We start from the raw sequence: 55951 nt of genomic DNA, 5'->3' as shown, positions 1-55951 counted from the left end.
CCGCCTTGCCGGTGGCGAAACAGGCGGTCAGGAGATAACCGCCGGTGGGCGCTTCCCAATCCAGCATTTCCCCGGCAGCAAATATGCCGGGGAGCTTTTCCAGCATGTAGTTTTCATCAAGGCCGCTCCACGCGATACCACCGGCGGACGAAATTGCCTCGGCAATCGGCCTCGTCCGCAGAAGCGGAATCTCCGCATGTTTTATTCTCGCGGCGACGAATTCATCCGGCATGCCCGCGATATCGGGAAATATTTCCCGCAGAAGCCCGACCTTCACGGCAGACAGGCCAGCCGCCTTACGCATGCGGTTTGCGAAACTTTCCTTCCTGACGAGCCTGCCCAGATCACGGCTAAGTCGTTCCACCGTACGTCCGGGCGCAAGATCAATCGCCAGCGACGCTTTCCCTGCTTCTTCCAACCGGTCTCGCAGGGCGGCGGAATGGGCATAGATCACGCTGCCCTCAATGCCGTGCTTCGTTATCACGAATTCGCCCTGAAAGGCCCCCGCCGGCGAAATGGTGATTGTGGATTTCACCGCTTCACCCGCAAAACGCTCACGGAAGACATCGCTCCAATCAACGTCAAAACCGCAATTGGCAGGGCGGAATGGAGCGAGCTCTACACCCCTGGCCGCAAGCACCGAAACCCATGCGGCATCGGAGCCCAGACGCGGCCAGCTTGCGCCGCCGAGTGCCAAAAGAGTGGCGTCGGCCTTGACGGCAATCTCGCCCTCCGGTGTCGCGAAAACCAGGTGCTTGCCGGAAAAACCCGTCCAGCGATGCCGCGTCCTGATGGGCACCCCCTGCGCCTCCAGCCGGGCGAGCCATGCCCGGAGCAACGGTGAAGCCTTCATGACGGTGGGAAACACCCGGCCCGAAGTGCCGACGAAAGTTTCCTGCCCTAGCCCCTGCGCCCAGTCGCGCAGCATATCCGGCGTGAAATCATCGAGAGCGGCGCGCAGCCTCGGTTCCGCATCACCAAACCGGTGACAGAAACTGTCGTAATCTTCGGCATGGGTGATGTTGAGACCGGATTTTCCGGCCATCAGCAATTTGCGCGCCACGGTCGGCATCGCCTCGAACACCGTCACGGCATGGCCTGCCGCCGAGAGCATCTCCGCCGCCATCAGCCCCGCCGGTCCGCCGCCGATAATCGCGACCTGCCTCGCCTCGCCCAAAACCCTCTCCATTGCCATCTTCACCGTTGAAAGCCTTATAGCGATTTCCGCAGGCGAATATATGCGATATTGAAGCGCCCATGTTCACGCTCGACCGCCCCGTCACCTTTTCGCAGGATATAAAGAAAAGCCGCTTCATCGCCTTTGCCGCGCCGGTGACGGGTGAAGAGGATGCGAAAACATTCCTCGCGGCACATTCCGATCCCGATGCAAACCATAATTGCTGGGCCTGGCGAAGCGGTCAGAACTATCGTTTCAGCGATGACGGCGAACCCTCGGGAACGGCCGGTAAACCGATCCTTCAGGCTATCGACGGTCAGTCACTCGACAATGTCGCGGTTCTCGTCATCCGCTGGTTTGGCGGCATTCTGCTCGGCAGCGGCGGGCTGATGCGCGCTTACGGCGGCACGGCGGCCGCCTGTCTTCGCCTCGGCGAGACGTCACCGGTCATCGCTTATGTCAGCGCCACGCTGAGTTGCCCTTTCTCAGACCTGGCACTGGTGAAATCACGCCTTTCCGCCACGCTGAACCTGCGGCTTGAGAGGGAGGACTTTACCGGCACCGGCGCGGATATGCTGCTCTCGGTTCCGGCCGTGGAAGCCGAACGACTGACCCGGCTGCTTAGCGACCTGACCAGCGGACGCGTCAATCTCCATATTCCCGACTAGAGTTTTCGCTTTTCTTCGAATCGCGGAAACACTCTAACTCTTTATTTTGGCGCATTTCCGGTCGGAAAACCGGGGCCACCTTTCCTGGAAATGCTCTAGCGCCTGTCCGAATGCGCAATTCGTGCTAAGGAAGCGACATGTCATCCGAGCTTTCCAACCCTATCTATAATCCGCCACTCGACCCTTGGCTCACCATCGTGCACCGCGATGACGATCTGCTGGTGCTTGATAAGCCGAGCGGGCTGTTATCGGTGCCGGGGCGCGATCCGGCGCTTTCCGACAGCCTCATGACGCGTGTGCAGAAGCAGTTCCCGAAAGCGCTGATGATCAACCGGCTGGACAAGGACACCTCGGGCATCGTGCTGATGTCGCTGAACCGCAAGGCGCACGCCGCAATTGCGTCGCAGTTTGAAAACCGCCAGACGCGCAAATCCTATGTTGCCATTGTCTGGGGAGAGGTTGAGGGAGAGGCCGGAGAAGTGGACCTGCCGCTCGCCATCGATCCCGAGAACAAGCCCCGCCACCGGGTCGACCACGAAAATGGCAAGTCCGCGCAGAGCCTGTGGCAGGTGCTGCAACGACTGCCGCTTCCAGCGACGCGGCTGGCGCTCACTCCCCTCACCGGGCGCACCCATCAATTGCGGGTACATATGAAGGCGCTTGGCCATCCCATTCTCGGCGATGAATTTTATGCCGAAGGTGAGGCGCTCTCCGCCGCGCCCCGCCTGATGCTGCATGCGCAGGAAGTGGCATTCCGTCATCCGGACGGCCGGGATGTCATCTATACCGTGCCCTCTCCGTTCTGAGGTCGATATGAAGGAACAAAACGAAAGTTTCGTGGTGGATTTCGTCGGCGGCGCGGTTGGGCACCGTTTTCGTTCCGGCGAAGGGCGCGGACAGGCACTGCCCAAGGCCGCAGGTTTCACCAAGGGCCGCACGCCAAAAATCGTCGATGCCACGGCTGGCCTGGGGCGGGACGCCTTCCTGCTCGCATCGCTCGGGGCTGACGTCACCCTCATCGAGCGCTCGCCGGAGATGCACGCACACCTCGCTGACGGCATTCGTCGTGCACTGGAAGCCGGCGGCGCTTATGCCGACGCGGCAGCGCGCATGACTCTGCTCCACGGCGACTCCCGGCATTTGCTGAAAGAGCTGTCACCGGAGGTGGTGATTGTCGACCCCATGCATCCGCCGCGCCACAACACGGCGTTGGTAAAAAAAGAGATGCGGGTGCTGAGAGAACTGGTCGGCGCCGACCCGGACCAGGTTGAGCTGATGGAGGCTGCGCTGGAGAATGCGACGAAGCGGGTGGTTCTGAAGTGGCCGCTCCGCGCCGACCCGATGCCGGGTATTCGCAAGCCATCACATCAGATACTGGGTAAGAACACCCGCTATGATGTCTTCATGATCTTCGGAAAATCCCACGACGAGGATGAATGATCAGCGGAAGTTCGGCTTTCGCTGCGCGTTCATCAGAAGCTCATGCCGCGAGGCGAACTCGCCGAACAGCTTTCTGAGCCTAACTTCCTCAGCCTTGTCGAGCCGATAACGGCGGCAGAACTCCGCCACGTTGAGGATCGGCTTGGTTCTGTTCGCGTCTATGGTCTTGTTGTCGATGATTTGCATGGCGCCCTCCGTATAACAGAGGCCAAACGCAGCGCACGGCTCACGGTTCCCTATGAATTCGCATGGATGAGAAAAGAGCGTGACGCCTGCACACGCAATGATCAAGTTTTCTTGAAACTGTCGAAGGAAACGAAATCCTCCCCAAATGGTTTCCTGCGTAACCTAAACGACGGAAGGGAGACCCATGTTCCACAACAACCGATTTCTGAATTCGACGATCCTGTGCGCGATGCTTGCCGTTCCTTTGGCCGGCGCAGCCAACGCACAGACCGCCCCGGCTGCCGAAACGAAACGGCCGAATGCGCCGGATCAGAAACCGGCTTTTGAGGGCCAGACGCGCGCGCCGCAGGCTGCTGCCCAGCCGAGCATCGAAAAAACCGTCGTCGCCGATGGTCTGCCGCATCTGTGGTCCATGGAATTCCTGCCCGATGGTCGCATGATCGTCGCTGCCAAGGAGGGCGCCATGCATATCGTCGCTGACGGCAAGGCCGGGCCGGCGATAGAAGGCGTGCCGGAGGTGGCTTCCGATGGACAGGGCGGGCTTCTCGACATAGCGCTGGCGCCCGATTTCGAAACCTCCCGTAAAATCTTCTTCTCCTTTTCCGAGCCGCGTGAGGGCGGTAACGGCACCTCCGTCGCATCGGCCAAACTGACAGAAGACGGTGGAGCGGCGAAACTGGAAGACGTCTCGGTGATCTTCCGCCAGATGCCGACCTATGATGGCGACAAGCATTTCGGATCACGGCTGGTTTTCGGACCGGACAACGAACTTTACGTCACCGTCGGGGAGCGTTCGGATGCCACGCCGCGCGTGCAGGCGCAGGATCTGTCGAGCGGTCTCGGAAAAGTCTTCCGGATTGATGCCGATGGCAAGGCCTTCGAGGGAAATCCCTTCGCCGGACAGCAGAATGCTCTTCCGGAAATCTGGAGCTACGGCCACCGCAATCTTCAAGCCGCGGCTTTGGATGGTCAGGGCCGGCTCTGGACGGTCGAGCATGGGCCGAAGGGCGGCGACGAGCTGAACCTGCCGAAAGCGGGCCTCAACTATGGCTGGCCGGTGATTACCTACGGGGTGGAATATAGCGGCCGGGCGGTTGGCGAGGGTGTAACAGCCAAGGAAGGCATGGAACAGCCGGTTTATTATTGGGACCCCGTCATCGGCCCGTCCGGCATGGCCTTTTACGACGGCGACCAGATTCCCGAGTGGAAAGGGGCCTTCATCGTCGGCGGTCTGGTGAGCCAGGGCCTCGTCATCCTGCACATTGACGGCGACAGGGTTGCGACGGAAAGCCGATTGCCGCTGGAAGCGCGCATTCGTGATGTGAAAGTGGGTCCGGATGGCGCTGTCTATGCCGTGACTGAAGAACGCGGCGGCGGCAACTCGCAAATTTTACGGATCGCCAAGGCCACCTGAGAAAGCGATGACAGGAACAACAGGCCGCCGGAACGAAGGCGGCCTGTTTTTCGTTTGCCGCAGCGTGAAACCTGCCGGGAAAAACAATGCCACAGCCGCCAACCCGCCTTCTTGCCAAAATCGGACTTGCCTATGTCAGTGATCAGGAACCGGGTATTTCCCGCGAAAAACGCGGACGCGGTTTCTGTTACCGGCTGCCGGGCGGCGAACTCCTCTGCGATAGTGATGAGCTGAAGCGCATCAAATCGCTCGGTGTACCGCCCGCGTATAAGGATGTCTGGATCTGCATCGACCCGTCGGGGCATCTGCAGGCCACCGGGTTTGATGCCCGCGGCCGAAAGCAATATCGTTATCATCCCGACTGGCATACGCTCAGGGGAGAAACGAAGTTCTTCCAGCTCAAAAGCTTCGGAAGGGCGCTCCCTGCCATCCGCCGTCGCGCCATGGCCGACGTCGGTAAACAGGACCATGGGCAGGAAATGACGCTTGCAGCCCTCACCCTGTTGCTTGATGCCGCCTATTTGCGCGTCGGAAATCGCTCCTATCTTGAGAGTAACGGCACCTATGGCGCAACGACATTGCTCAAGCGGCACGTTTCGTTCGGTGAAACCATCGAATTGAGCTTCGCCGCCAAAGGCGGGCAAAAGGTGAAACGGCAATTACGCCACCCCCGCCTCCAGAAAATTCTTGAAGAGATCGCCGATCTGCCCGGCAAGGAACTCTTCGTCTGGCAGGATAGTGAAAACCGGGTTCACTCCGTCGATTCCAGCGATCTCAACGCATATCTCTCACGCATCGGCGGCCAGGGCATTTCCGCCAAGACCTTCCGCACCTGGGGCGGAACGCTCGCGGCCTTCTGCAACGCCATGGAGCATGTGGCAGCCGGTGAAAAACCGAGCATAAAAGGCATGTGCCAGGCTGCGGCGACCGAGCTTTCCAATACGCCTGCCATCTGCCGCAAGAGCTATGTGCACCCCGCTGTTCTCGATATCGCCACGGAGGAAAAGGCCCAGAAAAAGCTCAGCCGCATCTTGAAGGTCGGGGCAAAACCCGTCTCCGGCCTCAGGGCGGACGAAAGACGCCTGCTGGCCTTTTTACCCTGACAGGTCAGCGGCCTCCCACCCATTCCGCCAGTTCGCGCTCGGCCTTTTCCAGCGCGCTGTAATTCAAAAGCTTGCGCAGGAAAGCGACGGTAACGGCGCGGGTTCTAAGATTATACCGGCCTTCCGCCTCGTCATCGCCGGCCGCCTGATGCACGTTCAGCTTCTCGTAGAGACTTTGCAAGCGGTTCTGCACGCTGCGCAGCGACAGGTTCCGCCGGCGCGCAATCGCCTTATCGGTAAGTCCAAGCGCGACATCGACAAGAATTTCATATTCGGAATCGGTAAAACCATGCGCCTTGCCGAGGCTCTTCTCCTGCAGGCCGCGCACTTCCCGGTCGATCACGCATTGCGCCTCGATGAAGATGCTGCGAAGGGCCAGCCGCAGTCGGTCATCGGAGGCGGATTTCAGCACATATCCATAGGCGGCACCCTCAGGCACGATGCGGGAAACGCCACGTACATAGGCCTCGTCGGAATAATTGGACCAGAACAGGATGCGGGTATCCGGCCTTTCCTTCCAGATGGTGCGGGCCGCCTCGATGCCGTTGCGCTCGTTCATCTGCAAGTCCATGACGATATGGGCGGCGCGATTTTCCCGCGCCAGCTTTTCGCCGGTTCTGCCGTTTGCCGCCTCCAGCACCTTGTCGCATTCCGGCAGGGCGGCTCTTACCGCCTCGTTCAGATAGGCCCGATGCAGGGCATCATCCTCAACGATGAGCACGTCCATGTCACATCTCCTCCCGGAAATTGAAAGCGCCCGCAGGCAGGGTGACGGTGATGCATGTACCCGCCCCATCACGGTTGCCGCCTCTGTCGAACCGGGCAGAGATCAGCCGCGCCCGCGTCTTCATGTTGCCCATGCCGAGACCGCCGGGGGCACCACTGTCACCGCCGCCATTGCCGTCATCGCTCACCGTCACCCGCAACCCGCCGTCGATTGCGGCGAGTCTCACGGCAATCGTTTCGGGCTGGGCATGGCGAATGGCATTGTTCACGGCCTCCTGCACGATGCGGAAGAGCGATATGGCCACCGTCTTGTCCAGCCTTTCAACCAGCCCCTCCGTCTCGTCCTTCACTGACCAGTCGATAGCGCATCCGCTGTCGCGCACGGAGCGGTCCACATAGGTCTCGATGGCTTCAACGACGCCGAACAATTGCAGGATCGAGGGTTTCGCCTCCTCGATAATCTCGCGCAGATCCTGCATGCAATGCTGCAGGCTGCGCACCACCGGCTCCAGCATCTCGCCGGAAATATCGGGAGTGTGGCTCATGCGCTCGATACGCCGCGCAAGCCGCGTCAGGTCGGCCAGAGTCTGGTCATGCAGGTCCATGCCGATGCGCTGCCGCTCGGCCTCCAGCGCTTCCGTCAATTGCAGCGCGCCGAGGCGCAGGCCTTCTTCGCGGGCATTGGCGCGCGCCTCCTCGATGGCCGAGCGCTTGGCCTGTTCAGCGGCACGAATGGCGTAGAAATAGGGCGCCAGCAAATCCGCAACGGCGCGGGCGTTAGTGACATCTTCCATCGTATAGGCGTTCGACTGGTGCGAGGAGCAACTGAGCGCACCGATGATGTCGCCATGCACCTTCATGGGGACATGCAGGCGGCTGTGCAGGCCAAGTTCGATGATGGGGCTGGAAAACGACCCTTCGAAATGAAAGCGCGGATCGGAACAGGCGTCGCCGCTTAAAAGATATTCGACCGAGCCCGACAACAGCGACCGGATCGGGCTTCCGGTGAGAAGTGCGGGCGGCTGTCGGCTCCAGGCGCTGACCAGACCGCTCTCATAGGCAATGTGATACTTGTCATCCAGCTGCTTGATGCAGACATCCATGTGATCATGCGGGATGATATGGCTGATCTCGGTTGCGACCGCCTGAATGATGGCATTAAACTCCAGCTGCCCGGCGAGCAGCCTCGAAATGCCCATATAGTGATGAAAAAGAGCGCTTTTCGGCGTATCCAGCATGTGCGGACGCCCTCCCAAGCGTCTGCCTCCAATCCCTGCGGCGAAGATTTAACCCATCGGGTCCGCATTCTTCATTCTGCGCCCGACAGTGACCTTTCGTCCTGCGGGTTCCCGCAAGCTTTCTGCGGAAACCCGCAGGAAGATTGCCGCGATCCGCCTATACAAGCCAAATCTTCTTGGTCATTCTCGCTTCTACTGGGGAAAGGAGCTCCAGTGCAAAGGAATTCCGCCTGCCGCCGAGGAGATTTGCGGCGTGCGAGAATTCCGGGCTCGAAAAGGGCAAGCCACGAGGGAGGAAATCAAATGGCTTTCAGGAAGATGCTTCTGGCATCGGCCGCTGTCGCATGTGCAGCGCTGCCGATCACCGCTCATGCCGATACGTCGGCAAAAAAGATTGCGCTTTCAAACAATTACGCAGGCAATTCCTGGCGTCAGGCGATGCTGACCAGCTGGGACAAGATCACCAAGCAGGCGGTTGCCGACAAGCAGGTGGCCGCAGCTGACGCCTTCACGACAGCCGAAAACCAGGCGACCGAACAGGCGGCGCAGATCCAGAACCTGATCCTGCAGGGTTATGACGCCATCGTCATCAACGCCGCTTCGCCGACTGCACTCAACGGCGCGGTGAAGGAAGCCTGCGATGCCGGCATCACCGTCGTATCCTTCGACGGCATCGTCACCGAGCCCTGCGCATGGCGCATCGCCGTCGACTTCAAGGCCATGGGCGCAAGCCAGATCGACTACCTTGCCAAAGCGATGCCGAAGGGCGGCAACCTGCTCGAAATTCGCGGCCTGGCCGGTGTTTCCGTGGATGACGAAATCCATGCTGGTATTGTCGACGCCGTCGCCAAGAACCCGCAGTTCAAGATCGTTGGTTCGGTCAATGGCGACTGGGCGCAGGATGTCGCCCAGCGCGCCGTTGCCGGCATTTTGCCAAGCCTTCCCGAGATCGCGGCTGTCGTAACGCAAGGTGGTGACGGTTACGGTGCGGCCCAGGCTTTTGCCGCCGCCAAGCGCCCGACGCCGACCATCGTCATGGGCAACCGCGAAGACGAGCTGCAATGGTGGAAACAGCAGAAGGATGCGAGCGGCTATGAGACCATGTCCGTCTCCATCGCACCCGGTGTTTCGACGCTGGCTTTCTGGGTGGCGCAGCAAATTCTCGACGGCAAGGATGTGAAGAAGGACCTGACGGTGCCCTTCCTGCGCATCGACCAGGCCAATCTCGAGGACAACCTCAAGAACACCCAGAAGGGTGGCGTGGCGAATGTGGAATATTCGCTTGAGGATGCCCAGAAGGTGATTTCCGCGGCGAAGTAACCCGCGGTTCCTACCTGATCCTGCGGCGCTTTCGAAGGAAGCGCCGCAGTGATCCCACATTCAATTTCAGATCACTGGCGTAATTGCTCATGAATGACATCATCGAGGCGGAAGAAGTCGTCGCCGCGCGCGGCGTGAAGGTCGTGTTCGGCGCGGTCAGGGCGCTGGATGGGGCCAATCTCGTCATCCGCGCCGGGGAATGCCTCGGGCTCGTTGGCCACAACGGCGCAGGCAAATCCACCATCGTCAATGTCATCAATGGCGGGCTCACACCGCATGAAGGCTCCATTTCCTATCGTGGGAACCAGAACCGCCACGGCATAGCCGCTGCGCGTGCGAGCGGCGTGCGCTGCGTCTTTCAGGAACTCTCGCTCTGCCCCAACCTGACAATCAGCGAAAACGTCCGCATCATGCATGCCGCCATGAACGGGCGGAACTGGCGCGGGCGCGCTCTTTCCATGATCCGCCAGACGCTCGACGAGATTTTTCCCGGCCACGGCATCGATTGCGAACTGACGATTGCCGAGCTTTCGATTGCAGAGAGGCAGATGGTGGAAATCGCCATCAATTTCTGCCGCACGCCTGAAGCCCCGAGGCTGGTCATTCTCGACGAGCCGACATCCTCGTTAGACGCGGGCCTTGCCGAACAGTTGATGGATTATGTCCGGCGTTTTGTGCGCACCGGCGGCTCTGTTCTGTTGATCTCGCATATTCTCGGTGAAATTCTTTCAACCGCCACCCGCATCGTTGTCATGAAGGATGGCCGCGTGGTGGCCAACCGGCCCGCCGCCGAATTCACCACGCGGACGCTGGTGGAGGCCATGGGCAGCGTCGTCAAGCCGCAGGACAGGCAAAAGGGTGAGAGCCGCAAGGCGGGCGAAAAGGTGCTTTCCATGCCGGCGCGCCGGGGCGAAGGCCTTGCCTTCGAGGCTTTCCGCGGAGAGATCATCGGCCTTGCCGGCCTCGGCGGACATGGCCAGACCGAAGCGCTTCTCGACCTCTATCTTGCCCGCAACAGCAGCTGGCTGCCGGTGCGCAAGACCGATATCGCTTTCGTCGCGGGCGACCGCAGCCTCAACGGCACCTTCCCGCTGTGGAGCATCCTGAAGAACCTCTCCATCGCGTCGCTGCGGGATATTTCATCCGCGGGCATTGTGGACAGGAGCAAGGAGAGCGAACTGGGCGCGCAGTGGAAAAAGCGCATCGAAATTCGCACGCCCGACATGGGCAACAGGATCCTGTCTCTCTCCGGCGGCAACCAGCAGAAAGTCCTTTTTGCCCGTGCGCTCGCCACCACCGCCAGCACCGTTTTGATGGACGATCCGATGCGCGGCGTCGATATCGGCACCAAACAGGAGGTCTACGATATCTTGAGAACTGAAGCCTCTCACGGCCGCACCTTCATCTGGTACTCGACCGAGATGGATGAAATCCGTCTCTGTGACCGGGTTTATGTCTTCCGCGACGGCGCCATCCAGGCGGAACTCGTCGGCGACGACGTTACCGAGCAGAATGTGCTGGCCGCTTCCTTTGCCGGAGAAGACCACGCATGAAACTTTCGGCAAACGCGCTCCGCCTCATCATTCCCGCCGCCTCGCTCGCCTTCCTGCTCGCCGCAGTCTTCTACATGCAGCCGCGTGCCATGAGCTACACCGGCTTGAACCTACTGTTCAATCTGGCAGTGCCGATTGCACTCGCCACCATTGCGCAGATGCTCATCATGTCGGTCAACGATCTCGACCTGTCGATGGGCACCTTCGTCAGTTTCTGCGCCTGCGTCACCGCGACCTTCCTGCAAACGACGCCATTGCTTGGTATTGCGATCTTTGCCGGGGCGATCGCGGTTTATGCACTGCTCGGCGCCATCATCCATATCCGCGCCCTGCCCTCCATCGTCGTCACACTGGGCATGAGTTTCGTCTGGGGCGGCCTCGCCGTGCTCATTCTCCCCTCGCCCGGCGGCCAGGCGCCTGCCTTCATCCGCACGTTGATGACGGCAAAACCGCCTTTCGTGCCGATCGCGATCGTCGCCAGTATCCTGATTGCGGTCATCGCCCATTATATCGTCATGCGCTCCTCGTTCGGCGTGTTGATGCGCGGCGTCGGCGGAAATTTCCGCTCTGTCGAGCGTTCCGGCTGGTCAGTCATCGGCATCCGCGCCGCCACCTTTGCGCTGGCCGGTTTCTTCGCGGTGCTGTCCGGTATCGCCCTCGTGGGCCTGACGACATCGGCCGACGCCAATATCGCGCTGCGCTACACGCTGCTGTCGATTGCCGGCGTCATCCTCGGCGGCGGCGAATTCGTCGGCGGAAGAGTATCGCCCATCGGTGCCGTCATCGGCGCGCTGACGCTGACGCTTGCAGGCTCCTTCCTCTCCTTCATGCGCATCTCGCCGGACTGGCAGATTGGCGCGCAAGGGGCAATCCTCATCATCGTGCTGGCATTGCGCATCCTGCTCAACCGTCTCGAAAAGCGGGAGAAAAACCAATGAACGGGCTCTCTTCCCTCACCAGAAAACCGTGGATCTGGTCCTTTGCCGCAACCATTGCGGTGTGGATCATCACCGTGCTCTTCACTGGCGGCGCAAGCTCATTCGGCCTGTCGCACGCAGCACTCACCTTCGCGGCCTTTTCTGTCATCGTCGGCATCGGCCAGATGTTCGTCATCACGCTCGGGCCCGGAAATATCGACCTCTGCGTTCCCGCGACGATGACGCTGTCGGGGACGCTTGCCTTGAAGTTCATGGATGTATCGGACAGCCTCATTCTGCCGGGATTGCTGATCGCCATCCTCATCGGTATCGCCATCGGCATCGGCAATTATGCCCTGATCAAGCTCCTGCGCATCCCGCCGATCATCGCGACGCTCTCCATGAGCTTCATCGTGCAGTCCATCGCCATCTGGTCGAACCGCGGCCTGCGCATCAAGCCGCCGGAAACATTGGCCACATTCGCCACATCGAGTTTTCTCGGCATTCCCAACGTCGCCCTGGTCGCCCTGCTGCTTTCCGTTATTGCATGGCTGCTGCTGGACCGCTCCTTCTACGGACGCTGGATTGCCGCCATCGGCCAGAGCACCTTCGCTGCCCGCATGACCGGCATTCCCGTGGATGGCGCACGCTTCGTCACCTACGTCCTCTGTGCGGTGCTGGCGGCAATTGCCGGTTATCTGCTCGCCAGCTTCTCCGGCGGTGCGGCGCTCAACATGGGCTCGGAATATCTGCTGATGTCCATCGCCGTCGTTGTCATCGGCGGCACAGCGGTGGCGGGAGGGGATTCCAACGTGCCCGGCATATGGGGCGCATCGCTCTTCATGTTCCTGGTGGTCTCGATGCTGAATACCTATGGTTTCGGCGCGGGCATCCGCCTCATCCTCACCGGTCTCATCATCATCTCCGTCATTCTTCTGGCGAGTGGCCCGAAGGCCACGCGCTGACCCCGAACGACAAGCCAAAGCGGACCACGCTCATGACCACAGACAAGACTTCACCTTACGAAATTCACGACGACCGTTTCCGCCACCTGATCGTCGGCAATGCCGAGCTGGAAGAGCTTTATTCGGGCTGCCGCTGGGCAGAAGGACCGGTGTGGTTCGCCGACCTGAACTGCCTGCTTTTCAGCGATATCCCCAATGAGCGCATGCTTCGCTGGGTGCCGGATGGCGGAATCTCGGTTTATCGCCAGCCCTCCAACTTCACCAACGGCAACACCCGCGACCGGCAGGGACGTCTTGTGTCCTGCGAACATGGAGGCCGCCGCGTCACCCGCACCGAGGTCGACGGCTCGATCACCGTCCTTGCCGATAGCTACTACGGCAAGCGGCTGAACTCACCCAATGACGTGGTGGTGAAATCAGATGGCAGCGTCTGGTTCACCGACCCGACCTACGGCATTCTGTCCGATTACGAGGGCTACAAGGCCGAGCCGGAGCAGAAGACCCGCAATGTCTACCGGCTCGATCCCGCTACCGGAAAGATCGACATCGCCATCGACGACTTCGTGCAGCCGAACGGCCTCGCATTTTCGCCTGACGAAACGAAGCTCTACATTGCCGACAGTTCCTACAGCCACGATGTCACCCGACCCCGCCATATCCGCGTCTTCGACGTCGTGGATGGCGTAAAACTCGCCAACGGCCGGGAATTCTGCAATATCGACAATGGCCTGCCAGATGGCTTTCGCCTCGACACGGCCGGCAATCTGTGGACGAGCGCCGGTGACGGCGTGCACTGCTTTGCGCCTGACGGCACGCTCATCGGCAAGATCAAGGTGCCGCAGACAGTGGCGAACCTCACCTTCGGCGGGCCGAAAAAGAACCGCCTGTTCATCACCGCGACAAAATCGCTCTATTCGGTCTATGTCGCCGCAACCGGTGCACAGACACCCTGAAATCCGAAAACGCTGGTCTGGCAGGAAGTGGCAAGATCGCTTCAGAGCGCTATAATTGGCCGATGAGTGACGATTCCAACCTTTTCCTGACTGACGATATGGAGTTCGACGGCAAAGCCCCGGCCGTTGAACCAACCAGCCGCATGCTCTCCTGGGCACGCAATTCCGCTCTATACCGGCTGGAACAGCGCATGATGACGGAAAAGCAGCTGCGCGACGCCATCATGCGCAAGGCACGGGAAAAATTCGAGGATATCGGCGCCGCGCAGATAAAGGCGCTTGGCGATTTCGCGGTGCGTTTCGCTTATGAGATCAAGGCGCTTGACGATACAGCCTTTGCGGAAATCACCGTGCGAAGCGGGCAGCGCAGCGGCAAATCGAAACGGGGGCTGGCGCAAAAGCTTCAGCTTAAGGGGATAGACCGGGAGACCGCAGCCGTCGCCCTTCAGGAAACCGACGATCTGGTCGCAGCCATCAATTTTGCGCGAAAACGCGCTTTTGGCCCTTACCGTCGGGTCGAGCTTGATGAGAAGCGCAAGGCAAAGGAGTTTTCGGCATTTGCCCGCAATGGTTTTGGTTTCGAAATCGGGTCGAAGGTTATGTCGATGACGACGGAAGAAGCGGAAGATATTTTATCGGAAGCACCGCTCTGACGTTATTGTGGCAGCGGACGGGTTTTCAGATAAGCGATGAGATCGGCGATATCACTCTCGCTCCAGAGGCCGAAAAAGCGCATTGCATTTCCCGGGAGCGCCTTCTTCGGACTGGACAGAAATTTCTGCAACTCCTCCTCCGACCAAACCCTGCCTGCCGCTCCAGCATCCTTCAGCGCCTGTGAATAGTGGCTGTAGTCAGCGATAGATGCGATGGGTCTTCCGACCACGCCCATCAGATGCGGCCCCATGCGGGTGCGCGGCGCGTCGATGCTGTGGCAGGTGGAGCAGCGGCTGAAAACCTTCTCGCCATGCGCAGCATCGCCTTCGGAGAAAGCGCTCGACGCCGGGAGGAGGATGAATGCGACCGCGGCCGCGACTTTTTTGATCGGGGACATCATACCCCTGATAATACAACGCCCTCTGCGTCTGACAACGAAGAGGGCGTGTTTTGTCATGCGACCTAATGCCCGGCTCTAGCCTCCGGGCATCAGCCGGATCAGTTCATGGCCGTCAGCGTCACCGAGGTGCCGGTGGCGGCGAGGTTAAGGCCAACCTGGCCGGTCACGCTCACTGTCTGCAGCTGGATCGAGCCGGAAGTACCGCCGACGAGAACGTTCGTGCCAACGCCGAGACCGACGGTGACTTCAGCCGTTGCGCCCTGATAGAGGCCGCCGAGCGAACCCCGGTGGTAACCGGCGGTCGGGGCGAAAACGGCCCAGACCAGACGGCCCTGCGTGGTGAAACCGAGGTCAACGCCCATCTTGCGGATAGCGCCGCTATAGTGGTCGGTACGACGTGCGCCGATCGTGGACTGGAAGGTGCAATCCAGTTCCTTGGCCGAGCCGAGAACGTAACCGACGCCGCCGCCGATATCGCAGGTGAGGTAACCGATCTTGACGCCGTTGCGATCGTCCTGCTCCTGCGGAGCCGGCTCGTATCGTGCAAGGTCGGCAGCGAGTGCGGATGCGGTTCCGCCAAGGCCCATCGTCAATGCGGCAAAAGTTACGGCAACAGCCTTTTTCATCTGATTATCTCCTGTTTTATTCCTACCCGCAGCAGCCCTTCTTGCCCTCTCCGGATATTGAATTCCGCACTGTTAACGTTTGTTCCCTGAAATCGATCCAAAACAACTTAATTGGAGGCGATGAAAGCCGAACGGTTAACAATGTCTGATGGCGGTAGGATGCCATTAAGACATTGTTAGGGCGGGAAATGCGTGCGGAATCACCATCAACAGCAAGCGTTGGCGGGCGTGGTTCTGCAGCAACAACATCAGAGCGGCAGGGCCACGGGAAGGCCGGTGGCTGCGTGGGTCATCACGTCCATTCGCACGCCATAGATGCGCTCCAGCGTCTCCGGCGTCATGATCTCTTCCGGCGTTCCCCGGGCAATCAACCGGCCGGAATGCAGCGCGACGATCTCGTCGCAGAAGCGTGCCGCCATGTTGACGTCGTGCAGCACGACGATGACGCCAAGGCCTTTTTCACGCGACAGTCTCTGCACCAGCGAAAGCACCTCGATCTGGTGCGCCAGGTCAAGTGCGGAGATGGGTTCATCGAGAAGCAGGCTTTCGGCATTCTGGGCCACCAGCATGGCAAGCCAGACGCGCTGACGCTCGCCACCCGAAAGCGTATCCACCAGCCGGTCGCGGAAGGCAACGGTATCGGTAAGCTCGATCGCCTCGTCCACTTTTTCCTGATCCGCCTTCGTAAACTGGCCCAGCGCGCCGTGCCAGGGATAACGGCCAAGTGCAACCAGTTCTTTGGCCAGCATGCCGGAAGCGGCCGGCGTATATTGCGGCAGATAGGCGAGCTTTCGCGCAAATTCCCGATTGCCCCAGGCGGCAAGCGCCTTCCCTTCGAAGGACACCCGGCCCGCCGTCGGCTCCTGTATCCGTGCGAGAATCTTCAGCAGCGTGGATTTTCCCGAACCGTTATGGCCGATCAGGCCGATGGTCTTGCCGGTTGCAAAACTGGCCGTCAGCGGCTGCAGCAATGTCCTGCCCGGCACTTCCATGGTGACGCGATCCAGAGAAAAAAGCGGCATATCATCGTAACCGACTGCGGGCGCTGCCTGACCCATGCTTCTCATCTCCATACATCTTTCAAAAAATTCATCATCGCCTGCCTGAAAGCCAGATCAGATAGGGCGCGCCGGCAAGCGCCGCAAAAAATCCGAGCGGCAGTTCATAGGGAAAGGTCACCGTCCGCGCGCCAAGATCGGAAAGCGCCATCAGCACCGCGCCGAACAGGAAGGAGGCGAAGAGATGGTCACGTGGCGTTGTGAAACCGGAGCGCAGCGCAATATGGGGCGCCATCAACCCGACGAAACTCAAGGGACCAACCAGCAGCGAGGCGGCACCGGTGGCAATGCCGGCCACGGCGATGACGGCGGTTCGCGCAGCGCCGAGCGGCAGGCCGAGGGAGAGCGGCACATCCCGCCCAAGCGGCAGGATCGTCAGCCAGCGCGTGACCGATAACGCTCCCGCCAGAAGCACGATGGAAAGAACGGCGAGAAAGATCGCCGAAGCCGGCGTTGCCGTCGAACCCGAGCCGCTGAGCCAGGCGAGAATCTGCCATGCCCGCTGGTCGCCAATGGCAAGCAGCGCCGAAAGCACCGCCGAGCAGAGCGAACTGACGGCAATGCCCGCGAGCAGTATCTTTTCCGGCGGGAGGTGCCTGCGCACGGCGAAGAAGAGCACAAGGATCATGACGACCGCCGAGCCGATGCCGGCGCCGCAAAACAGTTCCAGCAGGCCTGCTGCCGGAAAAATGGTGATGGCGACGGCAAAACCGAGGCCCGCACCGCCGCTGACGCCGATCACCTCCGGGCTCGCCATCGGGTTGCCTGTCAGTCGCTGCAAAAGAGCACCCGCCATCGCGAGAAGACCGCCAGCGGCCATGGCGGCCAGTAGCCGGGGCCAGCGGAACGGCAACAGGCTTTGCAGATCGTCCGCCTTCAGCATTTCCCAGCCATCCGGTCCCTTGCCAACGGCGAGTGCGGCAAACACCAGCACCGCCATGATGGCCAGTGCAGGCAGCAGGGACGTGAGCCGGCGTCTTGTCGCAAGCTCGACGCCTTCACCGCGCTGCACGTCTGTCGGCCGGATTTTCGGCAGGAGCCACAGAAGCAGCGGACCGCCGATCAGGGCCGTCACCGCTCCCGTTGGAAAAACTTCCGCCGTCGTGCTTGCCAGAAGCTGGACCAGACTATCGCAGAACCATAGAAGCAGACCGCCGAGCAGCGGCGAAGCGAACAGAACGGAAGACGAGCGCCGCCCGCCCAGCGCCCGGGTGAGTGCCGGTGCGGCAAGACCGATAAAGCTAACGAGACCGACCGCAGAAGCAACGAAGGCGGCCAGCATGACCGCGACGGCCGCAACCGCGAGCCTGATCGAAAACAGCGATACGCCGAGCGATCGAGCACCAGAATCGCCGAGACCGAGAATCGTCAAAGGCCTTATCAGCAGGCCGGTCAGAACGAGCCCTGCCAGAAGCTGGCAGGTGAGAGACAGGGCGTTCGACCAGTCCTGCTGGCTAAGCGAGCCGCCGTTCCAGACCACCAGAGACATCAGATATTCGCCCTGCGCGAGCGTCAGCGCCGCGGAAACGGAAGCGGCGGTGATGCCGACCAGCAATCCTGACACCACCATGGTCACCGGCTCGAAGGAGCGCCGCCAGCCAAGCAGGAAGACAATACCCGCGGCCGCAGCGGCCCCGGCAAGCGCCACCAGGGCGCGGTTACCGTCCAGAACAGACGGAAAAAACAGGGTGGCGATGACGATGGCCAGTTGCGCGCCGGCCGAGATGCCGAGCGTCGAAGGATCGGCAATCGGATTGCGCAGCAATTGCTGGAAAAGCGCCCCGGACAGACCGAGCATCGCGCCCGCCAGAACGGAAACCGCCACGCGGGGCATCAGGCTGAAGGCGAAAATCACCTGATCCATCGACAGGTCGGCAGCATCGAACGGTGGACTGGGCCATGCGCTGAACGGCAGCCGGAGCAGCCCTGCATGCAGGGAGAGCCCGCAGGCGAGAGCGAACAGCAGCCCCAGGACAATCTGGAGAGGGCGCGCCGTCACAGGGCTTCCCCCCGCACCGAAAGCGCTTCGGTCAGAAGCCGCGCAAAACGCATGCCGGCGGTGATGCCGCCATAGGGGGCGACATTGGCAAGCGTCACAACGCGGTTTTCCCGAACGGCAGGCAGTGCCCGCCAGATTGCGCTGTTGCGCAACGTTTCCCGTGCCTCGACCGGAATATCGGAGACGACGACGATGCGGGCATCCGGCGAGGCCGCGAGGTTTTCAATCGGGACCGGAGCCGCGAAAGTGAATTGCGAACGATCCACCCAGGCATTGGCGAGCCCCAGCCGGCCAAGAACATCCCCGAACATGCTGTCCGCGCCGAAAGCGCGAAAATGTCGCGCGTCGCCGATATTGATCACATAGGTCGGCCGCGCCGCAAATCCGGCGAGGCGGGTCCGCATGGCGTGCAGCGCCGCTTCCGTTTCACCCAGAACCCTGCGCGCCTCTTCGGCCCGCCCGAGCTTTTCACCAAGCGCCGTGACTGCCGCCAGCGCCTTTGCGAAAGGCGGCTCGCCCTTTACGTAAAAGGGCAACGAGAAGACCGGCGCGATAGCTTCAAGCCTGCCGGTGTAGCGGGTGTAGAAGGGCGAGATCAGAATGAGATCGGGTCGGGTCAGTTGCAGGAGCTCGAAATTCGGAGCGCCGCGCAGGCCGAGATCGGCGACGGTTTCCGGGATTTCGGGCTCCAGCGCACCCGCCCGGAACTGGATAAGCTCGGTCGCCGCCACCGGCATGACGCCAAGGGCCACGGCTGTTTCGAGCATCGCCCAGTCAATGGCGGCAATGCGCGGGGTCGACTGTGCCCGCGTCGCGCCAGCAAAGGCCGCAGCAGCGAGCAGGGCCAAAAACTCCCGCCGTCCCCAAACGGGAGACATCCATCGATCCTTGCGCGTCATGCCCCTGCTGCTTCACTTAGATGTGGCGTTACCAACGATAGGTCAGCTTGCCCATGACCGTTCTTCCGTCACCGTAATAGCATCCGAAAGTGGAGCAACTAGAAATATATTCTTTATCAGTCAAGTTTTGCACCATAAGCGAGGCGCGGTAGCCGTTCTTCTCGTAATGCACGCCGAGATCGAGCAGGGCGAGCCCCTTCATCTCAAAGGTATTGGCGGCATCGCCATAACGTTTTCCAACGTAACGAACACCGCCGCCGATGCCGAAACCTTCGAGCGCGGTATCTTCCGGGAAGGTGTAATCGAGCCAAAGGCTGGCGGCGTGCCGGGGGGTGCTATCAAGCTCGTTCCCATTATTCACACGGCCGGAGACCTCGCTGTCCATGTAGGTATAGGCCGCGCGCAGGTCGAGCCCGTCGACAAGGCTTGCAACGCCTTCAAGCTCTAGGCCTTTCACGTGCGCCTCATCCATCTGCTGCGTCACGCCACCCACCGTCGTTGTGACGTTCTTCTGTTTCAGATCGTAGATCGCCGCCGAAAAGAAACCGTCGAAACCTTCCGGCTGGTATTTGACACCCGCTTCCCATTGTTCACCGGTGGTCGGTTTTGGCGCATCACCGACAGCCGGCTGCGGCACCGGCTCGAAGGAGGTTGCATAGCTGACATAGGGCGCGATCCCGCCATCAAACAGATAGCTGACGCCGACACGGCCGGTCAGCTTGTGGTCATCCTTGTCGAGCGTGCGATAGGTGGTGCCATTGAAGGTCGTGCCGCTGGTGCTTGCCCAGTCCTGCCGCAGGCCGGCAGTGATGCGCCAGTTCTCGATCGCCATCTCGTCCTGCGCATAAAGGCCGATCTGGGAAATATCGGTCTTCACATCGGCATAAAGCGTGCGCGAGGTAAGGCTGATCGGCCCGCCATAAACAGGATTGACGGGATTGAGCGGCGTTGCGGCCCAGAACTCGGTTTTGACGTTATTGTCGAAATAGCGGTAATCCAGCCCGACAAGCAGGGTATGATCGATCGGCCCCGTGGAAAAATCCGCCTGGAGGCTGTTGTCGATGTTGAAGGTGTTCAGCAGCTCGTCCTGGAACGTCGCATTGCGACGGATGAGATTGCCTATCATGCCACCGCTGGTCGAAGACATGCCGAGCGCGCGGTAGGACCAGTCGAAATTGGAATAACGCGCATTCTGACGGAAGGTGAAGGTCTCATCGAAGCGGTGTTCGAATTCATAACCGATATTGGTGAACTTGCGGTTTGATGTATCGAAGGACGGATCACCGACATAAAAGCTGCGGTCCAGCATATTGCCGGGTCTGAAATAGGTCAGCGCCGGCGGCAAACCGGAGGGCGAACTCGGATTGTCGTGCTGATAGGAGGCAAGAACAGTCAGCTTCGTATCCTCGTCCGGCTGCCATGTGAGAGCCGGCGCGATGAAATAACGGTCGTTCTGCAAATTGTCCGTTTGGGCATGGGCGTTGCGCGCAAGGCCGGTCAGGCGATAGGCGAAACTGTCGCTATCCGCCACCGGGCCGCCAATATCGAACATCGACTGATAATAATCGAAGCTGCCGATCTGCGCACCGACTTCACCGAACCGTTCGAAGGTCGGCCGTTTGCTGCTGAGATTGATAAGGCCGCCGGGATTGCCCTGCCCGTAGAGCACGGAAGCGGGCCCGCGAATGACCTCCACGCGCTCCAGACCGTAGACCTCAAAAGAAGGCGCACCGGCCGTCCGCATCAACCGCAGACCATTGAGGAACTGCAGCTGATTCCCCTGAAAGCCGCGAATGCGCGGCGCATCGAAACGCGGATCGGCGCCGAACGGCTGCGCAACCACCCCCGGGACGTAATTCAGCGCCTCGCCGAGATTGCGGACATCCTGCGCATCCATCTGATCTCTGGTGATGACGGATACCGATTGCGGCGTCTCGATCAGGGATCGCCCTGTCTTGGTGGCGCTGGCGCTGGTTTTTGCCACATAACCCTTCACGGGCGCCTTGGGGTCCTGATTTTTCGCGCCGTCGACGGTGATGGTCTGCAGCACCGTGGTTCCGGCGTCCTGTGCAAGGGCAGAAGCCGGGGCCAGGAACGCCACATAAGCAATGGCGGCGCAGCCACCAGCCAGAATGGAAATGTGTTTGGTTTTTCCCTGCACGCCAAAATCCCTCGTCACCCGCACCAGCCATAGGCAGTCATTTACTGGAGAATTAAAGTCATCTTATTACGCAAGGTGTGGATTTCGATCCAATAAGTGAAACTGGATTTTTTCATAATTTTTGATTATGAAATCTCTCTCCATAATAGTTTGGAATTATTCAAAACCTGCCAAAAAAGGCGCTGACAATGGGCAGAAAACCGGCGAACCGGGCTGACGCGTTCGAGCTGCGGCATCTGCGCTATTTCACCACGCTGGTGGACGAGCGCAACTTCGAGCGCGCCGCTGCCCGCCTCGGCATTGCCCAGCCGGGTTTGAGCCAGCAGATCATGGCGCTTGAACAGATCGTCGGCATGCCGTTGCTTGATCGCACAAGGCGGTCGGTGAAGCTCACCATGCCCGGCCAGCTTCTTTACGAGGATGCCCGGAAAATCCTTTCGAATGCCGAGGCGACGCTTGCAACGCTGAAGCGTGTCGGCCGCGGCGAAACCGGGCGCATCTCCATCGGTTATGTCGCCTCCGCCGCCTATTCCGGGTTGATGATACAGTCGATCGCCAGTTTCCGCGCCTCCCATCCCGATGTGGAGCTGCAATTGATCGAGATGGAAATGCGGCTGCAACTGGCCAGGATTGCCGACGGCAATCTGGATTTCGCCTTTATCCGCCCGCCCGCCCCTGTTCCGGAAGGTGTGACAACCCACGTGGTGTTGCGGGAGCCCTTGATGGCAGCGCTGCCGGAAAACCATCCTTTGGCTTTTGCCCCGCAGGTCGATCTGAAAAATCTTTCCGGTGAAACCTTCATCACGCCGCGACAGCCGCCGGATGTCGGCTTTCATTACAACACCATCGAGGCCTGCAACGAAGCCGGGTTCCAGCCGGCAATCAGCCCGGAAGGCAGGGACTACACGACCATTGTCAGCATGGTGGCCATTGGCCTTGGCGTTGCGCTGGTGCCGCGCTCGCTTGATTGCCTGCGGTTGCCCGGCGTGCGCTATGTGCCGCTTGCGGCAAGCGCCACGACGTCGGACCTCGCCATCGCCCACCGGAAAACCGAAGCCTCCCCCGCCGTCAGGGCCTTCATTCTCCACGCCCGCAATTGAGCCGCGTGGAGGGAAATATCCGTGTCGCACCTTGTTCGCCGGGGACGAAAAATCGGCCGCCCTCCGTCGCGCGGCATTGATCGAGCGACGACGGTGCGCCGCAACGCCCGGAATTGCCGGGCAGATGGCTGCCTGCCGGACGTCGTTCCGGCGACCGGGGTAAAAATCTCCTTCCCCGCATCTCCCCGCCGCCCCGGCCCACTGCATAATCGCGACAGATTTCGATTTATGGGAGACAGCAATGGCTGAGATTTACGACCACTACGCCGCCGGCCTCGAATCACCGGCTTCCCACGCTTTTGACGTCGTTCCGGACGATGCAAAGCCGCTTCCTTGCGCCACACGCGCGATCTATGTGGGCAATGGCGGACATCTTTGCCTGACTGTCCTTTCCGGGGCAACCGTGACCTTCCAGAACCTGCCCGCCGGCAGCCTGCTGCCGGTCCGCGCAACGCGGATATTTTCGACGCGCACCACCGCAACCGGCATTGTCGGGCTCAACTGATGGTCTTTCCGCGGCAACAGCGCCACACACACTATGGAGGCAATGCCATGCAACATGACACTTTCATGACAAGCTTTCAGGTTGATGTCAGCAAAATCCTGCATGCGCCATTGACCGGCCCATGCGGCAAACCGGAAAGGGGCGTTTGCGCTCGCTTGTCATTGCCGCCGGCCTATCGAAAATTTGGTGGATCTGGCAGTGGCTCTTTTTACCGCGAAAGCGACGGGAACAACAACTTATCGTCCGGAAATCGGCAGCGTGGCGCTGAGCCTGCTGACGGCGGCTTATCTCCTGTTTTTCACGAACCGGACATTCTGGTCGAAGGTTCATACCTATCTTTCCGCCTATCCGGTCGCCATCGTCGCGCTCTATGTTGCCATGATCGCCTTTTTCGGCGCGCTCATCACGATTTTCTCCGCCAAATATCTCCTCAGGCCGTTTCTGATCGTCCTGATCTTCGCGGCGGCGGCGGCGTCCTGGTTCATGGATCGCTACGGTATCGTCATCGACAGCGACATGATCCGCAACGCCATGGAGACGACGCAGGCGGAAGCGGGCAATCTGATCACGCCCGGCTTTCTCTGGCATATGGCGATTTACGGGCTGGTGCCGTCTCTCGTCGTCGTCGCCGTCCGCATCCGGCACCGGCCGATCCTCGACAAGCTTCTGTGGAACACGATCAGCATCCTGGTCTGCCTTGCCATAACCGGCATCATCAGCTTCGCCAACTCCAAGACCTTCACCACCGCCATTCGCCAGCACAAGGATATCGTCAAGAGCGTCAATCCGTTGTCACCGATCATGTCGACGGTGCATTATTTCACGCAGGCCGGCAAGGAAGTCGATATTCAGGTCAGCCCAATCGGCAAGGACGCCAAAGTCCTGCCCGCATTGGGTAACGTGCATAAGCCACGCATTACCGTCATCGTTGCGGGCGAAACTGCCCGCGCGGCGAATTTTTCGCTGAATGGCAACGGGCGGGAAACCAATCCGGAGCTCAAGAAGCGCGATGTGGTCTATTTCCCCAGCACAACGAGCTGTGGCACCGCGACGGCGATTTCCATTCCCTGCATGTTCTCGCAATTCACACGCTCGCAATATAGCCACAAGAAGGCGCTTGCGAATGAAAATGTCATGGATGTCCTCGTCCATGCAGGGGTCAGCGCGACCTGGCTGGACAATAATACCGGTAGCAAGGACGTCGCCGACCGTATCCCCTATTTCGACCTGCCTTCCACCAATGACAGCCGCTTCTGCACCGGCGGGGAATGCCGCGACGACATCTTTTTCGACAAGCTCGACGCCTGGCTCGATAACGTCAAGAAGGATAGTGTCATCGTGCTGCACCAGATGGGCAGCCATGGTCCGACCTACTACCTGCGTTACACCGACGAGTTCCGCAAGTTCACGCCGGACTGCCGCACCGCCGAGCTTGGCAATTGCAGCGACGCCGAAATCGTCAACTCCTACGACAACACGCTTCTTTATACCGACCACTTCCTCTCGACCGTGATCGACAAGCTGAAGGCGCGTTCCGACAAGCTGGCAACAGGCATGATCTACGCCTCGGACCACGGCGAGTCGCTTGGCGAAAACGGCGTCTACCTGCATGGCGCGCCCTATCTCCTCGCGCCCGACCAGCAGACCCATGTGCCGTTTCTCGTGTGGTTCGATGACGATTTTGCCAAATCCATGGGACTGGACAAGGCCTGCCTTGCGAAAAGCGCGGCAGAGGGCGGGCGCTCGCACGACAATTATTTCCACAGCATCCTTGGAATGATGAACGTCTCCACCTCGGTCTACGATCCCTCGCTCGATGTCTTCAGCGGCTGTACCCAACGCCGGACGAGCTGAACAGACAGTGCTTGACGCTTATCCGGAGAACAAGATACGCAAGACGACGCGATAGAGGGAGCTGTCTTGCGGGTTCTGCTTGTTGAAGACGATCATGTGCTGGGGGAGGCGCTGCGGGACCATGTGGCCGCGGCGGGTCACGCTGTCGACTGGTTCAAGACGCTGGGCGACGCCATGGCGGCGACGCTGACGATGGGTTACGGCCTGATCCTGCTCGACATGCGACTGCCTGACGGCGAGGGCATCACCCTTCTGCAAAGCCTGCGCAAGCGCGACGACGCCACGCCGGTCATCATTCTGACGGCGCATGACCAGGTCTCCGACCGGATTGCCGGGCTCAATGCCGGCGCGGACGATTATCTGGTCAAGCCTTTCGATCTCAACGAACTTTCAGCACGCATGCTGGCGGTCTCGCGTCGTTACGAGGGGCGTTCCGCCCCCGTCATCCGCCTGCCCGGCATCGAGATCAACCAGGTAGCGCGCAACATCACGGTCGATGGCACGGCGCAGACGCTCAGCGCCCGCGAATGGGCCGTGCTGGAGAAACTGGTCGAGCATCCCGGCGCAGTCGTCTCGAAAGCGCAGCTGCACGATACCCTGTACGAATTCGGCGCGGAAATAGAGAGCAACACGGTCGAAGTCTATATCAGCCGGCTGCGCAAGAAAATCGGCCATGACCGCGTCGAGACGGTGCGTGGCGTTGGCTACACGATCAAATAGACGAACCCCAGGCAGATACAGATGGCCAGACCGACCAGCATGACCCGCAAACTCGTGATGGCGCTGACCAGCGTTGTCGCCATATCATGGCTTCTCGCCTGCGGTTTGGGCGTCATGGTGATGCAGGACGAGTTCGCTGAGATTTTCGATGCCGGTCTCGAGGAAACCGCGGAAAGACTGCTGCCGCTTCTGCTCGACGACCTGCGTGAGAACAATACCGCGCCGGCCTCGCAGAAGCTCAACCAGTCGGCGGAGGGAGCGGAATATCTGACCTATCAGGTTCGCGACCGAGAAGGCCAGGTCGTGCTGCATTCGCATGACAGTTCGACGGAGCCTTTCGAAGTCTCTCTCGACCCCGGTTTTTCAGAAACATCGTCGCAGCGCATCTTCACGGTCGCCTCACCCGACGGCAACTATTTCCTGCAGGTCGCCGATGCATTCGCAAATCGCCGCGAGGCAATCGTGGAGGCAGGCACCGCGCTGGTGTTGCCCGTGCTCATTCTCATTCCTGCCAGCATTTTTGCGGTCATCCTCGTCGTGCGGCGAACGCTTCAGCCGGTGCAAACCTTACGCGACGAAATCGGCAAGAAGGACGGCGGCAATCTCGCTCCGCTTGCAACTCAACCCTTCCCGCCCGAACTGCACCCCATTGCGCGATCGGTCAACCTGCTGCTTGGGCGGCTGCGCTCGACAATCGAGGCGGAGCGGGAATTCACCGCCAATAGCGCCCATGAATTGCGAACCCCGATTGCCGGTGCGCTGGCGCAGGCGCAGCGGCTGCACGCCGATATCCCCCCGGAGCTTGCGCCACGCGTTGAAAACATCGAAAAATCCCTGCAGCACCTCGCCCACCTCGCTGAGAAACTGCTTCAGATGTCCCGGGCTGAAGCCAGGATCGGGCTCACGGATAAGACAAGCGATCTCATCCCCGTGCTCGAACTCGTTATCGACGATATGAGCAGGACGGCGATAGGGGCGTCTCGCATCCGCTTCACCAATCGCTGTGAAGGCGCCCTGTCCGGCAGGATCGGTCCGGATGCCTTCGGTATCATCATCCGCAACCTTCTCGAAAATGCGTTGATTCACAGCCCGCCGAAAAGCCCCGTGCAGGTGATTGCGGAAACAGATGGCGCGATCCGCGTCGTAAATGCCGGGCCGACCGTCGATCCGGTGTTGTTGCCCAAGCTGACGACACGTTTCACCAGAGGCCATTCTACGGCTGACGGCACCGGGCTCGGTCTGGCTATCGTCAAAAGCCTGGTGGAACAGACCGGCGGAAAACTGGTGCTTTCCTCTCCCGCAGAAGGTCAGCAGGACGGTTTTGAAGCCCGCGTGATCATTCCCAGCGAAGCCGCCTGAACGCAAAAAAGAAAAAGCCCCGCCGGGAGGACGGGGCTTTGCTGGTTTTTGGTGTAAGCCGATCAGTCTTCGTGGATATGGCTGTGGTCGCGCGTGTCGCGCATCTTCACGTAAACCACCAGCGACAACGCGATCATGATCGTCACATACCAGAAGAACCAGTTCTCGTGGCCGATCTGCTTGAACTTCAAGGCTACGAATTCAGCCGTTCCGCCGAATATGGTGTTTGCCAGCGCATAAGGTAACGCCACGCCGAGCGCGCGAATATGGGCCGGGAACATTTCCGCCTTCACCACCGCATTGATCGAGGTATAGCCGGTGACGATCAGCAGGCCGATCAGCACGAGGCCGAAAGCCATGATCGGATCGGTTGTGGTCGAAAGCGTGCTGAAAATGACATAGGTGAACAGCGTTCCCAGGATGCCGAAGCCCACCATCAGCGGTTTACGGCCGATCTTGTCCGACAGCGCACCGGCAAGCGGCTGACACAGCATGAAGACAAAAAGCGCCGCCGTGGTAATTTCCGTGGCGCTTTCCTTGCTGAAGCCCGAGGTGTTGACGAGGAACTTCTGCAGATAGGTGGTGTAGGCGTAAAAGGCGAGCGTGCCGCCTGATGTGAGCGCCATGACCATCAGCGCTTCCCTTGGATAGTGCTTGAACAGCGCCCATCCGCTGGACTTCGGTTTGTCGGCAGCGCCGGTCTTGGCATTTTCGAAGGACTGCGTCTCGACAAGGCCGCGGCGGATATAAAACACCGCAATCGCCAGAAGGCCGCCAATGAAGAAGGGAATGCGCCAGCCCCAGGAGCCGAGCTGTTCCGGCGTCAGGACCCGCTGCAGCACCAGAAGCACCGCCAGCGCCAGAAGCTGGCCGGAAATCAGCGTCACATACTGGAAGCTGGAGAAGAAACCACGGCGGTTCTTGCCGGCCATTTCGCTGAGGTAAGTCGCGCTTGCGCCATATTCGCCGCCGACGCTGATGCCCTGCAGCAGCCTTGCAAATACCAGAATGGCGGGGGCGGCAATGCCAATCGTTTCGTGGCCGGGCGTAATCGCGATCAGCAGCGAACCGAGACACATCAAGGTGACGGACAGGGTCAGACCCGCCTTGCGGCCCTTGCGGTCTGCATAGGTGCCCATGAACCAGGCCCCGATGGGCCGCATCAGAAATCCGACGGCAAAAACGGCAGCGGCACTCAAGAGTTCAGCCGTCTGATTGCCCGAGGGGAAGAACACCGGCGCGAAATAAAGAGTGAAAGCCGAATAGACATACCAGTCGTACCATTCGACGAGATTACCCGCCGATCCGCCGATAATGGATTTCAAACGGGTTTTCTGGTCCGGCGCGGCGGCGGGACCATTTGCCATAATATTCACGGGTTGACTCCAATTCATCTTCGTCTGGAGATGGAAGGGCGAACGGAAGGTGTGATAATTTGTCGCTCCTGTCGAGGGTATATACCCGCCATGCTGCGATGCGCAAGTTTATACCGCGTTGCAATATTGCTGAAAAAGCAGCCGTGGCGTCTGAAAGACTTCCTCCTCCCCGGCATTTTCGCCACCCGTTTTTATCACGATTGCTGGGCAGAAACCATCGAAGGAAAACTGGACGACCTTGAACCGCCTTGTAAGCCGCGCCAGCTCAAACTAAAATATATCAATGATTTACGACATATCCGACATCCAGCTCGAAAAGCTCCTCATCGCCGCCGCCCGCGCGGGCGAAGCGCTGGCGCGGCTGGACGAGCGGATAAGCAGATCGGCGATGAAACAGGGCTTCATCGAAAGGCAGGATTTCACCGACGCCATCTCCTCCATGTGGGTGGACGGCGAACTCGTGCACATGGAAGACCTCGTGTTGCATGACGCCCATATGGATGTGCGTGCGCCAAGCCATGAAATGACGGCGGCACACCGAATCCTCCGCTCGCGGCGGCTGATCTTTGCCAATGCGGCCGGCTGGGCTTTCACTGCACCGGGTCTTTCCCGGCTGCGCGGCAGGGCGTCGCCCGCCGCCGAAGAGATGCTGCCCGCACGGCAGACCGCCGATCAGCCTGCGGGTGAGGAGGCACATGAGGCTGAGACATCGCTGGACGGCGCTTTTTCCGAACTCGACGCCCTTCTGGCGCGAAGCGCAGCCACGCTCGATGCGATCACCACGGGAAACGCGCTTCCGTCGATACACAGGGAGGAAAGCCATGCGCTCATCAACGAGCCTGACTGGGACGAAGACGAACGGCTGAAAGAATGGTGGGACGTGCAGTCGCGGACGGAGGAACTGCCGGCAATTCTGCGCACCGCCATCCTGCTTGATTCCTGGAACATGATAGAGGTGCTCCAGCGCAGCCCCTGGCTTGGGCGGCTTCTGGCCTCGGCTTTTCTGCGCGATGGCGCCATCACGCCCGATCACCTGCCGGCCCTGAGCGCCGGTCTTCGTGCCATCCCGAGGGAGCGGCGGCACGCCAGGAACCAGACACAGCGCATCCTCGCACTTCTCGACAGTTTTTATGAGGCGGCGCTGGCCAGCATGAAGGAACACGACCGGCTGAGCCATGCGCGGGAGCGGATGATGCGCAAGTTGGCCGGCCGCCGTTCCTCTTCGCGATTGCCCGAACTCGTCGAGCTGGTCGTCTCCCGCCCCGTGGTCTCGGCAGCCATGATCGTGAAGGAACTCGGCACCACGCCACAGGGCGCAATCGGCCTCGCCAACCAGCTGGAATTGCGGGAGGTTACCGGTCGTGGCCGTTTCCGCGCCTGGGGCATGCTGTAGCGGCCCCTTGCAGACGATCCGGAAGGTAAAAAGGACCGTTTCGCAGCCGCTTTCGCATGGAAACGTGCCTCGTCAATTCGGCGATCACGAATCTTAACAAAATTTAACTATTGCGTAGGTCAACGAAGCGGCTATGTTCCTCGCTGCGTTGCAACACCGATTTCTTCTCCGGCAACGCGGTCGCATTCGGCCCGGCAACTTTTCTCTGCCGCCCGCATTTAAGTGTCCATCATCAGGGAGATGCAATAATGACAATTTCAGTTTCACAACCCGATTCCGATCACGAAACCGATGCTCCTTTCGCCAAAAAGGTCCTGGCAGCGCGTAATCTTGCCGGCTATACGATCGAGCAGCTAGCCGTGACCTGTGGCCTCACCACGAGCGAAATACGTGCCCTGGAAGACGGCACGGACAGCGACCCCCTGCGCATCCGGCGTGTTGCCGCCGCGCTGCATATTCCGGTCGAAACCGTTATCTGATCTTTCCTATCGATCACGAAAAATCTCAGCGCCGCCGGGAAGATGTTCCCGGGAACATCGAGGCGGCGCACGCAGCCCGGAGGCTGCCGATTCTTTCGGAACATTTTCCGCATCCGCTCCCTTAACATTTTCGTTATCCGGCACCACATGCAATTCGCGAGCGGGGACGTTCAGCGACATTCGACATGTATCCCGCCCGCCGAGAGCAGCAACAACCTCCGGAATCCTGCCATGACATTTACGCTCGACACCGAAGAACGGGTTTCTTCAGCATTGGCTGAATTGTGGCCGGCGGAGAAAACCGAGACTCTCGACTGGCTGGTCACCGGCACCAAGGACGAACGCTTCATCGACGAAATCTTCGTGGAGCTTTGCAACCGCTTGCGGGCAAGCGGAATTTCGGTGGCGCGCGGCGTTCTGGCTTTCCGTATCCGCCATCCGCAATGGCTGGGCGCGCGGATTTTATGGAAAGCCGGCATGTCCGAAGCCGAGATCGTCACTTATGGCTACGGCTCGGAAAACACCCCCGAATATCTCAACAGCCCGATCAGGGACATTCACCAGGGCGCCAGCGAAATCCGGCATCGCCTGAACGTCGACGCCATCGACGAAACAGGTTACACGATCTATGAGGAGCTGCGGTCGGAAGGGCTGACGGATTATTGCGCCTGGCCTATTGAGCACACGTTTGGCAAACGCCACGTCGCATCATTTTCCAGCGATCGCCCCGGCGGCTTTTCCGACGAAGAGATCGTCGCGCTGAAAAACCTCCTGCCCGCGCTCGCGCTGGTGAGCGAGATACGCCTGAAGAACAGGATGACACGCACCCTTCTGGAAACCTATGTGGGACCACATGCGGGCGAAAAGATCCTGAACGGCGCCACGACACGCGGCAGCGGCATGACGGTGGGAGCAGCAATCCTGATCTGCGACCTGCGCAATTTTACCCATATTTCCGATCTATGGCCGCGTGACGATGTGATCGAGCTTCTGAACGGTTATTTCGACGCCATGTGTGATCCGATCGAGGAATTTGGCGGGGAAATCCTGAAATTCATGGGCGACGGGCTGCTGGCGATCTTCCCGCTCAGCAACCCGGATGCTTGCGGAAACCTCCTGAAGGCCATTGCCAGGGCGCAACGGAGCCTGATCGCACTCAATGAGATCAACCGGCAAAAAGGCCATGACCCCTTGGGTTATGGCATCGGCGTTCACGTCGGCGATGTCATGTACGGCAATATCGGCTCGAAAACCCGGCTCGATTTCACCGTCATCGGACCCGCCGTCAACATCGCATCGCGGCTTGAGACGCTGACCAAGGAAACAGGGCGCAACGTTCTCTTCTCCGAAGAATTCGTGCGCATGGCTGGCAACGAGACCGGGTTCGAAAGTCTGGGCCCTTGGCTGTTGCGCGGCCTCGAAACCCCGGTCGAAGTTTACGCTCTTCCGCAAAATCCCGCATCGGCGCCCGTCGCCGCCTGATGGGCTGCGCCTGCTGCCCAGCTTGTAACGGCCCATTTTAAGCCGAACGGCATCTCCCCGACACCCTCCGGAGCCGTGATTTCGGCTACCCTGCGCGACGTCAAATCGCTTGACACGCCATGCCTGTCGATCTAGCAAAATGGAACATATATTCTATATCGAAACATTGTTTGCATTCATATTCTGCCTGTCCGGGAGTGACGGGCGGACGCGTGAAGGAACCGGAGGAAAAATGGTTACGAAATTGGCCCTGCTTGGCGCCGGACGGATCGGCAAGGTCCATGCAAAGGCGATCACCACCGACAGCCGCGCGCAGCTGGTGGCTGTCGTGGACGCCATGGCCGGCGCTGCGGAAGCAATCGCGCGGGAGGCCCACTGCATGGTCAGCACGATCGAGGAGGTTCTGGCCGACGAAACGATCGACGCGGTCATCATCTGCACGCCGACCAACACCCATGCGGATCTGATCGAGCGTTTCGCCCGCGCCGGCAAGGCGATCTTCTGCGAAAAGCCCGTTGATCTCGATGTTGCCCGCGCGGAAGCCTGCGCCAAGGTGGTGGAAGAGACCGGTGCGAAGGTCATGCTCGGTTTCAACCGGCGTTTCGACCCGCATTTTCAGGCTGTTCACAAGGCGATCGACGACGGCCGCATCGGCAAGGTCGAAATGGTGACAATCACCAGTCGCGATCCCGGCCCGCCCCCGGCCGAATATATCAAGGTTTCCGGCGGCATTTTCCGCGACATGACCATTCATGATTTCGACATGGCCCGTTTCCTGCTCGGTGAGGAAGTGGAAAGCGTGTTCGCCACCGGTTCCGTTCTGGTCAATCCGGAGATCGGCGCACTCGGTGATTTCGACAGCGCCAGCATCGTTCTGACGACGAAAAGCGGCAGGCAGGCGATTATTTCAAACTCTCGCCGCGCGACCTATGGTTACGACCAGCGCATCGAGGTACACGGTTCGCTCGGTTCGGCAGCGGCCGAAAACCAGCGCCCGGTTTCCATCGAAATCGCCAATGCGGATGGCTACACCCGGCCACCGCTGCATGATTTCTTCATGACGCGTTACACGGCAGCCTATGCTGCGGAAATCACTGCTTTCATTGACAGCATTGAAAATAACACCGCGCCCTCTCCATCCATCAAGGACGGTTTGATCGCGCTGAAGCTCGCCGATGCGGCGCTGAAATCCGCAACGTCGAAAACGGTCGTGACGATCGCCTGAGGTAGCGGCCGTAGCGCCGCGCGTCCTGCCGAACTCTCTGTCCGCCGCGCAATTGTCGACGGCGGACAGCCGTGCCTTTCCCAAGGCCTCGCCAGCGGGCATATCGGGCACATCGTCCAGATCCACATTGATCCGCGGCGCTCAAATCCACAACAGGCTGCTTCCGGGCTTGCATGGCTGCTATTCGGAAAATAAGGTTGTCTGACAAGGTGCGGCCATAACATATGGCCATATCCATCTCATTCACGCCGAATCCTTTTTTTGCCGGCAAACTCCGGACAGCGGTTTTTCCATGCCATCAGCCAAGACCGGTTTTCTTTATGCGCTTGTCGCCTTCACGATCTTTGCGGCGCAGGATGGCATATCGAAACATCTGGGCAGCGCCTACCCACCGGTCTTCGTCGCCATGTTGCGCTATTGGGCCTTTGCCGTTTTCGTTCTGCTGATGGCGGCAAAGTCTTCAGGCGGCATTCGCGGTGCCGCCATCGCCAATCGCCCCTGGCTGCAGATCAGCCGTGGTGTCCTCCTTGCCATACAGATCGTCTTTTCGATTTTCTCCTTCGCAATCGTCGGCCTTGCCCACAGCCATTCCATCATCGCTTCCGCCCCGCTCATCGTCGCGGCGCTTTCCGTGCCGCTGCTGGGAGAAAAAGTGGGCTGGCGGCGCTGGTGCGCTATTTTTGTCGGTTTCATCGGCGTTCTCGTTATTCTCAAACCCGATGGCGAAGGTTTCGACAAGAGCCTGCTGATCACCTTCGTCGCCGCATTCATGCTGGCGCTTTATGGTGTGCTGACGCGGCTCGGCAGCCGGAGCGATACGGCCATGACAAGCTTCTTTTATACCGGCGTGGCGGGCGCGGCCGCCCTGACGCTGGTTGGCCCGTTTTATTGGGTCAGTCTGGCGCCCCATGACTGGGGATGGATGCTGGCCCTGTGCATTACCGGCATGAGCGGCCATTACTGCCTGATTAAAGCCTTCGAACTGGCGGATGCGGCTTCCGTGCAGCCTTTTTCCTATTACCAGCTCGTGCTCGTCTCCATCATCGGCGTCACCATCTATGGCGAGGTCGTGACTTCCAATATGGTGATCGGCGCGGCCATCGTCATAGCAGCCGGTCTTTTCACCATCTGGCGGGAACACATGACCGCACGGAAGGGTCGCCGGCAAGGCTGATATGCTTGCCGGCCGGAGCCGGCCTAGACGAGAGCCGCCTCGCAGCGCAGCAGCATGCCGAAAAGATCCCGCGGCTCATCCGGATCCGCCAGCAGGTCCAACTCCGTATAGAGCCCGGTGGACGGCAGTTTTGAGCGTACATAACGCAGCGCCGAAAAATCTTCAGTCGCGAAACCCACGCTGTCGAACAGTGTGATCTGCCTGTCGTTTGCCCGGCCTTGCTGTTCACCCGTTATGACCCGCCACAGCTCGGTAACGGGGTAATCCGGAGGCAATTGCTGAATTTCGCCCTCAATACGCGTCTGCGGCGGATATTCGACAAAAATGTCGGATCGCAACAGAATATCCCGGTGCAATTCCGTCTTGCCGGGACAATCCCCGCCAACAGCGTTGATGTGGATGCCGGGGCCGACCATGTTGTCAGTCAGGATCGTCGCATATTGCTTGTCGGCAGTGACCGTCGTGACGATATCCGCGCCTTCCACCACTTCTTCCGCACTGTCGCAGATCTTGATGGCAAAGCCCTGCCCGGCGAGATTGCGGGCGCATTTCTCGCTGGCGGAGCGGTCGATGTCAAACAGCCGCAACGTATCGATGCCGAGAATGGCCTTGAACGCCCGCGCCTGGAATTCGCTCTGTGCGCCATTGCCGATAATGGCCATGGAACGGGCGTTTTGGCGGGCGAGATATTTCGCCGCGACGGCGGAGGTGGCGGCAGTGCGCAGCGCGGTCAGGATCGTCATTTCGGTCAGAAGCAGCGGATAACCATTGCCGACATCGGAAAGCACGCCGAAGGCCGTCACGGTCTGGCGGCCTTCCTTCATGTTCTTCGGGTGGCCGTTGACATATTTGAAGCCGTAAAGCGTGCCATCGCTGGTCGGCATCAGCTCGATGACACCCTCCGTCGAATGGGAGGCGATGCGCGGGGTCTTGTCGAAGCTTTGCCAGCGACGGAAATCCTCCTCCACCACATCGGCGAGCTCACGCAGGAACGTGTCGATGCCCACCTTGAGCACCAGCTTCATCATGTGATCGACGCTGACGAAAGGCACGATATTGAGGTTTGGTATCACGGTCATCACATCACCCCTTTCAGCCGGCCCGCGTCGGACGGTCCATGACCCGCTTGCCCATCAGGCTGGTGGCAAGATCCACCATCAGCGTCGCGGTCCTGCCGCGCTCATCGAGAAACGGATTGAGTTCCACGAGATCGAGGCTGCAGACCAGCCCGCTGTCATGCAGCATCTCCATGACAAGATGGGCTTCGCGGAATGTCGCGCCGCCCGGCACCGTGGTGCCGACAGCCGGTGCGATGGACGGCTCCAGAAAATCGACATCGAGGCTGACATGCAAAAGCCCGTTTGCCGCCTGAACCCGCGCTAGGAATTCACGCAGCAGCACGGCAACGCCATGCTCGTCAATCGAACGCATGTCGTGAACGGTGATGCCGCTTTTTTCCAGAGCGGCCCTCTCGGCAGGGTCGACGCTGCGGATGCCGATCATGCCGATATTCTCTTCCGGAACAGCATGGGAAAGCGGCGGGAAATAACCGGAAAAACCGTCACGCCCGCTGAAATAGGCGACCGGCGTGCCATGCAGATTGCCGCTGCGTGTGGTTTCAAGGGTGTGATAATCTGTATGAGCATCGAGCCAGAGGACGAAGAATGGCCGACCCGTCTCAGCCACGCGGCGCGCCATGCCGGCAACCGTCCCCGCCGAAATCGCATGGTCGCCGCCGAGGAAGATCGGCACGGCGTCCGCGCTTCCGCGATAGGCCGCTTCCGTCAGCGCCTCTGTCCAGGCCACTGTCTCGGAAAGATGGTGTACGGCAGGATTCGGATGGCAAAATTCCCGAAGCGGCGCGGGCATCACATTGCCCGTATCCACCACCCGATGCCCCAGCTCTTCGAGGGCATGGGCAAGCCCCGCGACGCGATAGGCGCTCGGCCCCATTTCGCATCCCAATTGCCCGGCCCCGATCTGCAACGGCGCACCAACAAGCCTGATATCCATTCCCGTCCTCATTTTCCCGACCGATAACTCCACTAGACCACGGAAACATGGCAGAACGAACATCAAAGATTGGCAATATTATCGAAATAAGCTACCGTTTTGGTAAAATCATTTTATCGAAATGGCAGGTATGGACAAACTCGACGAACGCCTCATCACCCTTCTTCGGCATAATGGCCGGCGCAGCATCTCCGACCTGGCCGTGGAGACTGAAACCTCGCGCGCGACGGTTCGCTCGCGCGTCGAAAGAATGGAAAATGACGGTACGATCATCGGTTATACCGTTATCCTGCGCGCCGACGCCGTTGAAGCCGCAATCCGCGGCATCATGATGATCGAGATCGAAGGCCATGTGACGGACCGCGTCATCCGCACGCTCGGCGGCTTTCCGGAAATCTCCGAAATCCACACCACCAACGGCCGCTGGGATCTGATCGTGGAACTGAATGCCGCGACACTTAGCGATTTCGACGCCGTGCTCCGCCGCATCCGCCTCGTGCCCGGGATTACCGGCAGCGAGACCAGCCTGCTGCTCTCCACCCCGCGTTCCACCCGCGCAAGGCTCTGACACAGAGACGAAAGGCAAAAGCAGGATAAAACGCATTTTTCGATTTTTTCGACTTGCGCCCCGGAATAAATCATCTATATGACGACCCACCAAAGCGAACGCGACAACGCGTTTCAGGCTTTTGGGGAATAGTTCAATGGTAGAACAGCGGACTCTGACTCCGTCGATCTTGGTTCGAATCCAGGTTCCCCAGCCAACACCTTAACTCCCTTTACATCCTCGATTTTTGTCTCGTAGCAGATATCATTCCGACGCTACTCACCCGCGGCCGATATCGCGGCGGCGAGCGCCCTGATGGCTGAGGCGTGGGCCGGTGTACGCGCGCGGGAAAGAAGCACGATGTCAGAGATTGGCAACGGTGGCAGGCCCAGCTCGGGGCCGCGATCCGGCAAGCCTCGCGCGCTGATCTCGCCGAGGGCTGCGATGCCTGCGCCGGCAAGCACTCCTTCCAGAAGCGCAGAACAGCTTCCAGCGGTGAATGCATCGCGCCAGGCGACGCCAGCCTTTCCGAGCTCGGCTATCGCAATATCCCGGACACCACACCCCGCCCCAAGAGAGACAAGCGGAACGGCGCTGTTGGTGCGCGGTCGCCAGTCCGGGGCCACACGCCATCCCAGCCTGTCAGTGCGCAGCACTTCGCCATCGGACCCGCCGCCATTGCGACGGATGATTGCGGCATCGGCCAGTCCGGAAGCGAAGTTTTCCTTCACCTGCCGGGAAAAACCCAAGGTCACATCAATCACAGCATTAGCCGGCAGCGACGCGCGCATTGCTCTTATCGCCGCCGAAAGGCGGGTCCCGATCGCGTGATCGCTGGCCGCCAGTGCAAAGTGCAACGGTGGCTCGTCACTGAAGTTCAGCGCATCCTCATGTTTGGCCAGCAGCTCGCGGGCCTTCGGCAGAAACACCTGCCCATCCTCCGTCAGCCGAAGGTGGCGTGGCGAGCGGTCGATCAACCGTCTGCCGAGACGCTGCTCCAGCATCTTCAGCTTCTGGCTGACGACGGGCTGCACGGTTCCCGCAGCCTCGGCCGCCCTAGTCAGGCTGCCCAGTTCAACGGCGAAAATGAAGAGGCGGACGCTTTCAAGGTCAATCATATAAAATCGCTATGAATAGAATATTATTCATTATCTTCTCATTATGATGAAATTTACGCAAGGTGGTTTTCGGCAACAAGGAGAAACACCATGCCCATGATCAAAACCCGCTACACCAAACCTCAAGACGCTGACGATCCGAAGCTGGAAATCGCCGCTCTCCTGTCCCGGTTGACTGCGGACATCCTGCACAAAGACCCGGCGGTTACCGCCGTTCTCGTCGAAAGTGCCGATCCCGCCGACTGGATCATCGCCGGATCGAGCGTCGCCGAACAGAAGGTCGGCACATTTTATGTCGAGGTTTCGATTACCGATCACACAAACATCAAGGACGAGACGACCGAATGGGTACGCCGTGTTTATGAAGAGATGAACAGGCTGCTTGGCCCCGTGCACGAAGCAAGCTATGTGCTGGTTCACGCCGTGGATGGCGACACCTATGGTTATGGCGGGCAAACGCAGAACCTGCGGTGGGCGCGCAAGCACGCATGATGGGGGCGGGTTAATAAGAAAAGCCCGCGGAGCAGTGGAACGAGATGGTACTCTATGAACTGGCCGCCGTGGGCGCTGCAACCTGCTGGGCGATAACGGGACTGCTCGCCGCCCGCCCGGCGGGGCATCTTGGTGCGCTTGCCTTCAACAGGACAAGGCAGCTTTTTGTCGCCTCGGTGCTCGGTCTTTACGTCCTCGCTTCAGGAACCTGGCGGGACCTGCAACCGGATGCGCTGTGGGCGCTGTTGCTTTCCGGCTTCATCGGCATCTTCGTTGGCGACACGCTGCTTTTCACCTGCCTCAACCGGCTGGGGCCACGCCGCTCCGGAATCCTGTTTGCGCTCAACGCTCCCATCTCCGCCGTGCTTGGCTGGGCTGTTCTCGGGGAACAGCTTTCCGTGACAGCCATAGCCGGTATAGGCCTCACCCTTGCGGGCGTTCTGCTGGCCATCCTTTTCGGCAAGCGCAAGTCGCAGCTGCACGCATGGGAAAGCGTGAAGGGACCGCTCTGGCTCGGCGTCCTCGTCGGCCTTCTCGCAGCTCTCAGCCAAGCCGTTGGCTCGCTGATCGCGAGGCCTGTGATGGCAGCAGGTATCGATCCCATCGCCGCATCCATGCTGCGGGTGGGCGTCGCCGCAATCTGCCTTACGATGTTGACAATGCTCCCCATCAAGGCCGTAAAACCCAAGGGGCCATTGACGGGCAGCATTTTCCTCCAGACGGCGCTGACCGGCACGATCGCGCTCGGCTTCGGCATGACGCTGCTGCTGTTTGCGCTTTCTGGCGGAAAGGTCGGCATTGTCTCCACACTTTCGGCCACCACGCCGGTCATCATCCTGCCATTGCTCTGGCTTAGAACCGGGGAGCGGCCCGCATCTGGTGCGTGGGTGGGAGCCGCTCTTGTCGTTATCGGCATGGCGCTCGTGTTCTGGCGCTGAAGGCCGCCGCGGGGTTAGATGCGATAAACAACCGCTCCGCCCGTCATGCCCGCGCCGGCTGCCGTCAGAAGCAGATTTTCGCCGCTCGCGAAAGGTCGTCCGCTGTTGGTCATGGACAGCGAAAGCGGGATGGTGGCGGCGGACGAATTGCCGAAGCTTTCTATGGTGCGAACCGTCTTTCCCCGCTCGATACCAAGATTGCCACAGACGGCATCAAACATGCGGGCATTGGCCTGATGCGGTACGAAACGGCCGATATCGGCTGCGGTCAGTTCCGCCTCTTCCAGCACGCGCTGTGAGGTCTCGCTCATCAGCGCCACGGCGCGGGAGAAAACCTCCCGGCCATCGCGCATCGTCATCAGGGCATCTTCGGCGGACATATCAGCGCAAAAGGGCCGGCTGCTGCCGCCTGCCGCAATCTGGATGAGATCGTAACCGCTTCCATCGGCAACGAGATCGGCCGACAACAGCCCGCGTTTCGCCTCAGGGCAAGGGGTGAGCACCACAGCGCCGGCGGCATCGGCAAACAGGACGGCGCTCGCCCTTTCCGCCGGATTGATGCGACGGCTGAGAATATTGGCCGCGACAACAAGGACGGCGCGGCCATGGGTACGGACAAAACCATCCGCGAGGGTGAGCGCATAAAGAAAACCGGAACAGGCGCCAGCAAGATCGATCGCACCGGAGCGCGTCAAACCGAGCCTGCGTGCCAGCAGCGGCGCGGAAGGCGGCAGAAGATGGTCCGGCGTGGAGGTCGCAAGCAGCGTAAGCGCAATGTTATCGGGATCGATCTTGGCATCCGCCAGCGCCATCCGGCCCGCCTTTTCCGCAAGGCCACTCAGCGTGTCGTCCTTCTCTGCCCAATAACGGGAGCGAATGCCGGTGCGCCGTTCGATCCAGCCGGCCTCCAACCCGAGGTTGGCCTCTATTTCGGCATTGCCGACGCAACGGGCAGGAACGGCATGGCCGAAACCAGCCATACGGGAAGAGCGTGTCTGCATTGTCATGACTTTCGCAACGGTCCTGGCATCTCCATTTCTAGCTCCCGGCGGCGCGCGAATTTACCGGTGCAGCCTGAGTAACGATCCCGGCAACCTCACCGATGACGTCAAAGGCGCGTGTCAGGTCGTCAGGCGTCGAACAATACGGCGGCATCAGGTAAAGTACGTTGCCGAGCGGGCGGATGAGGAAACCGCGCTCGCGGAACAACTGGCGCATGCGTGGCCCCGCTGCGGAAAGATACCCCCCAGCAGGCACCACAAGATCGAGCGCGGCGATGGTGCCCGCCTGCCGGATATTGGCGAAACGGCCATCATCTGCAAATCGCCCGATATTATCGCCCAGCGCCTGTTGCACCTGCCCGATGCGCTGGAGAACCGGTTCATCCCGCCAGACCTGAAGATTGGCGACGGCAGCGGCGCAGGCGATCGGATTGGCCGTATAGGAGCTCGAATGGAAAAAGGTTTTGCGACGGTCGGTCGAAAAATGCGCATCGAAAATCTCTGCGCTGCACAGCGTTGCCGCCAGCGGCAGGGAACCGCCTGTGAGCCCTTTGGAGGTGCAGAGAATATCCGGCGAAATTGCCGCCTGCTCGCAGGCAAACAGGGTTCCGGTCCTGCCCCAACCGGTCATCACCTCATCGGCGATGACGAGGCAGCCGTGGCGTTCGGCTATCTGTTTCAGCCCGGCAAGAACATGGGCGCCATAGATCTTCATGCCGCCGGCTCCGAGCACCAGGGGTTCGATCAGCAGGGCGGCAATGCGGCCCGAGCGGCAATAGACCTCGAACATATCCAGTGTGCGCTGCTCGCTGTCCGCCTCCGGGAAGGCCAGACGGTCGACGCCGAAAAGCAGCGGCTCATAGGCGGCATTGAACACACCGCGCTCGCCTGTCGACATGGTGCCGATCGTATCGCCATGATAGCCATGCTCCATCACCACGATACGGTCGCGCTTTTCACCGCGATTGTGGAAATAACCGAGCGCCATTTTCAGCGCCACCTCCACCGCCGTCGAGCCGCTGTCGGAATAAAACACATGGTTTAAGCCTGCGGGAGCAAGCTCAATCAGCCCTCGGGCGAGCGTCTCAGCGGACTCATGGGAAAATTCGGCAAAAATAACCTGGTCCAATGTCTCGGTGGCGGCGCGGATGGCCGCCATGATTGCCGGATGCCGGTGCCCGTGGGTGGTGACCCACCAGGATGAAATGGCGTCGAACAGGCGATTGCCATCCTCATCCACCAGAAACGCCCCTTGCGCCGAGACCACATGTTTCATCGGCGGTTCCAGCCCATGCTGGGTGAAGGGATGCCAGACCGGGGAACGGCTCATTCCGGTGCCTCCAGAAAATCAGCGAGATTGAAGTGTTGGGCGAAGGCCTGATGCAGCGCGTCGCTGGTCAGATCCGCCAGGCGTGGCAACCGGCCGAGCGGACGCACCGCGCCTATATTCGAAATGACGCGCTGGTTTTCCCTGTCTTCCTCACCGATGAAAACCACGCCCTGCACCGGAATGGCGCGTTGCCGCAACGCCTCGAGCGACAGCAGCGTGTGGTTGATGGTGCCGAGCGCGGTTCTGGCGCACAGAATGAGCGGAATTTGCCAGCGGGCGAAGATATCGACGAAGAGCACGCTCTCAGTCAGCGGTACCAGAAGCCCGCCTGCGCCTTCGATGACAAGCGGTCCATCCAGCCGCGGCGGCTGTAAAAATGCGGGATCGATCGTGGAATTGTCGAGACGAGCCGAAAGATGCGGCGAGGCAGGCGTCTTCAACCGATAGGCTTCCGGCAGGATGCGCGTAGGCGCGACGCCGGCAAGCCTTGCCACCGTCTCGCTGTCGGTTTCTTCCTCAAGCCCTGACTGCACGGGCTTCCAGTAATGAGCCTTGAGGGCATGGGTAAGCGCTGCGGCAAAAACCGTCTTGCCGATGCCGGTATCGGTGCCAGAGATGACAAAACGGAGACTCACGCCGCGTCCTCCCGCAACGAGAGGGCAAGCAACCCGATCATAGCGGCAATCTGGCTTTCCTCCACATTGAGCGTGATGGCGATGCGCAGCCGCGCCGTGCCTTCCGGCACCGTCGGCGGGCGGATCGCCCGCACATCGAAGCCCCCTTGCCGCAGCCGCGCGGCAATCTTCAGCGAGCGTGCATTGTCGCCGATCATCACCGGAAGGATCTGTGAACCGCTTGGCGCCACGCCGAGTTGGCGCTGTAACTCCTCGCCGGTAAAACTGACCAGTTCTGCCAGTCGCGACCGCCGCCAGGGCTCGTCCGCGACGACGCGCAGGGCTTCCCGCACCGCCGCCGCCATCAGCGGCGAAGGGGCGGTGGAATAGATGAACCCGCGGGCGCGGTTGACGAGATAATCGGCAAGAACCGCAGGCAGGCTCAAAAGCGCGCCGGAGGCCCCGAGCGCCTTGCCGCAGGTGTGAAGCGCCACCACATTGCCACGGCCTTCCAGTGCCGCAGCAAGTCCACGCCCACCGGGGCCGAAGACGCCGGTGGCATGAGCTTCATCGACAACCAGAAAACCACCATGCCGTTCGGCAAGATCGGCAAGCGCCGCGAGCGGCGCGCAATCGCCATCCATGGAATAAAAGCTTTCGACAGCGATCCATGGTCGCCCCTTACCGCCCGCCTGCCGCCAGCGGATTATTTCCCGCTCGAATGCCTCGACCTCATTATGCGGCTCAGCCACCGCCTTGGCCTTTCCCGCCGCAATGCCATCATGCACGCTGGCATGGATCAGGGCATCATGTAGGACAAGATCGTCCCGCATTGGCAGGGTGGAAAAAAGTGCGACATTGGCGGCAAAACCACTGCTGAAATAGATCGCTTTTTCGGCCCCGAAGAACGCCGCCGCTTCCGCTTCCAACGCCTCGTGTTCGGGGTGATTGCCACGCAGCAATCGCGAGCCACCGGCGCCCACCGGCACGCCTCTTGCCATGGCATCAACGATTGCCGCCTTCAGGCGCGGCGCTTCGGCAAGGCCGAGATAATCGTTCGAAGTGAAATCGACCCCCTCGCGCGGTGCAAGCGCACGAAGCCGCGATTTGCGGCTGAGGCCAGCAAGCTTCGCCTCATAGGGGGAGAGCGCCGCGAGGTTCACCGGCAGCCTCCTGCTTCCACAGGCGGCAATTCCATTGGCTTGAGGCCGAGTCGGCGGAAGAGCGCCGTATCGTGATCTTCCCCCGGATTATCCGCCGTCAGCAGCGTTTCGCCGATGAAGATGGAATTGGCGCCGGCCAGGAAACAGAGCGCCTGCGTCTCATCGCTCATCTCGGTACGCCCGGCAGAAAGCCTTACATGCGAACGCGGCATCAGGATGCGGGCAAGCGCGATGGTGCGGACGAATTCGATCGGATCGACAGGATCGGCATTGGCCAGTTTCGAGCCGGGGATCGGGATCAGCATGTTGATCGGAACGCTTTCCGGCGGAGCCGGAAGGTTGGCGAGCGTCACCAGCATCGAAATCCGGTCTTCGACCGTCTCCCCCATGCCGAGAATGCCGCCGGCACAGACTTTGATGCCGGCATCGCGGACATTGGCGAGCGTCGCCAGCCGGTCCTCGAAGGTGCGGGTCGTAATGATCTCGGAATAAAACCGCTCTGACGTATCAACGTTGTGATTATAATAATCCAGCCCGGCATCGGCCAGCCGCTCGGATTGCTCCGGCGTCAGCATGCCAAGCGTCATGCAGGTTTCCATGCCAAGCGCCTTCACGCCTTCGACCATGGCGACAACAGCCTCCATGTCGCGCTCCTTGGGATTACGCCAGGCCGCGCCCATGCAATAACGCGTCGCCCCACCCTCTTTTGCCTTGCGCGCCTCCGCCAGTACCCGCTCGACTTCCATGAGTTTGGAAGCCTTCAGACCGGTCGGATTTCGGGCGGACTGACTGCAGTAACTGCAATCTTCGGGGCAGCCGCCCGTTTTGATCGAAATAAGCCGGCTCATCTGGATTGTATTGGCATCGAAATGACGCCGGTGCACCTGCTGCGCTCGAAACAACAGATCGTTGAAGGGTAAATTATAGATAATTTTCGCCTCTTCGTTGGCGGAATTCGGCTCAGCATCGCTCAAAGCAACCGGTTTTTGGTCAGTCCGCAGCGCCATCTGATCCATACGTCACTCCCAATCCTTTAAATAAATAGATAGAACTTGTTTTTATCTATTTTTTTCCGATGGCATTTTGCAAGCACTTTTTTCTTGAGAGTTTTTTCGACGCGAAATGCAGACACGACCGAGCGGGACAGACAGGCCGCATTTCGAGGGTGGCAATTCCCCACATATTTGCGCACGAAAAGATCGAGCAGGCCCATGGCGCGAAACCGTCCGAATTGCTAAAGCTCGGGAATGATATCACTTCGCACCTCCACCAATGGCGACGCGGCGCGCATCCTCGACATATGGAGCAGGGCCGTTGACGCAACCCATGGCTTTCTACTTCGGCAGGATCGCGTTGCGATCGGCGACGAAGTCAGGGCATTTTTGCCGCAGGCGCCGTTGACGCTTGCCGTCGACGAAACAGACCGCGCCCTGGGTTTCATGTTTCTGCATGAAGGCCATCTGGAGGCGCTGTTCATCGATCCGGACCATCACGGCAAAGGCATCGGCAAGGCCCTGGTGGAAAGTGCGCTTGCGCTTCACCCGGCACTGACAACCGACGTTAACGAGCAAAACGGCGAAGCACTGGGCTTTTATCGCCGGCTGGGCTTCAAGCCGACGGGACGCTCCGATCTCGACGGACAGGGGCGGCCCTATCCGCTCATCCATCTTCGATTTCGCCCGACGGAAGAATAGACCGCCGGCGGCGCGGGGGATGACAGTGCCATGCACACCATCATCCATTTCTGAGCCCGCATTTTCTGCGACGGAGCCGCTTTGCGCTGCCTCCTCCCGAATTCATCGCCGAGGCCGATATTACCTGCATCGTCGGCGAAAGGGCCGCATCAGGCTGTGGTCTTTCGCATGAAATCGGATGGGCGATCAGCTTCACGTCAAGGTTTTCATCAATGGTTATGAACCATATCCATTGACAAATCACGGGACAGCGGCTTTTCTAAAGGCCATGCGTGAAACGTTGCGAGCATCGAAATTGCTGGCCCTTATGTTTAGACTGGTGATGATCCTATCACTGGCTGGCTACAGCGTTTCCACCGTGAATGCCGCAATGCATGGTCCCGACGCCGGCGGAATGCAACACGCTCAATCCGCCACGATGGATCACGGCAAGATGATGGATCATGGCGGCTCGGCGATGATGTCCGACACTCATGGTCGCCACGGCGTCCAGGACCTGCAGGGAATGTCCGACGAGGACGGTGGTGTCAAAAAAACCGCGAAGCCACAATGCTGCGGCGATTTCTGTCTCGGCATGGCGGTTCTGATCGATCACGGCACAGTCGGCACGCCCGTCGTCAGCGGCATCCGCTCCTTCCTCGACGACAGCAAGGCGCTGGGGCAGACCCCGCTTCTTCACCGCCCCCCGAATATCTGAACAGGCAAAGCCCGCCTTTGGGCAATGACCGTGCGTGAGCGGCTGTAACGCCGCTACGCCGTTACATCTCCTGTTCGGAAACGACCCATGAACCCAATTTATATTGTGGTTGCGGCGCCCCTGCTTCTGGGCGGCTGCACAGCCACATCGATGATGAATGACGCCGCCTCCTATGACGACGCGGCAAACCCGACGCTTGCCGTCGCCCCCCTCAGCTACCAAAGCCCGGTCTCGGCTTACACGGCCCGCATGCCGGTCGATCCCAAACCCTGGCGTGACCAGAACGATGCGCAGGCTCCAAAAGGAGACGCATCATGACACCACGTGCATTCAAACTCGGCGCAAAACTGGCAGCCGTTCTATCCATGCCGCTTTTTCTCAGTGGCTGTGTCTCGGCCGCACAATATGCGGCGTCAGATGCTGGGTTCATCAATGTTTCGGCAAAGACATCGGAAGCGACCGGAAAACAGGCCATCTGGGTGCAGAACCGGGTCGAAGCGCAGGCAACACAAGCCCGCGTCAAAACGCTGATGGCGGCCAGCAAGGTCCTTGATGCCGAAACCGCCGTACAGGTTGCGCTGCTGAACAACAAGGGCCTGCAGGCGGCCTATGCCGATGTGGGGGAAGCCGCTGCCACCGCCTGGCAATCGACCATGCTGGTCAATCCGCGGGTCGGCATCGGGCTCACGGGGATCGGCACCCCCGGCCTCAGGGCCTATAAGTCAATCGAGGGTGTGGTCGTCACCAATATCCTGGCACTCGCCACCCTCAAGCAGAATGTGGCGATTGCCGATACCAACTTCCGCAAGGCGCAGCTTGCCGCCGCGCTGAAAACGCTGCAACTGGCGGCAGATACGCGCCGGGCGTGGATCAACGCCGTTGCCGCCCTCGAAAATGTCGGCCAACTGGCGCAGGCGCAGACCGCGGCGGACGCCGCCTCTGAACTCGCTAAGAAGCTTGGCGAGGCGGGCTCGCTCAATAAGGAAGGCCAGGCCCGCGAGCAGGTGTTTTATGCCGAGTTGACAGGCCAGATCGCCAGGGCGCGGCTTGAAGCCCGCCTTGCCAAGGAAGAACTGACGCGGCTGATGGGTCTATGGGGAGCGGATATTGAATACGCCATTCCCAACCGCCTGCCGCAGCTTCCAAAAACACTCGCCAAGCGTGACATGATCGAGGCGGAGGCGCTGCAACGCCGCGTCGATCTGCAGACGGCAAAACTCGATCTTGAGGCGACTGCGCGCTCCTTCAAGCTCACGGAAGCCACCCGCTATGTCACCGATCTCGAGTTGCGCTCCGGTTTCGAGACCGAGCGCGAGCTGGAAGACGGCGAAAAGCACAAACAGACGACCGGCAACGCGGAACTGGAATTCGTCATTCCGATCTTCGATTCCGGCCAGGCGCGCATGCGGGAATCCGAGCTCGCTTATATGCGTGCAGCCAATCTGCTGGCGGAAAAGGCGGTCAATATCCGCTCGGAGGCCCGCTCGGCCTATCAGGCCTATCGCTCGAATTACGATATCGCCCGGCATTACCGCAACAGCGTGGTGCCCCTGCGCACCAAGATCGAGGAAGAGTCGCTGCTGACCTATAACGGCATGCTCACCAACACCTTCGAGCTGCTGGCCGACAGCCGCGAGAAGGTCAATTCAAACCTGCTGGCCATCAATGCCAAACGCGACTTCTGGCTCGCCGAAGCCGGCCTCGCCCCTGCCATTTATGGCGGCGGCGCAGGCGCGTCTGGCGGAGAGACCGAGGTTGCCGCCGCTTCCGGCGGCGGTGGTGGCGGACATTGAGAAAGGGAAAGACCATGTTCAATAGAAGACAACTTCTGGGCGTCAGCGCCGCTATGGTCTCCTCGGCGGCCTGGGCGAAAACCTCGAACAGCAGCCTGCCGGAAGCGGCAGTGATGGAAACGGCGGCAACGCAGGCGCCGGTAAAGCCCACCGCCGGTCCCGATTATAATCCGGTCGTCACCTTGAATGGCTGGACCCTGCCCTTCCGGATGAACAATGGCGTCAAGGAATTCCACCTTGTCGCCGAGCCGGTGGAACGCGAAATGGCCGAGGGCATGACTGCCCGTCTATGGGGTTACAACGGCCAGTCACCGGGCCCCACCATCGAGGTCGTGGAAGGCGACCGGGTGCGCATTTTTGTTACCAACAAGCTGCCGGAACATACGACGATCCACTGGCACGGCATGATCCTGCCATCGGGCATGGACGGGGTGGGTGGACTGTCGCAGCCGCATATCCCCGTCGGCAAGACCTTCGTCTACGAGTTCGACCTCTTGAAGTCGGGCACCTTCATGTACCACCCGCATTCGGACGAGATGGTGCAGATGGCGATGGGCATGATGGGCTTCTTCGTTGTCCATCCGAAGGACCCCACCTTCATGCCGGTGGACCGCGATTTTGTGTTCCTGCTCAACGCCTTCGACATCAATCCCGGCACCTCCGTCCCCAAAATCATGACGATGACGGATTTCAATCTTTGGGCATGGAACAGCCGGGTGTTTCCGGGCATCGATCCGCTGGTGGTTTCCAGGGACGACCGGGTGCGCGTGCGTGTCGGTAACCTGACCATGACCAACCATCCGATCCACATGCACGGTTACGATTTCGAGGTGACCTGCACGGATGGCGGCTGGGTGCGGCCGGAGGCGCGCTGGCCGGAGGTCAGCATCGATATTCCCGTCGGCGCCATGCGGGCTTATGAATTCGACGCCAAATATGTCGGCGACTGGGCGATCCATTGCCACAAGTCACACCATACGATGAACGCCATGGGACATGACGTCCCCACCTTCATCGGCGTCGACAAAAAAAGCGTCACCGAAAAGATCCGCAAGGTCCGGCCGGAATATATGCCGATGGGCACCGCCGGCATGGCGGATATGGGCGCGATGGAAATGGAAATCCCCGAAAATACCGTTCCGATGATGACGGGGTGGGGCCCGCACGGCCCGATCGAAATGGGCGGAATGTTCTCTGTCGTGAAGGTTCGCGAAGGCATTTCCGCGGGCGATTACGCAGACCCCGGCTGGTACGAAAATCCGCCCGGCACGCAGGCCTGGGAGTGGACCGGCGAATTGCCGGACAGCCAAAAAAACACCGACCCCAAAACGCAGATCACGCCGCATCCGATGAAACACGGCTGAATATGACCCACCCTTACAAACCAAGGAACAATGACATGACCAGACTGAAAATTGCACTGCTTCTCACCACTCTTGCCACGCCAGCGCTCGCATCCGGCACCCACGGCGGCGGCCATGAAGCGATGGCGGTGGGCGAACCGGGCGACAAGGCAAAGGTGACCCAGACCATTCAGGTGACGATGAAAGAGACACCCGATGGCAAGATGCTGTTCACGCCCGCCAAATTCGAATTCAGGAAGGGCAAGACGGTTCGCTTCGCTGTCAAGAATGCCGGCGAGCTGGACCATGAATTCATCATGGACGAGCAGAAAGCCAATCTGGAGCACAAGGCTGCAATGGCCAAGGTGCCGGAGATGGAACACGACAACCCGAATGCTATCACCCTCGCGCCGGGAGAAAGCGGCGAAATCATCTGGAAATTCACCAATGACGGCATGTTCGAATTCGCCTGCCTGAAACCCGGACATTACGAGGCCGGCATGCGCGGCGATCTCAAAGTATCCGCCAAGTAACCCACGACCGAAGGAATCTCACCATGAAGACCGTCATTAAGATCACCGTCGCAGCCGCACTTCTACTCACCGCTCCATTCAGCGCATTTGCAGAGGAATTCACCAAGGGAACAGTCAAGAAAGTCGATGCTGCCGCCAAGAAGGTCACGATCATCCATGAAGAACTGAAGAACCTCGACATGCCAGCCATGACCATGGTGTTCCGCGTCAAGGACGATGCGATGCTCGGCAAGCTCAAGGAAGGCGCCAATATCGAGTTCATCGCCGAACGCGCCGACGGCAAGCTTGTCGTCGCAAAGGTGAAATAAGGCTGCCATCATCTGCGCAGAAGAAACGGAAGGGGCAGCGGTTTCCGCTGCCCTTTTGATATTAGCGGTCGGATGCCCGACGGGCGTTATTGTTCGGCAAACGGTCTTGTTTCGGCGGAGCGCCGCGCACCATCGCTCTTGCGCGAAAAAGTCGCGTCGATCGCACGCCGATTGTTGATGAACGGCCGATGGAGCAGTAGAAATACCGCAAACATCAAAGGCCATGCAATCAGGACATCCGAGAGGAAATGAGCTCCCATCGCCACCCTGTTCAGGGAGAAAATCACGATGAACGGCGTCAATATCGCGGTGCCGATCAGGCGAAATTTCCCTGGCAGGAGAATGATGAAGGCCAGAAGGGCGATTGCGGAAGCGCTTTCACCGGAAGGAAAAGAGCAGTTTCGGGTGCAGCTGCCACCGAGGGAAAGAACCGGTGTAAAAACCAGCTCTCCCCCGAACTCTGCGAGATGCCGCGGCCTTGCCCTGCCGAACAGGTTTTTCAGGGCATGCACCGCAGCGCCCGGTCCCAGAGCAAAAAAGACGATAATAAGCAGCAGCCTGTGTGGTGGAAAAAGCCGTGGCAAGCCGCGCGAGAAGGGCATTACGACAAGCATGCACACAAGTCCGGACAGCAAGACCCAGGGAAGCCTGCGGTTCAGATCGCGAACGGAAATCAGGAACTCGTCCTCGCCGAGTGTGAAACCTTCCGCCCAGAATTGCCGGCTTACTTCAAGATCGATATCCGGCCTGATCGTAAAGACAATCATCATCGCAAGGGCGACCAGAAGAGCCAGCACAAAGGGACTGCCGGAGGCACGCGCAAATGCCTGACGAACGACAGAAATAAAGTTGACACGAAATTTCGACCGTTGGGTCAAACGCCGCTTTTTGGGGTGGGTTTTATGGGTGAGAGACTGGTGCATGGCCAGTTCTCTCCCGCAGAAATGTCAAGGCTCTGCGGAGAAAGACACAAGAGCGTATGGAAAGGAGTGCCGGTGGCATCCATTCGGGCACAGCGGCTCTTGCCCGATGTTCCGCATCCGCTTAGCGTCCCGGCGCTGCCACGGCCGACACCAGTACATTTGCGGATTGAGTATGGACAAAGGACTAATTCTAATCGTCGAAGACGACCCCGATATTATTCAGATCCTGGACGCCTATCTCGTTCGCGAAGGATACAGAACCGTCAGAGCCAGCGACGGAGAAACGGCGCTGACCCATTTCTCCATGTTGAGACCTGATCTGGTTCTCCTCGACATTCGCCTGCCGAAATTCGACGGCATCGAGGTTTTGAACCGCATCCGGCGGGAACGGGAGACGCCTGTCATCATGGTCACATCTCTCGCCGAGGACATGGACAAGCTGACGGGCCTTCGCCTCGGCGCTGACGACTACATCGTCAAACCTTTCAATCCGCATGAATTGATCGCGCGGGTGAATGCCGTGCTGAAACGCACGCGGCAACCGGGCTCTGGCGGGGTTTTACGCTTCGGGCCCATTGAGGTAGACACCGAAGCCTATGTCGCAGCCGTCTGCAACGACGGTCAGCGGGCCGTTCTGCCGCTCACGCTGAGCGAGTTCAGGATCCTCGCCCATATGGCGCGTCGTCCCACCCACGCCTTTCAGCGTGCCGATATTCTTGACGCCTGCCTGCCGGAAAGCGATGCGCTGGCGCGCACCATCGACACACACATTGCCAATCTGCGCAAAAAACTGACGGACCATGGCGCCTGCGGTTATCTCGTCTCGGTGCGCAGCATCGGTTATCGGCTGGCAGGGGAGCAAAAACCATGAAGCCTTGGCGGCTCCGCCTGCGGACGATGACGGCGATCACGATCACTACAATGCTCATCTTTGCGGTTGCGTTGGTCTATTTCGGCGTTTCCTGGTATGCGGACAATATTCAGGAGCGCATGATCGCCCAGCTATCGCCGGATGCCTCCAAGGCCTTCTCGGATATAGACCGGGGTGTGATGCCGGACCAGCGTCAGCTTGAGGCCCTTGTCAGGGTTTTGCCGGGCCTCGAGGACGAGGCCGATAACGAGCTTATCAAATCCGTGTTCATTTTCGGATTGCTCGGTGTCTTTCTCTGCAGCTTGCTTGGTTACTTCATCTCTCGGCGCATTGCGGCACCTCTAGGCGAACTTGCCGATGCAGCGCGGCGCATGGCGACCGGCAACTTCAGCGGAGGAGCAGAGATCAGGGGGAGCCACATCGCAGAGGTCGCATTTCTCGTCGACAGTTTCGAGAGCTTGATCCGGGAACTTCAGATGATGGAGCACCGGTTGAAGTTCAACACGATGGCGGTAGCCCATGAACTGCGCACCCCGCTCACGATCCTGCAGGGCCGTTTGCACGGCATTGCCGATGATCTCTTTCCCCTCGACAAGGAAGCCATTCGCCACCTCATCGTCCATGTGGAGGGGCTGGCACGTCTCGTGGATGATTTGCGCACGCTTTCTCTGGCCGAAACCAACAGCCTCGTCAAAGACACCGAGCCACTTGATCTTGCCGCCGAATGCGCGGCCGTGGCGGAGGCGGCACGGCCGCTCATGAACGAAGCAGGCATTGATCTCGAGATGTCGCTGGAGGCAGCATCAGTTTGCGGCGACCGTCAACGCCTTCGGCAGCTGCTGCTGATCCTGATGGACAATGTGCGCCGCTACGCGGCGAGCGGCGGATTTATGCGTTGTTCGACCGGGCTTCAGGACGGGCGCGCCTTCGTCTCGATCGAGGATAAAGGGCCGGGCTTCCCCGCCGGCGTCGAGGCGCACGGCATCGAACTCTTCTGGCGGATGGAACCGTCACGCGCGCGTAAGACCGGCGGGACAGGTCTCGGCCTGTCCATTGCCCGCGCAATCGCACAGGCGCATGACAGCGATCTGCAGATAAAGGCGCGCCCGGACGGCGGAACGATCGTGACCGTCATTTTCCGGGAGGCATCCTGAACTCCAGCCTAGTCATGGGCAGGCTTTCGCGCCGGCCCGAAGATCATGAAGCTGATGGCGGCGAGTAGCCATACACTGATGCCGGCATAAAGCATGACCAGGCCGAACCCATCCGCAAGCGCCCGGTGGACAAGCTCTTCCGAAACGCCCTGCGCCGAGGCGCCAGCAGTTCCCGCGGCGATCTTTTCCGCCAGCGACTGCACATGAGACACATCCGCCCCGATCGGCAGGTTCGCCCGAAGCGAAGCCCCCACGCCCTCGACCAGAATAAAGCCCATGATCGGAATGTTGATGGCAAGCGAGATCATGCGTGCGCTCATGTCGATGCCCGAAGCCATGCCCGAACGGGCGGGCGAAACCGCGCCCGTGGTCGTGTTGGTAACGGGGGTATTGGTAAGTCCGAGCCCCATTCCGGCGAGGATGCAGCCGGGCAGCATTGTAAGCCAGTTCGCCTCTTCGATACCGCTTCCCAGCTTCATCAGCATGAAGCCGAGGCCGATGGTGAACAGTCCTGCCGGAATGACGAGGCGGGGTTGGTAGCGCAGCGACAGGCGTTCCGCCAGAGGCGGGACCACCAAGGCTGGCAGCGTATAGGCAAGCAGGCCGAGCCCGGCGGTGACGCTGTCATAACCGAGGCCAGCCTGAAACCAGATCGGCAGATAGATCATGAACGGCCAGAAGCTGATATTCATCGCGGCCGAACCGATGATCGCCCCGGAAAAAGGCCGGATGCGGAACACTGAGAAGTCGAACATCGGTCTTGAACTAAGCTTTTCGGCAATCAGGAAGGCGATGAAGCTCGCAGCCGAGGCGCCAAGGATCAGAAGCGCCGCCGGGCTCGCAAAACCAAGCTCGGGTCCCTGTGTGATGAAAAAGGCAAGGCAAAAAACGGACAGCGAAAGCGTGGCCATGCCGGCGATATCCAGACGTGCCGCCTCCGGGTCACGCGATTCTCTCACACCGCCCGAAGCAAGCAGCCACGTCACGATGGCGAGCGCTACGTGAACGAGGAAAACCCATTCCCAGCTCCACAGCGCAACAATGGCACCACCGATGATCGGGCCGAAACCGAGCCCAACGCCAGAGATGATTCCCCACCAGCCGAAGGCCATGCCGCGCTCCCGCGCCGTACGGAACTGGTGCGACAGAATGGCGATCTGGCACACCAGCATCGCTCCTCCGCTCAAGCCCTGAAAGAAGCGCGCGCCGATCAGCACCGGAACATTCTGCGTCATTCCGCAGGCAAGAGAAGACAGGGCAAAGGCAGCAATACTGGCAATAAAGACACGTTTGCGGCCGAAGCGGTCGGCCAGCGCACCGGTTGCCATCAGCACCATGGTCACGCCGATGGTATAGGCATTCATGATCCACTGGAGTTGCCGGAAATCCGCGTGCAGTACCTGTTCCAGTGTCGGCAGGATCGCAGGAACGCTGGAGATTTCCAGTCCGAACATAAGAGCGGAGAGACAAACGGCAGCGAGCGCCATGGCGCTTCTGCTGCCCGTTTGTTCGGTAATAACAAGGGTCATTCTTCAGCCTTTCTTGGCTCGGCTCGCAACTGTGAAACCGATCTACGAGGCGACAGGCTAGACAAAGCTTGACCATAACTGAATTGGATGATTGGCTATTTCAGAGACAACAAATTGGAATAGTCGACATGAGCACGCTGGATGTGGAGGCCGTCGAAGCCTTCGTTACCATCGCCGATATGCAGAGCTTCACCCGCGCGGCCGAAGCGCTCGGCACCACCCAGGGCGCGATCAGCGTCAAGCTCAAGCGATTGGAAGACAGGCTGGGCCAGCGGCTGCTCGAACGCACACCGCGTTCGGTGCGGCTATCCGCGCAGGGTGCAGTGTTTTTGGCGCCCGCCCGCGAGTTTCTCGCCGCACACGATCGCGCATTGGCAGGCCTTTCCTCACCGCGCCGTCGTTTTGGCCTCGGCATTGCCGCCCACGTGGCAGGACCGGAGGTGCCAACCCTTCTGGCCCGCCTCAACGACCATGATCCGGGCCTGACGATTGAAGTGCGGATGGACCATTCGCGCTCCCTGCTCGACGCGTTCGACCGTGGGGAAATCGATGCGGCCATCATCAGACGCGAGGACGACCGGCGCGACGGCGAGGTTCTCGGACCGGAGCATTTCGGCTGGTATGCAACCCCGCAATTCGAACATCGTCAGGGTGAACCGTTGCGGCTTGCGGCACTGTCTCCCGCCTGTGGCGTGCGTGATATAGCCACCCGCGCCCTGGACGGGGCTGGCATAGCCTGGACGGAGGTTTTCCTCGGCGGCACATCGTCCATGGTAACCGCGGCCGTTTCGGCGGGACTTGCGATTTCCGCCTTCTCCTCCCGTCTTGCCCCACCCGGCACCGTGGAGGTGAGCCAGCGTTTTGGGCTGCCTTCCCTGCCTTCCACCGAAATCATCATGTTCTCGACCCTGACGGACAGCAGATCGCGTGAGGCGTTGCGAACGCTCGCTGCCGCTTTTCGCGAGCATCGGCCGACCTAAGTGCCGTGGCGTCACAGATGGCCCGACCGCCTGTCGACATTTACCGGTGGAAAATCTAGCATCGCGCCAAACTGGAAGGACCGACCATCTCTCGATCCAGCCGCCACAGTGGAGTATTCATGTCCCTGCCCCAAAAAATCGGTTTTATCGGAACAGGCGCCATCACCGACGCGATGGTACGCGGCCTGCTTGCCAGACCCGCCGCCGTACCACATGTCATGGTGTCCCAGCGCAGCGCGGATGTTTCGGCTGAACTGGCTGCCGATTTTTCGCAGGTGATCGTCTCAAGCGACAATCAGGCGATCGTCGATGGCTGCGATACCGTCATGCTGGCAATCCGTCCCCAGATCGCCGAGGAGGTCATCCGGCCGCTACGGTTCAGGGACGAACAGAAAGTCATCAGCGTCGTGGCTGCGACCAGCCGGGAAGCCCTTCTCGACTGGATCGATGCGGATGTACATCTCACCCAGGCGATCCCGTTGCCCTTCGTCGCACGCCGCAAAGGCGTCACCGCCATTTATCCCGCCGATAGGGACACGACAGCAATCTTCAACGTGCTCGGTAATGCGGTGGAATGCGAGACCAAGGCCGAATACGACCTTCTGGCCGCCGGAAGCGCTCTGATGGCTACTTATTTTGGCATCATGCAGACGGCAACGGAATGGTTGGCCGAAAACGGACTGCCGGAAGAAAAGGCGCGCGCCTATCTTGCACCCCTCTTTGGCGGCCTCTCCGAGGTGGCGGTGTTGGCCGGAAGCAAGGCGGATTTTAACGAGATCAGCCGCG

The 55951-nt window shown here is 60.1% G+C and carries 56 protein-coding genes and 1 tRNA gene (2 of these 57 only partly in view); 36 read left to right on the top strand and 21 right to left on the bottom strand.

The annotated features are described in order from the left end of the window. On the bottom strand, positions 1-1189 hold the 5' portion of the coding sequence (locus BLU28_RS14240; protein ID WP_034500204.1) for a TIGR03862 family flavoprotein. It extends 41 nt beyond the left edge of the window; only the first 1189 of its 1230 coding nucleotides appear in the window; it begins with the start codon at positions 1187-1189; its stop codon lies off the left edge, out of view. A 68-nt stretch (positions 1190-1257) separates the two neighbouring features. On the opposite strand from BLU28_RS14240, the gene BLU28_RS14235 reads away from it, so the two are divergent. The 3 genes from BLU28_RS14235 (at position 1258) to BLU28_RS14225 (ending at position 3285) form a co-directional block, all read left to right on the top strand. Beyond that, entirely contained in the window at positions 1258-1845 is a 588-nt protein-coding gene (locus BLU28_RS14235; protein WP_022563421.1) for an IMPACT family protein, read from the top strand. A 137-nt stretch (positions 1846-1982) separates the two neighbouring features. Continuing rightward, on the top strand, positions 1983-2651 hold the full coding sequence (locus tag BLU28_RS14230) for a pseudouridine synthase (protein ID WP_022563420.1): 669 nt from the start codon (positions 1983-1985) through the stop codon (positions 2649-2651). Positions 2652-2658: 7 nt separating this feature from the next. After that, complete coding sequence (locus BLU28_RS14225; protein ID WP_022563419.1) at positions 2659-3285, top strand: class I SAM-dependent methyltransferase; 627 nt, start codon at positions 2659-2661, stop codon at positions 3283-3285. Here BLU28_RS14225 and BLU28_RS26335 read toward each other — a convergent pair whose 3' ends face one another. Further along, the gene (locus BLU28_RS26335) at positions 3286-3471 is read right to left on the bottom strand and encodes a hypothetical protein (protein ID WP_004437649.1); all 186 of its coding nucleotides are present in this window, start codon (positions 3469-3471) and stop codon (positions 3286-3288) included. It abuts the gene before it with no gap. A 184-nt stretch (positions 3472-3655) separates the two neighbouring features. Here BLU28_RS26335 and BLU28_RS14215 point away from each other — a divergent pair, with 184 nt between their 5' ends. Both BLU28_RS14215 and BLU28_RS14210 read left to right on the top strand, forming a co-directional pair. Further along, complete coding sequence (locus BLU28_RS14215; RefSeq protein WP_022563417.1) at positions 3656-4885, top strand: PQQ-dependent sugar dehydrogenase; 1230 nt, start codon at positions 3656-3658, stop codon at positions 4883-4885. An 86-nt stretch (positions 4886-4971) separates the two neighbouring features. Then, positions 4972-5988: a DNA topoisomerase IB gene (locus tag BLU28_RS14210; RefSeq protein ID WP_077987888.1), complete on the top strand. Its 1017-nt coding sequence runs from the start codon at positions 4972-4974 to the stop codon at positions 5986-5988. A gap of 4 nt (positions 5989-5992) precedes the next feature. Here the strand turns inward: BLU28_RS14210 and BLU28_RS14205 are convergent, their stop codons facing one another. Further along, on the bottom strand, positions 5993-6715 hold the full coding sequence (locus BLU28_RS14205; protein ID WP_004437639.1) for a response regulator transcription factor: 723 nt from the start codon (positions 6713-6715) through the stop codon (positions 5993-5995). Between the two features lies 1 nt (position 6716). Beyond that, positions 6717-7952, bottom strand: coding sequence for a GAF domain-containing sensor histidine kinase (locus BLU28_RS14200; protein ID WP_004437637.1), 1236 nt, complete (start codon positions 7950-7952; stop codon positions 6717-6719). A 303-nt stretch (positions 7953-8255) separates the two neighbouring features. Between BLU28_RS14200 and BLU28_RS14195 the strand changes: the two genes are divergently transcribed. The 6 genes from BLU28_RS14195 (at position 8256) to recX (ending at position 14313) form a co-directional block, all read left to right on the top strand. Continuing rightward, entirely contained in the window at positions 8256-9272 is a 1017-nt protein-coding gene (locus BLU28_RS14195) for an ABC transporter substrate-binding protein (RefSeq protein ID WP_004437634.1), read from the top strand. Between the two features lie 89 nt (positions 9273-9361). Continuing rightward, positions 9362-10825 (top strand): ATP-binding cassette domain-containing protein, encoded by a 1464-nt coding sequence (locus BLU28_RS14190; RefSeq protein ID WP_034500202.1) that lies wholly within the window; start codon positions 9362-9364, stop codon positions 10823-10825. Then, the gene (locus tag BLU28_RS14185) at positions 10822-11763 is read left to right on the top strand and encodes an ABC transporter permease (protein WP_004437626.1); all 942 of its coding nucleotides are present in this window, start codon (positions 10822-10824) and stop codon (positions 11761-11763) included. Before BLU28_RS14190 ends, BLU28_RS14185 begins: the two co-directional genes overlap by 4 nt. Beyond that, positions 11760-12707, top strand: coding sequence for an ABC transporter permease (locus BLU28_RS14180; RefSeq protein WP_004437622.1), 948 nt, complete (start codon positions 11760-11762; stop codon positions 12705-12707). The genes BLU28_RS14185 and BLU28_RS14180 overlap by 4 nt, the downstream gene beginning before the upstream one ends. Before the next feature lie 32 nt (positions 12708-12739). Beyond that, positions 12740-13660: an SMP-30/gluconolactonase/LRE family protein gene (locus BLU28_RS14175; RefSeq protein ID WP_022563414.1), complete on the top strand. Its 921-nt coding sequence runs from the start codon at positions 12740-12742 to the stop codon at positions 13658-13660. 62 nt (positions 13661-13722) lie between these two features. Continuing rightward, positions 13723-14313 carry a recombination regulator RecX gene (gene recX / locus BLU28_RS14170; RefSeq protein ID WP_004437614.1) on the top strand — a complete coding sequence of 197 codons (591 nt, stop codon included), beginning with the start codon at positions 13723-13725 and terminating at the stop codon, positions 14311-14313. A 2-nt stretch (positions 14314-14315) separates the two neighbouring features. Here the strand turns inward: recX and BLU28_RS14165 are convergent, their stop codons facing one another. From BLU28_RS14165 to BLU28_RS14140, 6 genes are all read right to left on the bottom strand, one after another. Continuing rightward, the gene (locus tag BLU28_RS14165) at positions 14316-14714 is read right to left on the bottom strand and encodes a c-type cytochrome (RefSeq protein WP_006698130.1); all 399 of its coding nucleotides are present in this window, start codon (positions 14712-14714) and stop codon (positions 14316-14318) included. A gap of 98 nt (positions 14715-14812) precedes the next feature. Further along, positions 14813-15340, bottom strand: coding sequence for a DUF992 domain-containing protein (locus tag BLU28_RS14160; RefSeq protein WP_004437608.1), 528 nt, complete (start codon positions 15338-15340; stop codon positions 14813-14815). A gap of 248 nt (positions 15341-15588) precedes the next feature. Continuing rightward, positions 15589-16398 (bottom strand): ATP-binding cassette domain-containing protein, encoded by an 810-nt coding sequence (locus tag BLU28_RS14155; protein WP_022563412.1) that lies wholly within the window; start codon positions 16396-16398, stop codon positions 15589-15591. A gap of 34 nt (positions 16399-16432) precedes the next feature. Continuing rightward, positions 16433-18397, bottom strand: coding sequence for a Fe(3+)-hydroxamate ABC transporter permease FhuB (gene fhuB, locus BLU28_RS14150; RefSeq protein WP_034500194.1), 1965 nt, complete (start codon positions 18395-18397; stop codon positions 16433-16435). Then, positions 18394-19296 (bottom strand): iron-siderophore ABC transporter substrate-binding protein, encoded by a 903-nt coding sequence (locus BLU28_RS14145; protein WP_022563410.1) that lies wholly within the window; start codon positions 19294-19296, stop codon positions 18394-18396. The genes fhuB and BLU28_RS14145 overlap by 4 nt, the downstream gene beginning before the upstream one ends. A gap of 28 nt (positions 19297-19324) precedes the next feature. Beyond that, positions 19325-21457, bottom strand: coding sequence for a TonB-dependent siderophore receptor (locus BLU28_RS14140; RefSeq protein WP_022563409.1), 2133 nt, complete (start codon positions 21455-21457; stop codon positions 19325-19327). Between the two features lie 188 nt (positions 21458-21645). On the opposite strand from BLU28_RS14140, the gene BLU28_RS14135 reads away from it, so the two are divergent. The 5 genes from BLU28_RS14135 to BLU28_RS14115 all read left to right on the top strand — a co-directional run bounded on the left by BLU28_RS14135 (position 21646) and on the right by BLU28_RS14115 (position 26995). Continuing rightward, positions 21646-22557, top strand: a complete 912-nt coding sequence (locus BLU28_RS14135; RefSeq protein WP_004437596.1) for a LysR family transcriptional regulator — start codon at positions 21646-21648, stop codon at positions 22555-22557. 241 nt (positions 22558-22798) lie between these two features. Further along, the gene (locus BLU28_RS14130; protein ID WP_022563408.1) at positions 22799-23062 is read left to right on the top strand and encodes a spike base protein, RCAP_Rcc01079 family; all 264 of its coding nucleotides are present in this window, start codon (positions 22799-22801) and stop codon (positions 23060-23062) included. A 186-nt stretch (positions 23063-23248) separates the two neighbouring features. Next, complete coding sequence (locus tag BLU28_RS14125; protein ID WP_077987889.1) at positions 23249-24916, top strand: phosphoethanolamine transferase; 1668 nt, start codon at positions 23249-23251, stop codon at positions 24914-24916. A gap of 66 nt (positions 24917-24982) precedes the next feature. Continuing rightward, entirely contained in the window at positions 24983-25636 is a 654-nt protein-coding gene (locus BLU28_RS14120) for a response regulator transcription factor (RefSeq protein WP_004437591.1), read from the top strand. Positions 25637-25657: 21 nt separating this feature from the next. Then, complete coding sequence (locus BLU28_RS14115; protein ID WP_022563406.1) at positions 25658-26995, top strand: sensor histidine kinase; 1338 nt, start codon at positions 25658-25660, stop codon at positions 26993-26995. Positions 26996-27057: 62 nt separating this feature from the next. Here BLU28_RS14115 and BLU28_RS14110 read toward each other — a convergent pair whose 3' ends face one another. Continuing rightward, positions 27058-28362, bottom strand: a complete 1305-nt coding sequence (locus BLU28_RS14110; protein ID WP_006698138.1) for an MFS transporter — start codon at positions 28360-28362, stop codon at positions 27058-27060. A 292-nt stretch (positions 28363-28654) separates the two neighbouring features. Here BLU28_RS14110 and BLU28_RS14105 point away from each other — a divergent pair, with 292 nt between their 5' ends. The 5 genes from BLU28_RS14105 to BLU28_RS14080 all read left to right on the top strand — a co-directional run bounded on the left by BLU28_RS14105 (position 28655) and on the right by BLU28_RS14080 (position 34124). Beyond that, positions 28655-29764 carry an RHE_PE00001 family protein gene (locus tag BLU28_RS14105; RefSeq protein ID WP_077987893.1) on the top strand — a complete coding sequence of 370 codons (1110 nt, stop codon included), beginning with the start codon at positions 28655-28657 and terminating at the stop codon, positions 29762-29764. Between the two features lie 248 nt (positions 29765-30012). Beyond that, positions 30013-30243, top strand: coding sequence for a helix-turn-helix domain-containing protein (locus BLU28_RS14100; protein ID WP_004437583.1), 231 nt, complete (start codon positions 30013-30015; stop codon positions 30241-30243). A gap of 231 nt (positions 30244-30474) precedes the next feature. Beyond that, entirely contained in the window at positions 30475-31725 is a 1251-nt protein-coding gene (locus BLU28_RS14095) for an adenylate/guanylate cyclase domain-containing protein (protein ID WP_022563403.1), read from the top strand. A 232-nt stretch (positions 31726-31957) separates the two neighbouring features. Next, the gene (iolG, locus tag BLU28_RS14085) at positions 31958-32950 is read left to right on the top strand and encodes an inositol 2-dehydrogenase (RefSeq protein ID WP_022563402.1); all 993 of its coding nucleotides are present in this window, start codon (positions 31958-31960) and stop codon (positions 32948-32950) included. Positions 32951-33242: 292 nt separating this feature from the next. Beyond that, positions 33243-34124: a DMT family transporter gene (locus tag BLU28_RS14080; protein ID WP_022563401.1), complete on the top strand. Its 882-nt coding sequence runs from the start codon at positions 33243-33245 to the stop codon at positions 34122-34124. A gap of 23 nt (positions 34125-34147) precedes the next feature. On the opposite strand, the gene BLU28_RS14075 is transcribed toward BLU28_RS14080, so the two are convergent. Beyond that, entirely contained in the window at positions 34148-35203 is a 1056-nt protein-coding gene (locus BLU28_RS14075) for an ornithine cyclodeaminase (protein ID WP_034500187.1), read from the bottom strand. Positions 35204-35216: 13 nt separating this feature from the next. Next, positions 35217-36137, bottom strand: coding sequence for an arginase (rocF, locus tag BLU28_RS14070; protein WP_022563399.1), 921 nt, complete (start codon positions 36135-36137; stop codon positions 35217-35219). Positions 36138-36267: 130 nt separating this feature from the next. Between rocF and BLU28_RS14065 the strand changes: the two genes are divergently transcribed. Both BLU28_RS14065 and BLU28_RS14060 read left to right on the top strand, forming a co-directional pair. Further along, a complete protein-coding gene (locus BLU28_RS14065) occupies positions 36268-36705 on the top strand; it encodes an Lrp/AsnC family transcriptional regulator (protein WP_006698144.1) in 438 nt (145 codons plus the stop codon). Between the two features lie 122 nt (positions 36706-36827). Continuing rightward, a tRNA-Gln gene (locus tag BLU28_RS14060) sits at positions 36828-36901 on the top strand. Between the two features lie 58 nt (positions 36902-36959). Here the strand turns inward: BLU28_RS14060 and BLU28_RS14055 are convergent. After that, on the bottom strand, positions 36960-37802 hold the full coding sequence (locus tag BLU28_RS14055) for a LysR family transcriptional regulator (protein ID WP_022563397.1): 843 nt from the start codon (positions 37800-37802) through the stop codon (positions 36960-36962). Between the two features lie 90 nt (positions 37803-37892). Between BLU28_RS14055 and BLU28_RS14050 the strand changes: the two genes are divergently transcribed. Together BLU28_RS14050 and BLU28_RS14045 are read left to right on the top strand one after the other, a co-directional pair. Next, positions 37893-38294, top strand: a complete 402-nt coding sequence (locus BLU28_RS14050) for a tautomerase family protein (RefSeq protein ID WP_034500184.1) — start codon at positions 37893-37895, stop codon at positions 38292-38294. Between the two features lie 44 nt (positions 38295-38338). After that, positions 38339-39232, top strand: a complete 894-nt coding sequence (locus BLU28_RS14045; protein ID WP_022563395.1) for a DMT family transporter — start codon at positions 38339-38341, stop codon at positions 39230-39232. A 14-nt stretch (positions 39233-39246) separates the two neighbouring features. On the opposite strand, the gene BLU28_RS14040 is transcribed toward BLU28_RS14045, so the two are convergent. The 5 genes from BLU28_RS14040 to bioB are packed head-to-tail and all read right to left on the bottom strand — an operon-like array spanning position 39247 to position 44347. Beyond that, the gene (locus tag BLU28_RS14040) at positions 39247-40233 is read right to left on the bottom strand and encodes a beta-ketoacyl-ACP synthase III (protein ID WP_034500254.1); all 987 of its coding nucleotides are present in this window, start codon (positions 40231-40233) and stop codon (positions 39247-39249) included. A gap of 37 nt (positions 40234-40270) precedes the next feature. Further along, complete coding sequence (locus tag BLU28_RS14035; protein ID WP_022563393.1) at positions 40271-41563, bottom strand: adenosylmethionine--8-amino-7-oxononanoate transaminase; 1293 nt, start codon at positions 41561-41563, stop codon at positions 40271-40273. Further along, a complete protein-coding gene (bioD, locus tag BLU28_RS14030; protein WP_022563392.1) occupies positions 41560-42198 on the bottom strand; it encodes a dethiobiotin synthase in 639 nt (212 codons plus the stop codon). The genes BLU28_RS14035 and bioD overlap by 4 nt, the downstream gene beginning before the upstream one ends. Beyond that, the gene (locus BLU28_RS14025; RefSeq protein WP_022563391.1) at positions 42195-43340 is read right to left on the bottom strand and encodes an 8-amino-7-oxononanoate synthase; all 1146 of its coding nucleotides are present in this window, start codon (positions 43338-43340) and stop codon (positions 42195-42197) included. Before BLU28_RS14025 ends, bioD begins: the two co-directional genes overlap by 4 nt. Next, the gene (bioB, locus tag BLU28_RS14020) at positions 43337-44347 is read right to left on the bottom strand and encodes a biotin synthase BioB (RefSeq protein WP_411462475.1); all 1011 of its coding nucleotides are present in this window, start codon (positions 44345-44347) and stop codon (positions 43337-43339) included. Before bioB ends, BLU28_RS14025 begins: the two co-directional genes overlap by 4 nt. A gap of 240 nt (positions 44348-44587) precedes the next feature. Between bioB and BLU28_RS14015 the strand changes: the two genes are divergently transcribed. From BLU28_RS14015 to BLU28_RS13985, 7 genes are all read left to right on the top strand, one after another. Then, the gene (locus BLU28_RS14015; RefSeq protein WP_022563388.1) at positions 44588-45034 is read left to right on the top strand and encodes an acetyltransferase; all 447 of its coding nucleotides are present in this window, start codon (positions 44588-44590) and stop codon (positions 45032-45034) included. Between the two features lie 268 nt (positions 45035-45302). Then, positions 45303-45731 (top strand): hypothetical protein, encoded by a 429-nt coding sequence (locus BLU28_RS14010; RefSeq protein ID WP_034500252.1) that lies wholly within the window; start codon positions 45303-45305, stop codon positions 45729-45731. 87 nt (positions 45732-45818) lie between these two features. Beyond that, positions 45819-46049, top strand: coding sequence for a hypothetical protein (locus tag BLU28_RS14005; protein WP_022563386.1), 231 nt, complete (start codon positions 45819-45821; stop codon positions 46047-46049). Then, positions 46046-47524 carry a TolC family protein gene (locus BLU28_RS14000; protein ID WP_022563385.1) on the top strand — a complete coding sequence of 493 codons (1479 nt, stop codon included), beginning with the start codon at positions 46046-46048 and terminating at the stop codon, positions 47522-47524. Before BLU28_RS14005 ends, BLU28_RS14000 begins: the two co-directional genes overlap by 4 nt. Positions 47525-47538: 14 nt before the next feature. After that, on the top strand, positions 47539-48888 hold the full coding sequence (locus BLU28_RS13995; RefSeq protein WP_022563384.1) for a multicopper oxidase family protein: 1350 nt from the start codon (positions 47539-47541) through the stop codon (positions 48886-48888). Between the two features lie 35 nt (positions 48889-48923). Beyond that, positions 48924-49400, top strand: a complete 477-nt coding sequence (locus BLU28_RS13990; protein ID WP_022563383.1) for a cupredoxin domain-containing protein — start codon at positions 48924-48926, stop codon at positions 49398-49400. Between the two features lie 23 nt (positions 49401-49423). Further along, positions 49424-49708, top strand: coding sequence for a copper-binding protein (locus tag BLU28_RS13985; protein WP_022563382.1), 285 nt, complete (start codon positions 49424-49426; stop codon positions 49706-49708). 86 nt (positions 49709-49794) lie between these two features. Here the strand turns inward: BLU28_RS13985 and BLU28_RS13980 are convergent, their stop codons facing one another. Then, positions 49795-50505, bottom strand: coding sequence for a phosphatase PAP2 family protein (locus tag BLU28_RS13980; RefSeq protein WP_234704085.1), 711 nt, complete (start codon positions 50503-50505; stop codon positions 49795-49797). 298 nt (positions 50506-50803) lie between these two features. On the opposite strand from BLU28_RS13980, the gene BLU28_RS13975 reads away from it, so the two are divergent. Both BLU28_RS13975 and BLU28_RS13970 read left to right on the top strand, forming a co-directional pair. Then, positions 50804-51502: a response regulator gene (locus tag BLU28_RS13975; RefSeq protein ID WP_004437520.1), complete on the top strand. Its 699-nt coding sequence runs from the start codon at positions 50804-50806 to the stop codon at positions 51500-51502. After that, entirely contained in the window at positions 51499-52656 is a 1158-nt protein-coding gene (locus BLU28_RS13970) for an ATP-binding protein (protein ID WP_022563380.1), read from the top strand. The genes BLU28_RS13975 and BLU28_RS13970 overlap by 4 nt, the downstream gene beginning before the upstream one ends. Positions 52657-52664: 8 nt before the next feature. On the opposite strand, the gene BLU28_RS13965 is transcribed toward BLU28_RS13970, so the two are convergent. Continuing rightward, positions 52665-54143, bottom strand: coding sequence for an MFS transporter (locus tag BLU28_RS13965; protein ID WP_374709507.1), 1479 nt, complete (start codon positions 54141-54143; stop codon positions 52665-52667). Positions 54144-54313: 170 nt separating this feature from the next. Between BLU28_RS13965 and BLU28_RS13960 the strand changes: the two genes are divergently transcribed. Next, positions 54314-55165, top strand: a complete 852-nt coding sequence (locus tag BLU28_RS13960; protein WP_004437510.1) for a LysR family transcriptional regulator — start codon at positions 54314-54316, stop codon at positions 55163-55165. 119 nt (positions 55166-55284) lie between these two features. Continuing rightward, positions 55285-55951, top strand: partial view of a pyrroline-5-carboxylate reductase gene (locus BLU28_RS13955; protein WP_022563378.1) — the 5' portion only. Its footprint extends 116 nt past the window's final position; the window shows 667 of its 783 coding nt (coding positions 1-667); its start codon is at positions 55285-55287; its stop codon lies off the right edge, out of view.

The organism is Agrobacterium pusense (genome assembly GCF_900102105.1).
Lineage (GTDB): Bacteria > Pseudomonadota > Alphaproteobacteria > Rhizobiales > Rhizobiaceae > Agrobacterium > Agrobacterium pusense.
Note: the sequence above shows the minus strand (reverse complement) of the source record. Positions and strands in the feature narration are given on the sequence as shown.

What these genes read in the sequence shown, in the direction of transcription:
- BLU28_RS14005 (WP_022563386.1), top strand. Translation starts at nt 45,819, where the DNA reads ATGAACCCAATTTATATTGTGGTTGCGGCGCCCCTGCTTCTGGGCGGC.
- BLU28_RS14035 (WP_022563393.1), bottom strand. Translation starts at nt 41,563, where the DNA reads ATGAGCCGTTCCCCGGTCTGGCATCCCTTCACCCAGCATGGGCTGGAA.
- BLU28_RS13995 (WP_022563384.1), top strand. Translation starts at nt 47,539, where the DNA reads ATGTTCAATAGAAGACAACTTCTGGGCGTCAGCGCCGCTATGGTCTCC.
- BLU28_RS14215 (WP_022563417.1), top strand. Translation starts at nt 3,656, where the DNA reads ATGTTCCACAACAACCGATTTCTGAATTCGACGATCCTGTGCGCGATG.
- BLU28_RS14110 (WP_006698138.1), bottom strand. Translation starts at nt 28,362, where the DNA reads ATGGCAAATGGTCCCGCCGCCGCGCCGGACCAGAAAACCCGTTTGAAA.
- BLU28_RS14065 (WP_006698144.1), top strand. Translation starts at nt 36,268, where the DNA reads ATGGACAAACTCGACGAACGCCTCATCACCCTTCTTCGGCATAATGGC.
- BLU28_RS14165 (WP_006698130.1), bottom strand. Translation starts at nt 14,714, where the DNA reads ATGATGTCCCCGATCAAAAAAGTCGCGGCCGCGGTCGCATTCATCCTC.
- BLU28_RS14155 (WP_022563412.1), bottom strand. Translation starts at nt 16,398, where the DNA reads ATGGGTCAGGCAGCGCCCGCAGTCGGTTACGATGATATGCCGCTTTTT.
- BLU28_RS14045 (WP_022563395.1), top strand. Translation starts at nt 38,339, where the DNA reads ATGGTACTCTATGAACTGGCCGCCGTGGGCGCTGCAACCTGCTGGGCG.
- BLU28_RS14075 (WP_034500187.1), bottom strand. Translation starts at nt 35,203, where the DNA reads ATGACCGTGATACCAAACCTCAATATCGTGCCTTTCGTCAGCGTCGAT.
- BLU28_RS14225 (WP_022563419.1), top strand. Translation starts at nt 2,659, where the DNA reads ATGAAGGAACAAAACGAAAGTTTCGTGGTGGATTTCGTCGGCGGCGCG.
- BLU28_RS13965 (WP_374709507.1), bottom strand. Translation starts at nt 54,143, where the DNA reads ATGGCGCTCGCTGCCGTTTGTCTCTCCGCTCTTATGTTCGGACTGGAA.
- BLU28_RS13970 (WP_022563380.1), top strand. Translation starts at nt 51,499, where the DNA reads ATGAAGCCTTGGCGGCTCCGCCTGCGGACGATGACGGCGATCACGATC.
- BLU28_RS14205 (WP_004437639.1), bottom strand. Translation starts at nt 6,715, where the DNA reads ATGGACGTGCTCATCGTTGAGGATGATGCCCTGCATCGGGCCTATCTG.
- BLU28_RS14235 (WP_022563421.1), top strand. Translation starts at nt 1,258, where the DNA reads ATGTTCACGCTCGACCGCCCCGTCACCTTTTCGCAGGATATAAAGAAA.
- BLU28_RS14050 (WP_034500184.1), top strand. Translation starts at nt 37,893, where the DNA reads ATGCCCATGATCAAAACCCGCTACACCAAACCTCAAGACGCTGACGAT.
- BLU28_RS13985 (WP_022563382.1), top strand. Translation starts at nt 49,424, where the DNA reads ATGAAGACCGTCATTAAGATCACCGTCGCAGCCGCACTTCTACTCACC.
- BLU28_RS14015 (WP_022563388.1), top strand. Translation starts at nt 44,588, where the DNA reads ATGATATCACTTCGCACCTCCACCAATGGCGACGCGGCGCGCATCCTC.
- BLU28_RS13990 (WP_022563383.1), top strand. Translation starts at nt 48,924, where the DNA reads ATGACCAGACTGAAAATTGCACTGCTTCTCACCACTCTTGCCACGCCA.
- BLU28_RS14000 (WP_022563385.1), top strand. Translation starts at nt 46,046, where the DNA reads ATGACACCACGTGCATTCAAACTCGGCGCAAAACTGGCAGCCGTTCTA.
- BLU28_RS14190 (WP_034500202.1), top strand. Translation starts at nt 9,362, where the DNA reads ATGAATGACATCATCGAGGCGGAAGAAGTCGTCGCCGCGCGCGGCGTG.
- iolG (WP_022563402.1), top strand. Translation starts at nt 31,958, where the DNA reads ATGGTTACGAAATTGGCCCTGCTTGGCGCCGGACGGATCGGCAAGGTC.
- BLU28_RS14160 (WP_004437608.1), bottom strand. Translation starts at nt 15,340, where the DNA reads ATGAAAAAGGCTGTTGCCGTAACTTTTGCCGCATTGACGATGGGCCTT.
- BLU28_RS14200 (WP_004437637.1), bottom strand. Translation starts at nt 7,952, where the DNA reads ATGCTGGATACGCCGAAAAGCGCTCTTTTTCATCACTATATGGGCATT.
- BLU28_RS14105 (WP_077987893.1), top strand. Translation starts at nt 28,655, where the DNA reads ATGATTTACGACATATCCGACATCCAGCTCGAAAAGCTCCTCATCGCC.
- BLU28_RS14100 (WP_004437583.1), top strand. Translation starts at nt 30,013, where the DNA reads ATGACAATTTCAGTTTCACAACCCGATTCCGATCACGAAACCGATGCT.
- BLU28_RS13960 (WP_004437510.1), top strand. Translation starts at nt 54,314, where the DNA reads ATGAGCACGCTGGATGTGGAGGCCGTCGAAGCCTTCGTTACCATCGCC.
- BLU28_RS14095 (WP_022563403.1), top strand. Translation starts at nt 30,475, where the DNA reads ATGACATTTACGCTCGACACCGAAGAACGGGTTTCTTCAGCATTGGCT.
- BLU28_RS14145 (WP_022563410.1), bottom strand. Translation starts at nt 19,296, where the DNA reads ATGACGCGCAAGGATCGATGGATGTCTCCCGTTTGGGGACGGCGGGAG.
- BLU28_RS14175 (WP_022563414.1), top strand. Translation starts at nt 12,740, where the DNA reads ATGACCACAGACAAGACTTCACCTTACGAAATTCACGACGACCGTTTC.
- BLU28_RS13975 (WP_004437520.1), top strand. Translation starts at nt 50,804, where the DNA reads ATGGACAAAGGACTAATTCTAATCGTCGAAGACGACCCCGATATTATT.
- BLU28_RS14230 (WP_022563420.1), top strand. Translation starts at nt 1,983, where the DNA reads ATGTCATCCGAGCTTTCCAACCCTATCTATAATCCGCCACTCGACCCT.
- BLU28_RS14080 (WP_022563401.1), top strand. Translation starts at nt 33,243, where the DNA reads ATGCCATCAGCCAAGACCGGTTTTCTTTATGCGCTTGTCGCCTTCACG.
- BLU28_RS14185 (WP_004437626.1), top strand. Translation starts at nt 10,822, where the DNA reads ATGAAACTTTCGGCAAACGCGCTCCGCCTCATCATTCCCGCCGCCTCG.
- BLU28_RS14180 (WP_004437622.1), top strand. Translation starts at nt 11,760, where the DNA reads ATGAACGGGCTCTCTTCCCTCACCAGAAAACCGTGGATCTGGTCCTTT.
- BLU28_RS14210 (WP_077987888.1), top strand. Translation starts at nt 4,972, where the DNA reads ATGCCACAGCCGCCAACCCGCCTTCTTGCCAAAATCGGACTTGCCTAT.
- BLU28_RS26335 (WP_004437649.1), bottom strand. Translation starts at nt 3,471, where the DNA reads ATGCAAATCATCGACAACAAGACCATAGACGCGAACAGAACCAAGCCG.
- BLU28_RS14195 (WP_004437634.1), top strand. Translation starts at nt 8,256, where the DNA reads ATGGCTTTCAGGAAGATGCTTCTGGCATCGGCCGCTGTCGCATGTGCA.
- BLU28_RS14115 (WP_022563406.1), top strand. Translation starts at nt 25,658, where the DNA reads ATGGCCAGACCGACCAGCATGACCCGCAAACTCGTGATGGCGCTGACC.
- BLU28_RS14135 (WP_004437596.1), top strand. Translation starts at nt 21,646, where the DNA reads ATGGGCAGAAAACCGGCGAACCGGGCTGACGCGTTCGAGCTGCGGCAT.
- BLU28_RS14055 (WP_022563397.1), bottom strand. Translation starts at nt 37,802, where the DNA reads ATGATTGACCTTGAAAGCGTCCGCCTCTTCATTTTCGCCGTTGAACTG.
- recX (WP_004437614.1), top strand. Translation starts at nt 13,723, where the DNA reads ATGAGTGACGATTCCAACCTTTTCCTGACTGACGATATGGAGTTCGAC.
- BLU28_RS14130 (WP_022563408.1), top strand. Translation starts at nt 22,799, where the DNA reads ATGGCTGAGATTTACGACCACTACGCCGCCGGCCTCGAATCACCGGCT.
- BLU28_RS14040 (WP_034500254.1), bottom strand. Translation starts at nt 40,233, where the DNA reads ATGCAGACACGCTCTTCCCGTATGGCTGGTTTCGGCCATGCCGTTCCT.
- bioB (WP_411462475.1), bottom strand. Translation starts at nt 44,347, where the DNA reads ATGGCGCTGCGGACTGACCAAAAACCGGTTGCTTTGAGCGATGCTGAG.
- rocF (WP_022563399.1), bottom strand. Translation starts at nt 36,137, where the DNA reads ATGGATATCAGGCTTGTTGGTGCGCCGTTGCAGATCGGGGCCGGGCAA.
- BLU28_RS14010 (WP_034500252.1), top strand. Translation starts at nt 45,303, where the DNA reads ATGCGTGAAACGTTGCGAGCATCGAAATTGCTGGCCCTTATGTTTAGA.